The organism is Leisingera sp. SS27, assembly GCF_028368855.1.
GTDB lineage: Bacteria > Pseudomonadota > Alphaproteobacteria > Rhodobacterales > Rhodobacteraceae > Leisingera.
The window spans coordinates 1-56,846 of record NZ_JAQNCY010000006.1; the positions used below are offsets into that span (position 1 = coordinate 1).

The window sequence follows — 56,846 nt, forward strand, 5'->3', positions numbered from 1 at the left end:
CAATATCAATAGCTTACATGGACAAAAAGTCAGCACTCCTGACCAAAAACACAACGCCCGCCCAAACCCCGGACCGCCCAAACCGCACCAGAAACCCGCCATAAACCACTTACCCACAGACTCGCGACACTTACCCACAGAACCAAGGCCTGAAATCACAGAAAATCCCGCACCGCAGAATCAAATCAAGGGCCAAGAAGACCACCTCTCTGCCGCAAGGCCCCCTTATGCGGACCTAGGTCCGGCTGGGCGTACCGGATGAAGCCGGATGCCTGGCCCGCTTCAGCACCGGCAAACGCATAGCCAGCAGAAGCACGGTCAGCCCGAGGTAAATCAGCGGCTCGATCTGAAACCCTTTCGACAGCATCACAAAGTGCAGGCTCCCCAGCAGCGCAGCCGCATAGGTCAGCCGGTGCAGCCGCGTCCAGGTCCGCCCCAGCGCCCGCACGGACAGGTTATTCGAACTGAGCGCCAGCGGCAGCATCAGGACAAACGCCGCCATGCCGATGGTGATATAGGGCCGTTTGGCAATATCCGCGATGATCTGCCCCGGAACCTGCACGTCCAGCACCAGCCAGACCAGCAGGTGGCACAGCACATAGAAGAAGCACAAAAGCCCGATGGCCCGGCGGAATTTCATCAGGTTCAGGCCCGCCAGGCGGCGCAGCGGCGAGACCGCCAGCGTCAGGATCATCAGCTGTAGCGCCAATTCACCGTATTCATGCTCCAGAGCCTTGATCGGCTCCACCCCCAGCCCGCCGGTGAGCCCCTGGTAAAACAGCCAAGGCGCGGGGAGTGCCCCCAGCAGGTAGACCGCCCAGACAGGCAGGCGGCGGAGAAGGCGGTTCGCGGCGTTCATAAACTCCTCCGGTCAAAAGTTCTTGGCCAGGTCCATGCCCGCGTACAGGGAGGCGACCTCGTCTTCGTACCCGTTAAACATCAGCGTCGGCTGACGCTTGGCAAACAGACCGCCGCCGATGCGGCGCTCGCTGGCCTGACTCCAGCGGGGATGCGAGACATTGGGATTCACATTACTGTAGAAACCGTACTCGCGCGGGTTGGCCATGTTCCAGCTGGTGGGCGGTTCCTCGTCGGTTAATGTGATCCGCACCACCGACTTGATCGATTTGAAGCCGTATTTCCACGGCACCACCAGCCGCAGTGGCGCGCCGTTCTGGTTTGGCAGCGGCTTACCGAAGATCCCGGTCGCCATGATCGACAGCGGGTGCACCGCCTCATCCAGGCGCAGGCCTTCGCGGTAAGGCCAGTCCAGCACCTTGTAGGCGGTGCCTGGCATCTCCGACGGGCGGTAGAGGGTTTCAAAGGCAACGTATTTGGCGCCTGCCTGCACCCCCGCCATGTTCAGGAGGTCGGCCAGCTCAAATCCCTGCCAGGGCACCACCATCGACCAGGCCTCTACACAGCGGAAGCGGTAGATGCGCTCCTCCAGCGTCATCTCCCCCAGGATCTGCTCAATGGAATAGTCGCCCGGATTGTCCACCAGACCGTCGATCTTCACGCTCCAGGGCTGTGTGGTCATCCGGCCGGCATAGGCCGAGGGGTCGCTCTTGCCCGTGCCGAATTCGTAGAAATTGCAGTAGCTCGTCACCTCTTCCCAGCTGTTGGGCTCCAGCCCCTCCCCTGCCTTCGCCCGGCTGCCCAGCGCTGCTGCCAGCCCGGTGCCCGCCAGCCCCGCCATCATTTGGCGCCGGTTCCAGAACGCCGCCTCCGGGGTGCTGTCAGCAAGGGTCAAATCATTGGTCCAGCGGCGCGCCATCTGCGTCTCCTGATAAAAATAGCCCCCCTTGAGGTAACGGCCTTGGATGCAAAACCCAAAACATATCCTGTAACGACTGCGCGAGAGGTCTGTAACGTATCCCTCATGCAGCCATTGGGGCGCAATTTCCCCGCTTCACCCCGGCGGCGAAACCCTTATGCTGACCGGAATAAGGAAACCAGACCGGGCAGATCATCATGAAATCCCTCATTGCACCGCTGTTGATAATGGCCACCGCAGTTCTGGCAGGCTGCGCAAGCGCCCCCACTGCCACCATGAACGATGTCGAGGAGCTGTCGCTGGCGCTGCAATCCATGGATCCGCAGGTGGACCCCGCAGAGGCCCGCCGCGCAGCGGAGATCGCCTACAGCTACTCCGCCCATCTGGCCGAGCAATATGATGTGACCACTTCGCCGATCATCCACAACACACTGGTAAACAGCGGTGTGAAGACGCGGGGCGTCTGCGTGCATTATGCCGAGGACATGCAGGCGCGCCTCAACCAAGAGAACTTCCGCACGCTGTCGATGCTGCGCGCCATCGCCGAGCCGAAAAGCGACTTCCGCATCGACCACTCAACCGCGGTGATCGCGGCCAAGGGTGACGGCATCTATGAGGGCATCGTGCTGGACCCCTGGCGTTATGGCGGCAAGCTCTATTGGTCCGCCACCACAGAGGACCCGCGATATGACTGGGAGCCGCGCTTGAAAGTTCTGCGCCGGAAGTATGAGCGAAGGGTGGCGAAGGAAGCGGCAAGCTGAGGCAGGGCCTGAGCCAGAACGGTCCGCTGGAATTGCACAGGGAGCGCCAAGCCTCGAAAAAAAGCCCGCCATCTCTGGCGGGCTTTCGTCATAATCTACCTCTCAATGCACCACGTCAATGCACCACGGCATCGTCGGGTTTGGGCCGGTCCGACGTCCCCAGCCGGTCGCCGATGATCAGCCCGTCGCTGCCGGCGGAGACCGGAACGGTGTCGCCGTCCTTGATCTTACCGCCCAGCAGGGCTTCGGCCAGCGGGTTCTGCAGCGCACGCTGGATCACCCGCTTCAGCGGCCGGGCGCCGAACACCGGGTCATAGCCCTCATCCGCCAGCCAGGTCTTGGCGGCCTCATCCAGCTCCAGGGCGATCTTGCGGCCTGCCAGGCGTTTCAGCAGACGTGCCAGCTGGATCTCGACAATGCCGTCCATGTCACCCCGTGCCAGACGGTCGAAGATGATCGTCTCGTCCAGACGGTTCAGGAACTCCGGCCGGAAATGCGCCCGGACCGCGTCCATCACATCGCGCCGCGCGTCAGAGGCATCAGCGCCTTCCGGCAGCTGGCTCAGCGCCTGCGCACCAAGGTTAGAGGTCAGCACGATCAGAGTCTGCTTGAAGTCCACGGTGCGGCCCTGGCCATCGGTCAGAACGCCGTCATCCAGCACCTGCAGCAGCACGTTGAACACATCCGGATGCGCCTTTTCGACCTCGTCGAACAGCACCACCTGATAGGGGCGGCGGCGCACGGCTTCAGTCAGCACCCCGCCCTCGTCATAGCCGACATAGCCCGGAGGCGCACCGATCAGGCGGGCCACCGAATGCTTCTCCATGAACTCCGACATGTCGACCCGCACCATCGCGTGCTCATCGTCGAACAGGAAACCCGCCACCGCCTTGGTGAGTTCCGTCTTGCCAACGCCGGTCGGCCCAAGGAACAGGAAAGAGCCCAGCGGCCGGTTCTCATCGTTCAGTCCGGCACGCGCCCGGCGCACCGCATTGGCCACCGCAGTCACAGCCGCGTTCTGGCCGATCACCCGGCGGTGCAGCTCATCTTCCATGCGCAGAAGCTTTTCGCGCTCGCCCTCCAGCATCTTGGAGGTCGGGATGCCGGTCCAGCGCTCGACAACGGCGGCGATCTGCTCAGGCCGTACGGCCTCCTCGACCATCAGCCCCTGCTGTTCCTTCTTCTCTGCATCCGCCAGCTGCTTCTCCAGCCCCGGAATGACGCCATAAGACAACTCCCCCGCCTTGGCGAGGTTGCCTTCCCGCTTGGCTATGTCCAATTCGGCGCGGGCACGGTCCAGCTGTTCTTTCAGGTCGCGGGCCGAAGCCAGCTTGTCCCGCTCCGACTGCCACTGCGCGGTCATCTCGGCGGACTGCTCCTGCAGTTCAGACAGCTCCTTCTGCAGCGTTATCAGCCGGTCCCTGGAGGCCGCATCGTCTTCCAGTTTCAGCGCCTCTTCCTCAATCTGCATCTGCAGGATCTGCCGGTCCAGCGCGTCCAACTCCTCCGGTTTGCTGTCCACCTGCATCCGCAGGCGGCTGGCCGCCTCATCCATCAGGTCGATTGCCTTGTCCGGCAGGAAACGGTCGGTGATATAGCGGTTCGACAGGGTTGCCGCCGCCACCAGTGCCGCATCGGCGATGCGCACCCCGTGGTGCAGCTCATACTTCTCCTTGATGCCCCGCAGGATCGAGACAGTATCCTCCACCGTCGGCTCCGTCACCATCACCGGCTGGAACCGGCGGGCCAGCGCCGCGTCCTTCTCCACATATTTGCGGTATTCATCCAGCGTGGTCGCGCCAACGCAGTGCAGCTCGCCGCGGGCCAGCGCCGGTTTGATCAGATTGGCCGCATCCATTGCGCCGTCGGATTTGCCTGCACCGACCAGCGTGTGCATCTCGTCGATGAACAGAATGATTTCGCCCGCGGCCTCAGTCACCTCGGTCAGCACCGCCTTCAGGCGCTCTTCAAACTCGCCGCGGTACTTGGCACCAGCAATCAGCGCCCCCATGTCCAGTGACAGCAGCTTCTTGTCGCGCAAGCTCTCCGGCACATCACCGTTGATGATGCGCAGTGCCATGCCCTCGGCAATTGCGGTTTTACCCACGCCCGGCTCCCCGATCAGCACTGGGTTGTTCTTGGTCCGGCGGCTCAGCACCTGCATCGAGCGGCGGATTTCCTCATCCCGGCCAATGATCGGGTCGATCTTACCCTCGCGGGCCGCATCAGTCAGGTCGCGCGCGTACTTCTTCAACGCGTCATAACCTTCCTCAGCCGTCGCAGAGTCAGCGGTGCGCCCCTTGCGGATATCGTTAATGGCTTCATTCAGTTTCTGTGCCGTGACAGCACCTGCCTCCAGCGCGTCCTTGGCCTTGGACTTCACCATGCACAGTGCCATCAGCACACGCTCAACGGGAACAAAACTATCGCCAGCCTTCTCAGCGATCTTGGCGGCCTCGTCCAGCACCTTAGCGGTCTGACCGTCCAAATAGATCTGAGCCGCATCGCCGCTCACCTTGGGCTGTTTGGCAACAGCCGCTTCGACGGCCTCCACAACACGCGCGGGCACACCGCCTGCGCGGGAAATCAGGTTGCTCGCGAGCCCCTGATCGTCGTCCATCAGCGCTTTCAGAATATGTTCCGGCACCAGCCGCTGGTGCCCCTCGCGCATCGCAATGGTCTGCGCTGCCTGCACGAACCCGCGTGCACGCTCCGTGAACTTGTTCAAGTCCATCTTGCTCTCCTTTTTCAAGCGCCCTGTTCTTGGCAGCGCCCGCTAGGCGGCACGCCCCGGTCCGGGCCTCAAGGTTCAATTTGGGAAGCGATCCTGCCGCTTCAACCCATATTCACCGGAAAAGGTGAGCAAAACCCTGACCTGCGTCAACTTTGCGCCTCTGCAGCGGGTCCGGGCGCAACCGCGCCGCGCGCCAGCGCGGCGCCCTGCCCAAAACTGTAATCTGTCCCGCCGGGGCAGCTTCAGTTGCGGGAGCGCCCCGCGGCGCCTTGCCGAACCGCCGCCCCTTGCGTATGAAACGCCAGTTTCACGCCGAACCCGCCACCAAAGGACCCCGCCATGACCCAAGCCCCGCGCGCCGACGACCGCCTGATTGTTGCCTTGGATGTCCCCAATGCGCTGGCAGGCCTCAAGCTCGCCGAACAGCTGGGTGATGCGGTCTCCTTCTACAAGATCGGTCTCGGCATGCTGACTGGCGGCGGCCTCGCATTGGCCAATGAGCTGAAGCAGGAGCACGGCAAGCGTATCTTCCTCGACATGAAGCTCTTTGACATCGGCGCCACCGTGGAAAACGCTGTGCGCGGCCTTGCGCAGTTCGACCTCGACTTCCTGACCGTGCATGGCGATCCCTATGTGGTGCGCGCAGCCAAGGAAGGCGCGGCCGGCAAGGATCTCAAGATCCTCGCCGTCACCATCCTGACCTCGCTCGACCGTCAGGATCTGGACGGCGCACTGATCAAGGACGGCGCGGTGCAGGATCTGGTGCTGGAACGCGCCGGCAATGCCCTTGCCGCGGGTGCCGACGGCGTCATCGCCAGCCCGCAGGAGGCCGCCCTGATCCGCGCTCTGCCCGAGGCTGAAGGCAAGCTGATCGTCACCCCGGGCGTGCGCCCTGCCGGTGCTGACCTGGGCGACCAGAAACGCGTCGCCACCCCGGCCAGCGCAATTGCAGACGGGGCTGACCATATTGTGGTGGGCCGTCCGATCTGGAAAGCAGACAGCCCCCGCGCCGCAGCAGAGGCCATCCTGGCAGAGCTGGCAGGCGCAAAAGCGTAGAGACACCAGGCCGTTTCCGGCACGAGCGGCAACGGCACAATTGCCTTGCCGCGAGTTCGCCCCCTCATCAAACTGCCTAAAAATTAGGCAGAAAGAAAAATGTGCGGCAGGTGCACCATTTCCTTGCCCGCAGCACCGCAGCTTGCCAGTGACGTTACGTCAAGATGCTCTTTTCGCTCATGAAACCCGCTGCTGCTGCGTTTTCTGCGCCAAATCGTCCTGTGCCACAAAAAACACACCTCAAAGCCCGCCGGCCGTCCTCTGGGTCTGCATTCTTTGCGAAACGGCTGCCGCTGCGCGAGTCTGTTCTTGAGACACTCCCCAGACGGGCTTTTCTTCCTGAGACCCGTCACCTTTCCCCCCGCATACCAGCGGGGGATCTTTCTTTTCAGCCCCCAGTCACACAGGTCCTCAGTCACACAGGCCGCGCCGCAAGATATTCCCGCAGCCGGTCCGCAAAGTGGGGCACTGCCAACGGGTGCGCGCAATAGGCCTCCGGCGCCATCAGCGCCCAGCCCTGGCCTTCGTTTCCGAACCGGACCGCGCTGACGGTCTCAGCCGGCAGATGCGCGGCAAAGAACCAGACCCGCCCGTGCGGCCTCTGGTAGGCCTTTGACCAGATCAGCAGCTCCGGCCTCAAGACCAGCCCGACCTCTTCGCGCGTCTCGCGCAGTGCGCAGGCCGCCGGGCTCTCATCTGCCTCACGCCCGCCGCCTGGCAGGTCCCAATGCCCGGGATAAGGAATATCCGGCTTGTCATCGCGCCGGATGACCAGCAGATCCTGCCCCAGAAACACTGCCAGCTTTGCGCCGGCAAAATTGTCGCCCGCTGTTGTCATGATCTGTCACTTGGCCCTCCGGCACGCTAAAGACAAGGCCTCCACCGCAAGTTAGACTTGCCCATCCGCAACCACAGCCCGCCGTATCCATGCACGCCCTCTGCCGAGACTGCCTCAGCCAGATCGCCCCCGCCCGGCGCTGCTCCCATTGCGGCAGCCCGCGGATCAAGGCGCATGCGGAGCTGTTCTCGCTCACCATCGCCCATATGGATTGCGACGCCTTCTATGCCAGCGTCGAAAAACGCGACAATCCTGAGCTGGCAACAAAGCCGGTAATCATCGGCGGCGGCAAGCGCGGCGTGGTCTCGACCGCCTGCTATGTCGCCCGCATCCGCGGCGTGCGGTCCGCCATGCCAATGTTCCAGGCGCTGAAGCTTTGCCCGGACGCGGTGGTGATCAAACCGAGGATGAATGTCTACGTCGAGGTGAGCCGCGAAATCCGCAAGATGATGAATGAGCTGACCCCGGACGTTGAACCGCTGTCGCTGGACGAGGCGTTCATGGACCTCAACGGCACTGAAAAGCTGCATGGCGCACCGCCCGCGGTGATGCTGGCCAGGCTGGTCAAGCGCATGAAGGACGATCTTGGCGTTACTGGCTCCATCGGCCTTTCCCACAACAAGTTCCTGGCCAAGGTCGCCTCCGATCTCGACAAACCGCGCGGGTTTTCGGTGATCGGCAAGGCAGAGACGGACGATTTTCTGCGCGAGAAACCGGTGCGGCTGATCTGGGGCATCGGCCCCGCTGCCCAGGAAAGCCTGGACAAGGCCGGCATCCGCACCTTCTCCGATTTGCTGCGCTGGGACCGCGAGGCCCTGCACAGCCGCTTCGGCTCCATGGGCGACCGCCTCTGGCACCTGGCCCGCGGCCAGGACCGGCGCCGGGTCTCGGCGCATGAACCCATCAAATCGATTTCCAACGAGACCACCTTCTTTGAAGACACCGCCTGCCTCGAGGTGCTCGACGGTCACCTGTGGCGGCTGGCTGAAAAAGTGTCAGACCGCGCAAAAGCGCGGGAACTGGCGGGCCGGGTGGTGACGCTGAAACTGAAACGTGCCAACCATTCGGCGCTGACACGGCGCGTCACCCTGCGCAGCCCGACCCAGATCGCAGACCGCATCTACCGTACCGCCCGCGGTCTGCTGGATCAGGTTGGCAACGAAGGCCCCTACCGGCTCTTGGGCTGCGGAATTTCGGACCTGGTGCCCGAATCGCAGGCAGACGACAGCGGTGACCTGCTGGACCCGAATGCAGGCAAGCGGGCAGAAGCCGAACGCGCCACCGACGCCATCCGCAGAAGATTCGGGGACAGCGCGATCCTGAAAGGCCGCGCCCTGCGCTGAATATGCGGCCGTTGGCTATTCCGCAGCCAGCGGAAGTTCTTCCCGCCCGATGGCAGCGATTTCCGCCACGACCTGGCGCAGCAGCTTTTGCAGCGCATCGAAGTTTGCATTAGGCCGGATATTCGCCTCGTCCATGTACAGCGCCCGGTCGATCTCGATCTGCACCGCGTGCTGGCGCCGCGACGGGCGGCCATAGGTCTGGGCGATATAGGCGCCGGCAAAGGGCGTGTTGCGTGCCACCCTCAGCCCGGCTGCAGCAAACGCCGCCTCGATCCGGTCCACGACACCGCCATCCGCAGCAGCCCCGAAACGGTCCCCCAGCACGATCTCGGGTTTGCCCGCGCCGCGCGGGGCCATCGCATCGACAGCTTCATGCGGCATCGAATGGCAATCCACCAGAATCGCCTGCCCGAATTGCGCGTGCGCCTGATCCAGCAGCCCTTTCAGCGCCTGATGGTAAGGATGCCAGCATGTCCCGATGCGCCGCTCCGCCTCTGCCAAAGACAGTTTGCCGCGGTAAATCGCCCGGCCATTGGCCACCACCCGGGGAATCACTCCCAGGCCAGAGGCCACCCGCGGATTCTGACCGCGCTTCTGCACCCCTTCAATCACCGCCGGGTCCAGTTCATCCGGCGAACGGTTCAGATCCAGAAAGGCGCGCGGTTTCAGCGCCTTCAGCAGCGGCGCCCCGAATTCCGGCGCCGCCTGAAACAACTGATCGACAAAGGCGTCTTCAGAACTGCGGATCTCCTTCCGTCCCAAAATCGACAATGCCAGAAAGGAATCGGTATAGTCCGTGCCGCTGTGCGGAGAGGCAAAAACCACCGCCGAGGCCAGTTTCTGCGGGGAAATCACGGAAAACGCTGTATCAGGCATCCTTGCTCCGGTGCTTCTTGTGCAAGAAACAGCATATCGCGGAAATTTCTGCGGTCAAAAGCTCTTGCGCACCCCGGCGACTCTATTTATAGACCCCCTCACCGGCGCGGCACCCCGCGCCCCTTTCACTTCTAAGGGGCAGGATGCAGCGCAGGCCAGAGTGGGCGATTAGCTCAGCGGTAGAGCACTTCGTTGACATCGAAGGGGTCACAAGTTCGATCCTTGTATCGCCCACCATTCATTCACTGCTTCGGCCCCGGCCCAAGCACCCGCTAACCCAGGCGCTGGTTCGCGCCGCAGACAAGGAGAGAGGCCATGAAGGTCAAGAACTCGCTCCGTTCGCTGAAGAACCGGCACCGCGATTGCCGGGTTGTGCGCCGCAAAGGCCGCGTGTACGTGATCAACAAGACCCAGCGCAAGTTCAAAGCGCGCCAGGGCTAAGATCCGCTACAGCGACATGCAGAAAACCGCATCATCCGATGCGGTTTTTTTGCGTTTGGGGATCAGTTCAGACGAGCAATGCAATGAAGTTGCGTTTGCCGGGCTTGGCCAGGCAAAGGCAGGCTGCGACTTTCTGACTATTTCAGTCAGAAATTTATTGCATCTGCTGGCAGATGCTTTAATCGACTCTTTCAGTCGGAAAACTGATCTAACCAGGAACGGGACATCCAATGCTGAAAGCCACAACTGTACTGGCCGGCGCGCTGACCGCAGCCATTGCCACCACTGCTGCTGCCGAGGGCGAGCTGAATATCTACTCCTCGCGCCATTACGATACCGACGAGCAGCTTTATTCGGACTTCGAAAAGGCCACCGGCATCACCATCAACCGGATCGAAGGCAACGCCGACGAGCTCATCGCCCGGATGAACGCAGAGGGAGAAAACTCCCCAGCTGACATCCTGATCACCGTCGACACTTCCCGCCTGACCCGCGCCAAGGAGGCCGGTGTTCTGCAAAGCATCGACAGCGACGTGCTGGAAGCCCGGGTTCCGGCCTACCTGCAGGATCAGGATAACCAATGGTTCGGCTTCAGCCAGCGCGCACGCATCATCTTTTTTGACAAGGACGAGGTCGCCAACCCGCCGCAGACCTACCTGGATCTGGCCGATCCCGCCTACAAGGGCCAGGTTTGCATCCGCTCGTCCAAGAACACCTACAACCAGACCCTGCTGGCCTCGATCGTGACCCACCATGGCCCGGAAAAGGCACGTGAATGGGCCGAGGGCGTGGTTGCCAACATGGCCCGTGACCCGCAGGGCGGCGACACGGACCAGATGCGCGGCATCATTTCCGGCGAATGCGATATTGCCGTGGCCAACAGCTATTACTTCGCCCGTTCGATCCGTAAGGACGTCAAGGGCATCTCGGAGAACCGCGACCAGATCGGCTGGCTGTTCCCCTCCCAGAATACCGAAGGCGCGCATATGAACCTGTCGGGCGGCGGCGTGGCCGTGCATGCTCCGAACAAGGAGAACGCAATCAAGTTCCTGGAATATCTCTCCGGCGATTCCGCCCAGGCGTATTTCTCCGCCGGCAATGACGAATACCCGGCCGTGTCCGGCGTCGGCTTGGCCCCCTCGATTGCGGCGCTTGGCCACTTCAAGCCGGATGACGTGAACCTGTCAGAGGTCGCCAAGAACCTGCCCGAGGCACAGAAGATCTTCAACGACGCCGGCTGGAAGTAACCTCCGGCGGATGACTGGCGGAAGGGCGCGGCAGCAGCCGCGCCTTTCTTGCGTGGCCAGGATCCACAATGCCACGACATGAAGCACTGCGGCGCCAAGCAGCGCAACACATCACTTTTACTAGACCCGTCGGCATCAGCACCCTATAGCTCCCCGCAACTGAATGAAGGGGGACTCATGCAGTCGCAGGCACACTGCGCCCAAGAGGCGTTACGGGCATGAACAAGTTGCCGGTTACGATTGTCAGCGGATACCTGGGCGCGGGCAAGACCACTCTGATCAACCGCCTCCTGGCCGAAGATCACAGGTTGAAACTCGCCGTGATCGTCAACGACTTCGGCGCGGTCAACATTGATGACGCCCTGATCCGGGACGCCGATGGCGGCAAGATTGCCCTGACCAACGGCTGCATCTGCTGCACCATGGGGGATGACCTTTCCTTGGCGCTGCGCGAGGTTCTGAACAGGCCGGAGCGCCCGGATCATCTGGTGATCGAGGCAAGCGGCATCTCCGACCCGGTTGCTATCGCCAATTCGGTCCTAAACGAGTCCGGTCTCAGCTATGGCGGTATCGTCTCCCTGGTAGACGCTGAAAACGCCGCAACCCTGCTGAATGACCCGCTGGTGGCACCGCAGGCAGAACAGCAGATCCGCGCCGCAGACCTTGTGATTGCCACCAAATGCGATGACCTGAATGCAGAGCTCTCAGCACTTCTGGACAAGGCCGGCGCCCGCACCCCCACGGTTCTCAACGGCTCACCTGTGGCAGAAATTCTGTTTGACGTGGTGCCGCTGCCCAAGGGCCGCGCGGCGGCGGTTCATCCGGCCTATACCACCTGGCAGCACCGCAGCAGCACGGTTATGGACCGCCGCGCCCTTGGCGACAAACTGGCAGAACGCCCTGCCGGGCTTTACCGGATGAAGGGCTTCGTGCTGACCAGCGGCGGTGCCTATGAGCTGCATGTGGTGGGCCGCCACGTGGAGGCCAAACGCTGCGAGGCGGAGGAAACGCTCCTGGTCGGCCTTGGCCCGGCCAACCAGGTTTCCCGCGAAGAAATAGAGGCCTGGTGGGCGGCATAGGCCGCCCCATTCGCCGGAACCGCACCAAGAAAATTCGAATTTTCTTGGTAAGAATTTTCCAAAATTCTTACGCCTAACGCCGCCGCCCCACCTGTCGGCAGATCAGGATCACCGGCAGCAGCCCCACCGCCATAATCACCAGAGACGGCACTGCGGCACCCTCCAGCCGTTCGTCCGCCGCCAGCCTGTGTGCCTGCACCGCAAGCGTGTCAAAATTGAAGGGCCGCATGATCAGCGTCGCAGGCAGCTCCTTCATTACATCGACAAAGACAATCAGCAGCGCTGTCAGAAGGCTGGGTGTCAGGATCGGCAGATGCACGCGGCGCAGCATCCCCATCGGCCCCTGCCCCAGCGACCTTGCCGCCGCATCCATGTTGGAATGCATCGTCGCCTGGCCGCCTTCATAGGCGCCAAGTGCCGCCGCCATGAACCGCACGCCATAAGCCGCGACCAGCAGCCAGATCGAACCGGTGACCAGCAGGCCGGTGCGGATGCCGAAGGCTTCGCGCATCCAGGCATCCAGCGCATTGTCAAAGGCGGCGAAAGGCACGATCAGCCCCACCGCAATCACCCCGCCCGGCACCGCATACCCCAGCCGCGCGAAATAGGCCGCGGCAGCGGACACCCGGCCAGGGCGCAGCCGCTGGTAAAACCCGAGGCACACCGCTGCCGCCACCGTCAGTATGGCTGCTGCCGATGCCAAAGTGATCGAGTTGGTTGTGAAATCAATGTAGCGGCGGCTGAACAGGTTCTGTTCGGAGTCAAAGCTCATCGCAAACAGCACCGCCACCGGCAGCAGGAAGCCCAGCACCACCGGCACCGCGCAGAAAAAAACAGCCACCGCCGCCTTGATGCCGCCCAGTTCGGCCGGCGGCATCTGATTGTGGTGCTTGCCCGCATGGTGGTATTTCGCCCGCCCCCGCGTCGCCCGCTCCACCACTGCCAGCGTCAGCGCGAACCCCAGAAGGCACAAGGCCAGCTGTGCCGCGCCGCCGCGGTCGCCCAGCGAGAACCAGCTGGTGTAGATTCCGGTGGCAAAGGTCTGCACCCCGAAGTAGCTGACCGTGCCAAAATCCGCGATGGTCTCCATCACCGCCAGCAAAACGCCCGAAGCAATCGCAGGCCGCGCCATTGGCAGGCTGACCAGCCAGAACGCCTGCCAGGAGTTCTTGCCCAGCGCCCGTGCCGCCAGGAAGGCGCCTGCGCTCTGTTGCATGAAGGCGGCCCGCGCCAGCAGATAGACATAGGGGTACAGCACCAGCACCAGCATCGCCGCCGCCCCGCCGGTGGAGCGGATTTCAGGGAACCAGTAATCCCGCGGCCCCCAGCCCGTCACCTCGCGCAAGGCAGATTGCACGATACCGGGGTGATCCAGGATGTGGGTATAGGCATAAGCCAGCACATAGGCCGGAAAGGCCAGCGGCAGCACCAGCGCCACCTCCAGCAGCCGCACACCGGGGAAGCGCGTCATCGTCACCAGCCAGGCCGCGCCGGTGCCTATCGAAAACGTGCCAAGCGCCACCAGCGCCACCAGAACCAGCGTGGTCAGCGAATAACCCGGCAGCACGGTTCCGGCCAGATGACTGATGGTACCGGTGCCGCCAACCGCGGCCGCCAATGCCACCGCCACCATCGGCAGCAGGCAGGACAGCGCCACGGCCCAGGCCAGCACAGCAAAGACACCGCCACCGGTCTTGCCGCCGCGGCGGCGCCCGTGCGGCGCGTATTCTATGGGATCATTGGCAGCGGTCATTTGCGGCGGTCTTGGGTCCGGCAGAAGTCTCTCGGCACTCTATTTCGACTATTCCAGTCAGAAATTCCAGCCGGAAAGCGCGGCCCTGCCCCTTGGCCCCTGAAAACAGAAAACGGGCGCCTGCATCCGGCGCCCGCATTTGCCTGCAAATGAGACGGCTCAATCGTAGGTCCGCTGATCCTCGATCACCAGCCCGTCCTTGGGCAGCGCATCCGGTGCCACCACCTCGACCTTGCCCTTGAGCTTCAGAACCTCGGCCACCGACCGGGCAAAGGCCGCCTCGTCACCGCCCTTGGCTTCGATCTGCACGGTCATCGCGTCCATCTCGCCATCGCGGCTGGCGATCACCCGCGCCTTGACGATCTCGTCGTGTTTTTCGACCAGCGCGGCCACCTGCTCGGGGCGCACGAACATGCCCTTGATCTTGGTGGTCTGGTCAGCGCGGCCCATCCAGCCCTTGATCCGCATATTGGTGCGGCCGCAGGGCGAGACACCCGGCATCACTGCCGACAGATCGCCGGTCGCAAAGCGGATCAGCGGGTAATCGGGATTGAACGTGGTCACGACAACCTCGCCCACCTCGCCAGGCGCCACCGGGTTGCCGGTGCCGGGGGTGACGATCTCGACGATGACATGCTCGTCAACGATCATCCCCTCCATCGCCGGGCTTTCATAGGCAATATTGCCCAGATCGGCAGTTGCGTAGCACTGCAGGCAGGAAATCCCGCGGTCGGCATACTCCTGACGCAAGCTGGGAAACAGCGCGCCGCCACCCACCGCGGCCTTGGAGAACATCAGCTCCACGCCCATTGCATCCGCCTTGTCCAGGATCACCTTCAGGTAATCCGGTGTCCCGGCGTAAGCAGTGGCGCCCACATCATGCGCAGCTGTGACCTGCAGCTCTGTCTGGCCGGTTCCTGCCGGCAGCACCGCTGCGCCAACCGCCCGCGCCCCGTTTTCAAAGATCATGCCGGCGGGCGTCAGGTGATAGCCAAAGCAGTTCTGCACAACATCGCCTTGGCCGATGCCAGCAGCATTCAGGAACCGCCCCATACGCCACCAGTCGCCGTCCACGCCGCCCGGCTCGTAAATCGGACCCGGGCTCTGGAAGATATGAGCAAAGCCGGTCGCGGGCTTCACGGTGAAGCCGCCAAAAGGCGGGTGCGCGGCCTGGGCGCGGCTCAGTTCGGATTTGCGCAGCACCGGCAATGAGGCCAGCGCCTCTGCCGAGGTCATCGCAGCCGGATCCACCCCGTCCAGCATCCCGGCATAGCCAGGCGCGGATTTGGCGCGGGCGATCTGCTCCGGCAGCGCCTTGGCCAGGCCAGCTGCGCGTTCGTCACTGCTGCGGGTCTCAAGCGTATCAAAAAAGCTCATCACTTCGTCTCCCCGCATCAGCTCAGCCACCTCTTGCGGCGGCGGTACGACCGCACGTCGCGGAAGCTCTTGCGCCCTTCGTCCGACATGCCGAGGTAGAATTCCTTCACGTCCGGGTTCTCGCGCAGCTCTGCCGCTGGACCGTCCATAACCACCCGGCCCGATTCCAGGATGTAGCCGTAATGGGCATAGCGCAGAGCAACGTTGGTGTTCTGCTCGGCCAGCAGGAAAGTCACGCCCTCTTGCTCGTTGATCGATTTCACGATCTCGAAAATCTGCTCCACCAGCTGCGGCGCCAGACCCATGGAAGGTTCATCCAGCAGGATCGTCTCCGGCCGCGACATCAGCGCGCGCCCCATCGCCACCATCTGCTGCTCGCCCCCAGAGGTATAGCCGGCCTGTGATTTGCGGCGTTCCTTCAAGCGCGGAAAATAATGATAGACCATCTCCAGGTCTTTCTGGATATCCGCCCCGCTGTCGCGGCGGGTATAGGCCCCGGTCAGCAGGTTCTCTTCCACCGTCAGGTGCTCAAAGCAGTGGCGGCCCTCCATCACCTGAATGACGCCCTTTTTCACCAGCTCCGCCGGGTCCTGCTCATGCACATGTGCGCCGCGGTACTTGATCGAACCCTTGGTGACCTCGCCGCGCTCCGAATGCAGCAGGTTCGATATCGCCTTCAGCGTCGTGGTCTTGCCAGCCCCGTTGCCGCCCAAAAGCGCGGTGATGCCGCCCTTGGGCACATTCAGGCTCACACCCTTCAGAACGAGGATCACATGATTGTAGATCACCTCGATATTGTTGACCTCCAGCAGGGTCTCGGCCTTCACATCGGAAGTATCGGCGGCGGTGTTCGCTGCATCCAGCATCAAAGCGTGTCCTCATACCTGTCCCGGTTCTTGTCCGGGACCCTGTTTGCGTGGCGCGGCGGCTCCCCGCCGCACCGGTTGCTTCCGGCCCCACCGTTGCGGGGCCGGTGAGAGCCCTTTACTTGCAGCCGGGCTCGATGTTGTTTTCAGAGGCGTAGGCCGCCGAGTCCTCTTCGATCAGCTTGCCGATCACTTCGGTATCGGACGGTTTGAAGTCCGAGATCAGCGACCAGGTCTTGCTCTCCGCATCCCACTGGGTCACACCCACCAGGCCGGGGCCGCCGTGGTTTTCGCAGGAGACATTGAAGCTCGGGCCGAAGTTCGGCATCCCCAGCGCTTCCATCTTCGCCTCGTCGATCACCAGCGCTTCCATGCCGTCGCGCATCATCGCCGGGGTGATTTCCGCAGTGCCGTGGATTTCCTGCGCGGTCTTGGCAGCCTCTGCTGCCAGCATCGCCGCGTACATGCCGCGGTTATACAGCACGTTGCCCACCTGATCGCCGGCACCTGCGGCCTTGCCCGCATCCACGACATACTTCTGGATGTCGTCAAACACCGGGAAGTCGCGGCCCACGTTGTGGAAGGTCACAGCCTTGTAGCCGTCGGCCTTGTCACCTGCCGGCATCACGTCATGCTCGGCCCCGGACCACCACACGCCGATGAAGTTCTCCATCGGGAAACGGATGTTGGCAGCTTCCTGGATTGCCACCTGGTTCATCACGCCCCAGCCCCACATCACCACATAATCGGGACGGTCTCGGCGGATCTGCAGCCACTGCGATTTCTGCTCCTGGCCCGGGTGATCCACCGGCAGCGCAACCAGTTCGAAGCCATGCTTCTTGGACAGTTCTTCCAGGGTGCGGATCGGCTCCTTGCCATAGGCGGAGTTGTGATAGACCAGCGAAATCTTCTTGCCGCTGATGTCGCCGCCATTGGCTTCCAGCAGGTAGTTCACCACGCCCGAGGCGCCGTTCCAGTAGTTGGCCGGGTAGTTGAACACATGGCTGAACACTTCACCGTTGGCAGCCGAGGTCCGGCCATAGCCCATGGTGTGCAGCGGGATGTTGTCCGCGGTCACTTTGGGGATCAGCTGATAGGTGATGCCGGTGGACAGCGGCTGATAGATCAGCGCGCCCTGGCCCTTGGTCGACTCATAGCATTCCACACCCTTCTCGGTGTTATAGCCGGTCTCGCATTCCACCACCTTGGCCTTGACACCGCCGATGCCGCCGTCGCGCTCATTGAGCAGGGTGAAATAATCGTTGTAGCCGTCCGAGAACGGGATGCCGCCCGCTGCATAAGGCCCGGTCCGGTAGCTGAGATCCGGGAACACCAGGTCCGCCATTGCCGGGCCGGCTGCCATCGCGGCGCCCAGCGCCAGTGTGGTCAGTGTCTTTTTCATCGGCTTAAATCCTCCCTTTGGTCTTATCCGATGGTTTCCAAAAAACGGGGGTGGTCTTGCTTTTCTCCCCGCCAGTTCTTAGGCCGTGCCCGCATCAGTGCGGGAAGGGCCACAGTCTCAGTTTCTCCTTGGCAACGCGCCACAGCTGCGCCATGCCGTGCGGTTCCGCGATCAGGAAGACGATGATCAGCGCCCCCACGATCACCAGCTGGAAATGCGCCACGATATCGGTGGGCCAGTTCAGAAGATCGACGCCAACCACCTTGAGGATCACCGGCAGCAGCACCAGGAAGGCCGCACCTGCAAAGGAGCCGAAGATCGACCCCAGCCCGCCCAGGATCACCATGAACAGCACCAGGAACGATTTCTGGATGCCAAAGGCTTCGCCAACCTCGACCGCGCCCAGATAGACCGCAAAGAACAGCGCACCGGAGATGCCGATGAAGAAGCCGGAGACCGCAAAGGCCGTCAGTTTCGCCTTCAGCGGGTTCACCCCGATGATTTCGGCAGCGATGTCCATGTCGCGGATCGCCATCCAGGTCCGGCCCACGGTGCCGCGGGTCAGGTTGCGGGCAATCAGCGCGCAGACGGCCAGGAAGATCAGGCAGAACAGATAGGTGGCCCAGGCCGGCGCATTGGGGCCGGTGATGATGATGCCAAAGGTATCCCGCTCCGGCGCGTTGATCTGGCCCGAGGCGGAATAGTTGTAGAACCACGGCACCCGGTTGAACAGCCACACGAGGAAGAACTGCGCCGCCAGCGTCGCCACCGCCAGGTAGAACCCCTTGATACGCAAGGACGGCAAGCCGAACAGCACGCAGACTATCGCAGTGATGCCGCCCGCCAGGATCACATGAATGAACATGCTGACCTCCGGGAAGGCGGTCATCAGCTTGTAGCAGGCATAGGCGCCCACGGCCATGAACCCGCCGGTGCCAAGGCTGACCTGCCCGCAATAGCCGACCAGGATGTTGAGCCCGATCGCCGCAATCGAATAGATCAGGAACGGCAGCAGGATCGCATTGGCCCAGTAATCATTGATCAGGAAGGGGATGAGGCCAAAGGCCACCGCCAGCACCACATAATACCGGTAGCGGTCGAACTTGATCGGAAACGTCTGGCTGTCATCGGCATAGGAGACTTTGAAATCCCCGGCTTCACGGTAGAACATGTCTCAGATGCTCCCTTTCTTTTGCGCTTTGGCACTGCTGCCTGCGCGGATACTGATTTCTGTTTCGGCGGCGCTCATTCTATCTGCCCCCACAGGGCCTGCGCCGCGTCGCGCTGATCGCGCGTCATCCGGTTCGAAGGTCTGGCATAACCGCTGCGCTCGCTTCCGCGCACCAGCCGCAAATAGGCGATGATCCCGGTGATCAGCCCGGCCGAGGCCAAGAGCGCCGCCGTCACCACCTGGGTTTCGCTGTAGCTTTCCGCGGTCAGCGCCAGGTAGCCGAAGGCCCAGAAACCGGCCCAGGCTATGACGTTGATCACGGCGATCAGCTTGGTCATGCCGCACCCCCGGCATTAACCACTTTGTCAGATTTCCGGGCTTGGACACATTTTGCCCACTTCTTTGTGGAACCCTGCGCTTGGGTAGAGTGAGTGGAACCAATGACCGTGATTTTCGAGGAAATCCGGCGGCTGGAGGCCGCGCGGAAGAAGGGCGACATATCCGAGGCCGAATTTGCCAAGGCCAAGGGCCGGCTGCTGGAAACGGTGGAGGACGCAACCGTGCTGCCGCCCTTTGAATTCGAACCGCCGCGGCGGCAGGCTGCCAACACCGGGCCCGGGCCTTGGGGAACGGTGCTGATCGGGCTCTTGATGGCCGCGCTGCTGACCTTCGTGGCCGGGCAACTGATCGGCAACATCACCATCGCCTTCACCCTGGTCGCCACAGTTTGCGCCGCCATCGTCATCGCCGCTTTCCGCAAGCTCGAAGGATGACCGGGCCGGGAACAGATCATATGAGCCTCACACCCGTTCAATGATCTTCTCCCCGAACAACCCTTGCGGACGGAACACCAGGAACAGCAGCGCCAGCACATAGGCAAACCAGTTTTCGGTCGCGCCGCCCACCAGCGGGCCGACAGCGAATTCGAACAGCTTCTCGCCCACACCGATGATCAGCCCGCCAACGATGGCGCCGGGGATCGAGGTGAAGCCGCCCAGCATCAGAACCGGCAGCGCCTTCAGCGCGATCAGCGACAGCGAGAACTGCACGCCGGACTTGGTGCCCCAGACGATGCCCGCAACCAGCGCCACGAACCCGGCAACCGACCACACCAGAACCCAGATGAAGTTCAGGGAAATGCCGACCGACAGCGCTGCCTGGTGGTCATCCGCCACCGCGCGCATTGCCCGGCCCTGCTTGGTGTACTGGCTGAAGGCCACCAGACCCGCCACCAAGAGCGCCGCGATCACCGTCGCCACGATATCCAGATTATCGATGAAGAAACCGTAGCCGAAGATGTTGAAGGTGGTCTCGTCGATCCACAGGTTGATGCCCTGCGGCAGGCCGACGTCCAGCGTCTTGATCTCAGAACCCCACATGAGGTCGGCGACGCCTTCCAGGAAGTAGGCCAGACCTATGGTGGCCATGAACAGGATGATCGGCTCCTGCCCGACCAGATGCTTCATCACCAGCACCTGCACCAGCCAGGCCAGCAGCACCATCACCGCGACCGTCAGGGCAATCGCAACGACGCCCGGAACATTCCATCCGAAGTGGGTGACATGGCCGCCAAAGACCGCGTTGATCAGATGCGAAAACGGCACCTGCCCCTGCATGATACCCACCAGCGTCATCGCCGCAAACAGCGCCAGAACGCCCTGGGCATAGTTGAAGATGCCGGAGGCCTTGTAGATCAGGACAAACCCCAGCGCGACCAGCGCATAGAGAACGCCGGCCATCAGGCCATTGAGCGTCACTTCCATCGCAAAGACGAGTTGTTCAGGCATTAGAGGCTCTCCTCGGAATTCTGCGGTGCGGCGGTGCACAGGGAGTGCACAGGGGGTGTACGGGTGTCACCCTGCCGGAGCCGGGTGTTGCTGCGGTGCAACTCAGTCATGGCTGACCCCCAGATAGGCGTCGATCACATCCTGATTGTTGCGCACCTCATCCGGGGTGCCGTCGCCGATTTTCTTGCCGTAATCCATCACCACGACCCGGTCGCTGAGGTCCATCACAACGCCCATGTCGTGCTCGATCAGCGCGATGGTGGTGCCGAACTCGTCGTTCACATCCAGGATGAAGCGGGACATGTCCTCCTTCTCCTCCACGTTCATGCCGGCCATGGGTTCGTCCAGCAGCAGCAGCTTCGGTTCCGCCGCCAGCGCCCGCGCCAGCTCGACCCGTTTCTTCAGGCCGTAAGGCAACCGTGCCACCGGGGTTTTGCGGATGTGCTGGATCTCCAGGAAGTCGATGATCCGCTCCACAACCTCGCGGTTCTCGGTCTCTTCGGCTTCGGCCTTCCCCTTCCACAGAGCCTGCGAAAACAGTCCTGTTTTCATATAGTTGAGGCGCCCGGTCATGACGTTGTCCAGAACGCTCATACCTTCGAACAGCGCGATGTTCTGGAAGGTGCGGGCGATGCCCTGGCGTGCGACCTCATAGGGGCGCATCGGCGGGCGCTTCTTGCCATGGAACAGCACCTCGCCTTCCTGCGGCACATAGAAGCCTGAGATCACATTCAGCATCGACGACTTGCCGGCGCCGTTCGGGCCGATGATCGCACGGATTTCGCCCTCGCGGATGTCAAAGGAGATATCCTGGATCGCAACCACACCGCCAAAGCGCAGAGTGATGTTCTTCATCTCCATCACAACGCCACCGATTGTGCGGCCGTCGTCCGTCACATAGCTTAAGGAATTGTCAAGCATAACAACGGCCTCCATATTTTTGCCGCATAGAAATTTTAAGATTTCCATGCGATACTTGTTTAAAACGAGCAGCAAGGAGATCGACGTTATGTTCGGCGAACTTGAGCATTCCTGCCTTCTGAAGATGGCACTTGAATGCAAGCAGATGGGCCTCAGCCAATCCGAAAGCCTGGCCTCCATCATGGAGCAGACTCACGGGTTCAGCTCCCCTTTCAAGATCCAGCAGGTGGTCAACACCGCCTACAATCCCGGCCTCAACCCCGACCTGATCTGAGGGCAGCCCGGCCTGCCCGGCACGGGGCGGGGCGTTATCCGGCGAAACGTGCATCATTCCGCGGCCACCTTGTGAACCGCTCCCGGTTTCACGTCCGCATCGACAATAGTAAGTGTCGCCTTGATGGAGCCTTTGCGGCCGTCCTCATAGGTCACTTCCGTCACTGTCGAGACCTGTTCGGAGCCGTCATAGAGCGCTGTGATGATATCGTCGAATTTCTCCTCCACGATGCGGCGGCGCACCTTGCGGGTACGGGTCATTTCACCGTCATCAGCATCCAGTTCCTTGTGCAGCACCACAAAGCGGTGCACCTGACAGCCCGACAGCATCGGGTCCTCGGCCACTGATTTGTTCACTTCAGTCACATGCGAGCGGATGGACTCGAGAACCTGCGGATGGCCCGCCAGTTCCTGGTAGGAAGCATAGGCAATGTTGTTGCGTTCCGCCCAGTTGCCAACCGCCGTCAGGTCGATGTTGATGAAGGCGACGCAGCGGTCGCGGCCATTGCCGAACAGCACCGCTTCCAGGATGTCCGGGTAGAATTTCAGCTTGTTTTCCACATACTTGGGCGCAAACATGCTGCCGTCGGCCATTTTGCCCACGTCCTTGGCGCGGTCGATGATCCGCAGGTGGCCCGAGCCCTCTTCGAAAAAGCCCGCATCGCCGGTCGCAACCCAGCCCTCTGCATCCTTGGTTGAGGCGGTGGACTCCGGGTTGTTGAAGTATTCAACAAAGGTGCCGGGTGAGCGGTAGTGGATCTCGCCGCTGTCATCGATCTTGATCTCGACCTCCGGCGCCGGCACGCCAACGGTATCCGCCCGCACCTCGCCATCCGGCTGGACTGTGATGAAAACGGTAGCCTCGGTCTGGCCGTAAAGCTGTTTCAAATTGATGCCCAGCGAGCGGTAGAAATCAAAGATCTCCGGCCCGATCGCCTCGCCCGCGGTATAGCCCACACGGATGCGGCCATAGCCCAGCGTGTCCTTCAGCGGGCCGTAGACCAGAACATTGCCCAGCGCATACTTCAGACGATCCATCATCCCCACGGGGCGACCGTCCAGGATGTCGCCGCCAACTTTCTTGGCATGCGCCAGAAAGTGGTGGAACATTTTGCGCTTCAGGGCGCCTGCGTCCTCCATCCGGATCATGACATTGGTCAGTTGCCCCTCGAACACCCTCGGCGGTGCAAAGAAATAGGTCGGCCCGATCTCGCGCAGGTCGGTCATCATGGTGTCCTGGCTTTCCGGACAGTTCACGCAGAAGCCGCACCAGTAGGCTTGGCCGATCGAAAAGATGAAGTCGCCCACCCAGGCCATCGGCAGGTATGACAGGATGTTCTCGCCCTGGGTCAGATGATCGAACTCGGAAGAGTTCTTAGCGCTTTGGATCACATTGCGGTTCGAAAGCACCACGCCCTTGGGCTTGCCGGTGGTGCCGGAAGTATACAGCATCACACAGGTGCTGTCGTAATCCAGCTTGGCCTGGCGTTTTTTCAACTCACCGATCAGCTCATCATGGGCCGCCCGGCCCTGATCTTGTATATGGCTGAATTGATGCAGCTGGGTGTGGTCGTATTTCCGCATGCCGCGCGGATCGAGGTAGATCATGTGCTCGAACTGATGCAGCTGATCCTGGATCTCGATCACCTTGTCGGCCTGCTCCTGATCGCCCACGATCACAAAGCGCGCGCCGCAGTGCCCCAGCACATAGGCCATCTCTTCGGCCACCGCGTCCTGATACAGCGGCACCGGCACGGCCCCCACTGCCTGCGCGGCAACCATCGACCAGTAAAGATAAGGTCGGTTGCGGCCGATGATGGCGACAAAATCGCCTTCATTCACGCCCAGGTTGACCAGGCCCAGCGCAAGCGCCTCAATTTCCTTTGCCGTCTCGGCCCAGGTCCAGCACTGCCAGATGCCGAATTCCTTTTCCCGGTAGGCCGGCGCACTCCCGAATTGCGCCGCATTGCGTTCAAGCAGCGCCGGCAGGGATTGCATACCCTGGGCGCCCGTCTGCATCTGAGCCAACTTTCTCTCCTCCCTTTCCGGCGTTACTGCCGGACTGGCCGCTGCCCGCGGCTCTGGCCCCGATTAGGGACAGCGGTAGAGTAGCTCGTCAACTTTTTCCTGATGTTTTCCCAATTCTTACGAATTGTAACAGTCCAAATCCCTTTGTTTTAAAGACTGTTACGCTGGCTAATCACCCCCCTCTGAGACCAAACGTCATGCTGCCGATTGACCAAGCAAGCCCATTCGCGCGGGATGCGAACGAAAAGACAATGTTTCGAATCAATCACGATTGGATAATTTCTGAAACGCCAGGCCCGGCAAATTTGCCCTGCCCGTAATTACACACCGCACTCAGCAACCAAAAGGCGATCACCGGCCTTGACGTAACGGCACCCAATTCGCCGCGGCCGAATGGCAATTTGCCCGGCACCCCTCCCGGTGCTAGCCATAAACCGGGGAGAGCCATGAACCGGACCAGCAAACAGAACGCCGCAATGACGACCGCCGGGCTGAATCTGATCGCCCAGGCGCTGTCGATCTATGACAACGACTTGCGGCTGTCGGTCAGCAACCGCCGCTTTCAGGAAATGTTCAATCTGCCGGACCGCTTGGTACAGCCAGGCGCCTCCTTTGCCGAAACCATACGTTTCCTGGCAGAAGCCGGGGAATACGCGCCGGAAACTGATATCGAGGAAATCGTTCAAAGCCGTGTGGAGCAGGCGCTGGATTTCGTGCCGCACTATCTGGAGCGTGAGCGGCCCAACGGGCAGATGATTTCGATCGAAGGCTCGCCGCTGCCGCAGGGGGGCTGGGTCACGGTCTATACGGATATCACCCGTGCCAAGCGTGCCGAGCAACTGCTGCGGTCCCGGTCTGAAGAGCTGTCTGAGAAGCTCATTACCCATACCGAGGAACTGTCCGCTGCCAACCGGCAGCTGGAGGCCGCCAACACAGCACTGGAAGAGACCAAACGACAGCTGACGGAAATTGAGGGCCGTACCCGTCTGACAACGGAAATGATGCCCGCCCATATCGCCCATGTGGATCCAGACGGGTACTATACCTATACCAACCGCCGCCTCAGCGCGGTGTTTCCAGGCCGCCCGTCGGATATACTCGGAATGCATATTTCGGATGCCTTGGGGGAGGCCGCGTTTGAGCGGATAGAGCCGCATTTGCTGGCTGCCTACAAGGGTGGCAGCCCGGTATTTGAGTTCACGGAAAGCCACGGAAGCCGCCGCATCAGGGTTGCCTTCACCCCGGACCAGCAAGGCGGAGTCTATGTCCTGTCAATGGATGTGACCGAGGAAACCCAGGCACGGGTTGCGCTGCAGCAGGCAAGGCGCCGCGAGATGGCTGCGCAGATGACCAGCGGCCTGGCCCATGATTTTTCCAACCTTCTGACCATCATTCTGGGCATGCAGGGCAAGCTGGAGAAGATGGGACTGGGTGGCGAGGCCGCCGACCTGGTGCAGGGCACCTTGTCTGCAGCGCGGCGCGGCGGGCGGCTCCTGAACCGGATTGCCGAAATGACCAGCCAGCGCACCCTGCGTCCGCAGGCGACGGATATGCACGCGTTGCTTGATGAGCTGAAAGTGCTGGCGTCGCCCTCTCTGCCGCTAGGGGTGGGCCTCAGCATTCTCGACAACCTGCCGGATCAGGCGTTGCTGCTGGACGCGGGTAAGCTGCAGGATGCACTGCTGAACCTGATCCTGAACGCCCGGGACGCCTGCGGAACATCCGGCCAGATCACCGTCAGCGCCCATGCTGTCGGTCAGACCTGGGCCGAAATCACCGTCACCGACACCGGCCCCGGCTTTTCACCGGAAGCGCTGGAAAAGGCGCTTAATCCGTTTTTTACCACCAAAGGCAGCGAAGGCTCCGGCCTTGGTCTGCCAATGGTCTACGACATGGCAAAACTCGCCGGCGGCGACATGCGGATCCGCAACGGGATTTCTGGCGCTGCAATCACCCTGCGCCTGCCTTACCGCCCGGCCCCTGATGCCGGCGGCGGCCTGGCACTGCTGGTCGAGGACAGCGACGAACTGCGGGCAGCCTTCCGCGACATGCTGATCGACCTCGGATATTCAGTGATCGAAGCTGCGAGCGTGGACGAGGCGTGTGCGCTGACCGCTGATCTCCCGGACATTGCGCTGGTACTGTCGGACATCATGCTGGAAGGCAGCGCAACCGGCGTTGACCTTGCCATCCGACTCGACGGCTCCGGCCTGCCTTGCATTCTGATGACCTCCCTGCCCGTCAGCGATCCGCTATACCGCAAGGCATTGAAATGCGGCCCGGTTTTGCGCAAACCTTTCACCATCCATCAGCTGTCTGAGCTGATCCAACCGGAGCCCGCCGCATGACATCGCCCCTGGTCACCATTCTGGACGACGAGCCAGAAATCCGGCAGATCCTGACCGACGCGCTGGAGGACGCAGGCTTTCGCACCCAAAGCTTTTCCCGGGCACGCGAATTCGAGGCAGCCTTGAACCGGGTGACGCCGGACGTCTGCCTAGTCGATTTGTCGCTGCCCGATACCGACGGGCTGGCACTCGTGCACCGCCTTGCGCTGGAACAGGGCGCGGCAGTCATCATCATCTCTGGCCGGGCGCAGGTACAGGACCGGGTGACTGGACTGGAACTGGGTGCTGATGATTACATCACCAAGCCCTTTGATCCGGCAGAGGTGGTGGCCCGCGTCCGTGCCCGGCTTCGCGCCGGACCACGGGCTGCGGCCCCTGCCAGCAACACCGCGCGGTTTGCCGGGTGGACCGCCCATTTCGACCGTTATGTCTTGGAGGATGAGCGGGGCGGCGAAACTCCGTTTTCCCACGCTGAGGGTGAAGTGCTGCGGCTGTTCCTGGACAGCCCCAAGCGGCTGATCTCCCGCGCCCAAATGCAGGAAATGCTGGGCGGCGCAGCGGGCGACAGCTTTGACCGGGCGATGGACGTGCGTATCTCACGGCTGCGCACCAAGCTGCGCGAAGATCCCAAGAACCCGCGGCTGATCAAGACCATCTATGGCGCAGGCTATATATTCTTGGGAGATGTGGACTGGACCTGACACCAACCGGGCAGAATGGCTGCCGCTATGCGCTGCATTCCTTCTCAAAGACGGCAGGAGCGGAAAAAGAGTGCAACGCTATTCCAGGCGAACGGAGTCAATGCCTTCTTGAGATCCCATAGAGATTCTTGCCCGGGCGAATCACTTGGCATAGAATCAGCCCATGGCCACCTGTCTGCTCTACCGCCAAGCCCCCTCGCGCCCATCACGGTTCTACCGCATTGAACTGGCGATGAACCTGTTTTCCGAAGTTTCTGTACTGCGGGAATGGGGCGTGGCCGGCGGCAATGGGCAAAGCGTGATCAATATCTACGGCAACCTGCGCGAGGCCTCGCTGGCAGCCGACAGGCACCGCAACCGGATGATCAAGCGCGGCTACGGCCGGGCCTGACCCGCGCCGCGCCAGCGGCACCCGGCCCAACTGGGGCGGGCCTCCGGCAGGAGGACCGGAACAGGCGGGAGTTCACCCCGCCAGGGACCGGGCAGCGCGGTCCAGCACCTGCAGACCCAGCACCAGATCCGCCTCGTCGGTGTCCTCGTCAAAGGCATGGCTGATGCCGCCAATTGAAGGGACAAATAACATTCCTGCAGGCATCACCGTTGCCAGATTGGCCGCATCATGCAGTGCGCCAGAGGGCATCTTCTGCCATTTCCCCGGTGCCAGATCCTCCGAAGCCTTGACCAGCTGCGCCTGCAACCGCGCATCCATCGCAGCTGGCTCTACGCCCATCACGGGACCAAGCTCTGCCTTTACACCGTGACTGGCAGATATCTCTAGCGCTGTTTCCTTAATGATAGCCTCCATCCGTGCCAGCCGGTCTGCATCCGCATCCCGCCACTGCATGGAAAGCACCACCCGCCCCGGCACCACGGAGGACGCATTGGGATGCACTGCCACATGGCCGATGGTCCAGACCGTGGCAGGCGTAACCACATCTGCAAATCGGCTGTTTAGAGCCGCATTGAATGAAGACAACGCCTGAAACGCATCACGGCGCAGATGCATCGGCGTGGTCCCTGCGTGGTTCTGCCTGCCTTCAAAACTGATCCGCATATCCCGGATGCCGACGATATCCGTCACCACACCGATCCCCAGACCGGTTTCTTCCAGATAAGGCCCCTGCTCGATATGCATCTCCAGAAACCCGGTAAATCTGTCATGCTGCAGGAAATCCCCAGCCAGATCCGCCATCCGGCCGCGCATGTCCCCAAGCGTGTAGCCCTGATTGTCGGCGAAACCGTCTGCCTCCGCCAGTGTCAGCTTGCCGGCCCAGACGTCTGAGCCGGTCAGCACCCCGAACCGCCCCTCCTCATCCTGAAAGCTGACGCAGGAGATGGGCGGCCCGCCGTCCTCTTTGCTTGCCCGGGCAATTTCCAGTCCAGCGATCACGCCCAGCGCGCCATCCAGCCAGCCGCCTTCGGGCTGGCTGTCACTATGCGATCCCAGCAGCAGACTCTTCGCGTCCGCCAATCCGAACAGATTGCCGAGCGGGTCGAAATGAGGCTCTAAACCGGCATTTTTCATCCGTTCCGCCAGCCAATTGCGCGCCGCGATGTCGGCATCCGAGTAGGCTTGCCGCACCACTCCCTTGCCCGCACCTGACGCGCCAAAGCTGCGCAGCTGGTGCAGGTCATCGAGAAATCGCTGAGGGTTAAGCGGCATGTCAGCTCTCCAATCCTGCAGATGCACACTGCGCCATGTCTTTCAAACCCGCAATGAAATTAGAAAGCACAGCTTCAAGCCACCCTTCCCTCTGCCCGGAACCTCCCCTAAGACTCCCCCGGTAACAACGGAGCCGCCCGCCCATGTCCCACATCACGCTGATACGCCACGGCCAGGCCAACACCCAGGCCCGCGACGAGGCCAGCTACGACCGGCTCAGCGATCTGGGCCATCAGCAGGCGGCCTGGCTGGGAGACCATCTGCGGGCCAGCGGCAGCCATCATCCGCGGGTCTATTGCGGCACGCTGACCCGGCATATCGAAACCGCAGCCTCAATGGGCTTTGCGGAACCTGTTCAGGACGCGCGGCTGAATGAGATGGAATATTTCACACTTGCCGAGGCAATGCGCGATCAGCACGGCCTGCCGATCCCGGAAGAGCGTGAGGGGTTTGTCGAGCATCTGCCTAAAGTGTTTGCAGCCTGGGCTTCCGGCGACATTGCCATGCCTTACGAAAGCTGGGAACAGTTTGAGACCCGTACCCGGCAGGCGCTGGAAGAGATCGCGTCAGGCGACGGCCCGGCGCTGGTGGTGACCTCCGGCGGGCTGATCTCAATGGCGCTGCGGCAGGCGATGGGGCTGGACACCGCGGGCATGGCCCGGATTGCCCTGGCGGTGATGAACACCTCCATGCACAGGCTGTTCCCCATCGGCGGCCACTGGAGCCCGGTTTTGTTCAACGCTGTGCCGCACCTGGAAACGCCGGACCGGCATTTTGCCCAGACACATCTCTGAGACTTAAACGGGAGGGACGACATGCAGCTCTACTATGCCCCCAATACCATCTCGGTGGCCGTCGCCATCGCGCTTGAGGAAGCCGGAATAGACTATGAGGCAGTGAAGATCGACTTTGCCGCCAAGGAACAGACCGGTGCGGCTTACGCCCAGATCAACCCCAAAGGCCGGGTGCCGGCGCTGGCGGTCGAGGGTGGCATCCTGACAGAAACCGGCGCGCTGCTGGAATACATCGCTGACATGGCACCGGACGCGGGCTTGCGCCCGCAAGACCCGGTGCTGCTGGCCCGTATGCGCGAGGTGATGTTCTACCTCGCCTCAACCATGCATGTGAACCACGCCCACCGCCTGCGCGGCGCCCGCTGGGCCAAGGAGCGGACCAGCTGGAAAGACATGCAGAAGATGGTGCCGCAAACCATGGCGGCCTCCTGCGAATACATCAGCCAGTTTGGCCTGCGAGGACCGTTTGTCCTAGGGGACGAGGTCAGCCTCGCCGATTGCTACCTTTACGTGGTTTGCACGTGGCTGGAAGGTGACGGGGTGAACGTGGCAGACTTCCCGAAAATCCAGAACTTCATGACGGCAATGGAACAGCGTGCATCCGTGCGCGCGGTCCATGCCAAGGGAATGCTTTGAAGGACATGACAATGACGCATCTGTGGGTACGGGCCGAGCAGCGCCCCAACGAAGACCGGGTGGGCCTGACCCCCGAAGGCGCCAAGGCGCTGCTGGCCGCGGGCATCAAGGTCACGGTCGAAGCAAGCTCTGTCCGGGCAATCCCGCTGCAGGGCTATGTCGATGCGGGCTGCGAGATTGCACCGGAGAACTCCTGGCCCGGCGCGCCTGCGGACGCGATCATCTTCGGTCTGAAGGAACTGCCCGAGGATGGCACCCCGCTGCCGCACCGCCACATTATGTTCGGCCATGCCTTCAAGGGCCAGCACTCCGGCAAGGCGCTCTTGGAGCGGTTCAAGGCCGGCGGCGGCACGCTTTACGATCTGGAGTACCTCGTCGATGAAACAGGCCGCCGGGTCGCCGCCTTTGGCTATTGGGCAGGATATGCCGGTGCCGCAGTGACCCTGAAAACCTGGGCGGCCCAGCAGCGCGACGAACTGTGCGGCCCGGTTGGTGTTTATCCCGGTAAGGACGCGCTGCTCTTGGATCTGGGCGCAGAGCTGGATGGGCTGAATATGGACCGCCCCACCGCCATCGTGATCGGCGCGCTTGGCCGGGTCGGCACCGGTGCTGCCGACCTCTGCGAGGCAATGGGAGTCGCCGTCACCAAATGGGACATAGCCGAAACCGCAAACGGCGGCCCATTCCCGGAGATCCTGGACCATGACCTGTTCCTGAACTGCATCTTCGCCCGCCCCGGCACACCGGTTTTTGTCCCACGTGAAGCATTGGCCGCGGACCGCAAGCTCACTGCCATCGGCGACGTCGCTTGCGATCCGGACAGCGACTACAACCCGGTGCCGGTCTATGACCGCGCGACCACCTGGGAAGCACCCGCCCTGCGCGTTGCCGAAAATCCGGTGCTGGACGTGATGGCGATCGACAACCTGCCGTCGATGCTGCCGGTGGAAAGCTCGGAGGACTACGCGGCTCAGCTGCTGCACTCGCTGCTGACCCTGACCGATCCGGAGAGCGGCGTCTGGGGCCGGGCCAAGGCCACCTTCCAGGAGCATCTGCCCGAATGACTGCGACCTACATCGGATTTCTGGCAGCCCTTCTCGGCACTATCTGCTGGCTCCCGCAAGCCTGGAAAGCCTGGGCAACGCGCGACACGGCTGGCCTGTCGCTGCCTGCAAACCTGATGTTTCTCGGAACCGTCAGCCTGTGGCTGATCTATGGTTTGCTGGTGGGTGATGCGCCCATCATCCTTGCCAATGCCTGCTCCATCGTCATCGTTCTGGCGATCATCGGGGCGATCCTGAAATTCAAGAAAGGGACTGACATATGACTATTCACTGGTGCGGCACCGGCCTGTCGGCAATCCCCGGCCTGCGCCGCCTGCTGGAAGCGGGCCACGACGTGGCGGTGTGGAACCGGACCACCGACAAGGCCCGCGAGGCCGTGGGCGACCTGACCACCAACATTCACGCCTTCAGCATCTCCAACCTGGGCCAGATGCTCAGCCCCAAGGACGTCATTGTCTCGATGCTGCCGGGCGACTGGCATGTGCCGCTGGCGGAACTGGCAATAGAGCACGGCGCGCATTTTGTCTCCTCCTCCTACATCGCGCCGGAAATGCGCGCGCTGGACCAGAAGGCCAAGGATGCAGGCGTCTGCCTGATCAACGAGGTGGGGCTGGATCCCGGCATCGACCACCTGATGGCGCATGCGCTGGTCGCAGACTACAAGGCCTCCGGTGCCTTTGACCCTGAAAACGAGATCAGCTTCATCTCCTACTGCGGCGGCATCCCCAAGATCCCGAACGCGTTCCGCTACAAATTCAGCTGGTCGCCCTTGGGCGTGCTGAAGGCGCTGCGTTCGCCGTCAAAGTCGATCCGCGACTTCAAGGAGCTGGATGTTGCACGTCCCTGGGATGCGATTTCCTCTTATGAGGCACCGCTGCCCGCGCCAGAGAGCTTCGAGGTCTACCCGAACCGCGACTCCATCCCCTTCATGTCCCAGTACGAGTTCGGCGACGACTGGAAGGTGAAGGAATTCGTCCGCGGCACCCTGCGCCTCAACGGCTGGGCCGATGCCTGGGCGGATGTGTTCAAAGAGGTCGAAACCCTTTCCGGCCCCGAAGGCGACGCCCGGCTCAAGGAAATGTCTGACCAATTCTGGGCCGAAAACGCCTATGACGAAGGCGAGCCGGACCGGGTGGTACTGTGTGTCGGCCTGAAAGCCGAAAAGGATGGCATTGAAGTCTGGCACAAGACCTATGTGATGGATGCTTGGGGCGACGCGCGCGGCACCGCCATGGCGCGCCTGGTGTCCTATCCGGTCTCCTTTGCCATCGAGGCCGCGATGAACGGCAAGATCGCCGCAGGTGTCCATGCCGCACCCAGCGATCCTGTTCTGGTCGAAAAATGGATGTCGGAGATCGGCAAGCTGGCCCAGCACCTTGAGATCGTCGACAGCAAGGCCTGATCGAGGGCTGAAATCAAAAGAGGGCGCCGGATTGCGGCGCCCTTTCGCATTTTGAAACAATACTGCCGGATCAGCGGCCGATCACATCATTCTCGACATCGTTGACGTCGATGCCCAGGGCCTCCAGCCCGGCCTCCAGATTGTCGGCCAAATGCGGTGTGCCAAGAAGGTAATCCGCTGTCGGTGTAGTGGCTTCCTGACGCGCGGTATAGATAGCCTCCGCCAGTTCCTCCGGTTCGAAACTGCCGCGCCCAACCCACATGATGCCAACCAGTTCCGCTTGCTGGTCCTCGCTCATCCTGTCGATGAAGGCGCGCAGCTCGCCCTCAGCGCGGCCCAGCTCCCGGGCCATCATCGCCACCTGTGCCACCTTTCGGACTGAGATCTCCAGCATTGCTCCATTCCTTCTGTTCGCAGCCTCAGCATATCAAACCGCAGGCGAAACGCCCAAGTCTTTGATCTGAGGCAAATGGATCAGCTGCTACTCTTGCGCCTTCCCGAAAAGCGCGAGTCCCTTACTGCGCCCGCGCAAGACCTCCGCCGGCAGCGAAATCCAGCCCTCACGCGCGGGCTCTGCCCCAGCTGCTAGCAGCAAGTCCGCGGAGGCAACCACCTGCATTCCTTGCATCTTGGTCAGCTGCTCCAGCCGCGCCGCCGTGTTCACAGTGTCGCCAAAGACGGAATACTCCAGCCGGTTTTGCGTGCCGGTCACGCCTGAGAACACCTCTCCCCAGTGCACGCCGACCCCGACGCCCAAACCCGTATCCCCGGCCTGTTCCCGTGCCCGGCGCCAGTCATTCATTTGCGCCGCCAGCCCCTCAGCGCACTCCAGCGCCCGGGCCGCTGCGCGCTCGCCTTCGAACAGGACCATCGCGGCATCGCCGATGTATTTGTCGATCAGACCGCCGGTCCGTGCCGCTACATCTTCCACCCGCGTCCTGAATTCCGTGATCAGGCGGCTCACCTCCTGCGGCTCGCGGCCCTCGCACCAGCTGGTGAAACCACGGATATCGATAAACAGGATTGCCATTTTCTGCTGTCGGCCTTCTTGCAGCGCCTCCAGCCCGCCGCCAGCCAGCCGGCCAGCCAGCTGCGCTGGCAGGTAACGGGTCAGGTTTGCCTTCTGGCGGGCTTCCTCAATGGAGCGGTGCAACAGCGCACGCATCCGCACAGCGGCCACCACCAGTACACCGCCAGCCAGACACAGCATCACCAAGCGAATGAAGTTTGGCGGCGAGTCCAGGGTCAGTCTGATCCGCCCGGCCAGATCTGGCGCAGCTTCAGGCGGCTGCCACAGGATCATCCACGCGAACCCCGTTCCAATCAGCACCAGCATTAAAGCAAGCCGCAGCGGGTTAAGCCGAAGCACACCGAAGGCCAGCACGACCGGAGCCATCCACACAGCCGGCATGGCAAACAGCGCACCACCGGGCACGCCGGTGTTTACCAGTGACAGGAACGTATTCAGCAACAAAAAGGCGCAATCCGCGAATACCGCCGGCCAGATCATCCAGGGCTTGAACAGCTGTTTCCCAATTGCCCAGTAGATCAGCCCCCCGACTGCCAGATAGGACAGCATGGTCGCAGCAGCCAGTCCGACCTGCCGCCGCAAATGCGGCTCTTCGATCACCCGCACCGCTTCTACGGCCAGCAGCATCGCCAGCATCAGGCCCAGCGCCACAGCAATCCGCAAGAGCGCAACGATGCGCTCCGCTTCAACCTCCGCTGCGCTCAGCAGGGCCGACTCCTGCGGCCTCAGCGCACTCAATGCCGGCAGCAGCTGCATCTACTCTTCCGCCAGAAGCGCAATCTGGCGCGGCTCGACTTCCACCTGGCCGGGGTCTTCGGGTTCGGCGCCTTTGGCGACTACTCCCATCGCTTCGAACCTGCGGGCCGACGGCAGCACCCGGGCTTCCAGCGAGCCCACAGCCTTGTTATAGTTATTCACCGAGGATGACAGCGATCGCCCGACTGAGGCCAGGTTCTTGGAGAAAGTCGCCAGCCGGTCATAGAGCTCCTTGGCGGTTTTCTGCACTTCAACCGCGTTTTCCGCCATCTTCTCCTGCTGCCAGCCATAAGCGATGGATTTTACCAAAGCCATCAGCGTGGTCGGGGTGGCGATCAGAACCTTGTTCTCAAAGGCGTATTCGATCAGCCCCGGATCCGCTTCCGCCGCTGCTGACACGAATGTCTCGCCGGGGATGAACATCACCACAAAATCCGGTGTTTCGCCCAGGGCGCTTTGATAGGATTTGGAGGCCAGCTGCCGCACATGGGTTTTCACGTGGCTGGCATGCCGCGCCAGCGCCGCCTGCTGCTGATCCGGCGTTTCCGCTTCCAGCGCATCCAGGTAGGCCTCCAGCGGAGTCTTTGCATCCACCACGATGCTCTTGCCGCCGGGAATGCGCACCACCGCGTCGGGGCGGCGCAGGCCCTCATCGGTACCCACGCTCTTCTCCAGTTCGTAGTCCACATGCTCGGCCATGCCGGCCATCTCGAACACCTGCCGCAGCTGCATCTCGCCCCAGCGGCCGCGGGTTTTCGGCGCCCGCAGGGCCTGCACCAGTTTGCGGGTTTCGCCGCCCAGCGCGGCCTGGCCCTCTGCCAGGTGCTTCACCTGTGTTTGAATCGCGCCGTAGGCCTCGTTGCGGGCCTGTTCGATTTCCTTGATCCGCTCTCCGAACTGGCCCAGCCTTTGGTCCAAAGGCTTCACAAGGTTCTCAATCGCCGCATGGCGCTTGGCCAGATCCTCGTCCGCTGTCTTGCTGTGGGCTTGGAAGCGTTCACTGACCAGGCTCAAAAAGCTTTCGGAATTCTGTTTCAGCACGCCGGAGGCCAGCGACGTAAACTTATGCTCCATCTGCTGATTCATGTGCTTCAGTTCTTCCAGCCGTGCCGCGTGCTCGGCTTTCAGCGCCTGCACCTGCGCCTCTGACTGGTAACGCGCGCTGCGCTCGTTCTCGTGCACACGGCGCAGGGTGGCCAGCTCGTCCGATAGCTCCGGAAGCCGCGCAACTTCGGCCTTCAGCCCGGCGATATGACTGCGCTGATCCGCGTTTACCTGTTCCAGCTGCCGCGCCGTCCCGCGCAGCCGAAGCCCAGCCAGCGCCAGAAGCGCGGCCAATCCAGCCAGCGCGTAGATCGCCCAATGGGCCTGTTCCAATGTCACTGCTCGTCCTCCCTTTAACGGGGGTTCTTGTTCATGTGCGCCCGAACAGGCGCTCGATATCTGCCAGTTTCAGTTCCACATAGGTCGGGCGGCCATGGTTGCACTGGCCGGAATGCGGCGTTGCCTCCATTTCCCGCAGCAGCGCGTTCATCTCCTCCCCCCGCATCCGGCGCCCCGAACGGATCGAGCCGTGGCAGGCCACCCGGCTCAGGATCGCCTCAACCCGGGCCTGAACCAGCTGGCTTTCGCCCTGAGCCGACAGCTCATCCAGGATGTCCTTGATCATCGCCTCGGCATTCACTTCGCCCAGGATTGCCGGGGTTTCCCGCACGGCAATAGCGTTGCCGCCGAACGCCTCGATGCCCAGGCCGAACTTCGCCAGCTCATCGGCCACCCCCAAAAGGCAGGCGCAGTCGTTGTCGCTGAGCTCGATGATTTCCGGGATCAGCAGCGCCTGTGCCGCGACGCCGTTTTCCGCCATCTGCCGTTTCAGCTTCTCATAGACCAGCCGCTCGTGTGCGGCGTGCTGATCAACAATCACCATGCCGTCGGCGGTCTGGGCGATGATGTAGTTTTCATGAACCTGACCGCGTGCCGCACCCAATGGCAGGGCTTCGGCCCCGGGCGCGGCTCCTTCAGGCGCATCCAAAGGCTGACCCGGGGCTATCGAAACCTCAGGAACTTCCGTAACCTGGCCGCTATAGGCACCAGCCAGCTCTGCAAATCCCGAAGACACCGGCGGCTGATAGGCGGGGGCGGGCGTGAACCCATCCGGCTGTTGCGCCGCAAAAGAGGCAGACCGCGCACCATATGAAGGCCGGTCCATCTGATAGACCCTTGGCGCGCCGCTGGCAGTGGGCTGTTCAGCCTTGATCGCCCCCAGCGTGGCACTGGCCACGGTGGTTGAGGCGCGGTGGCCGGCCTCTGCCAGCGCATGACGCAGAGCGGAAACGATCAGCCCGCGCGCCAGGCCGGGATCGCGGAACCGCACTTCGGATTTCGCTGGATGCACGTTAACGTCCACCAGCTGCGGGTCGCAATCGATGAACAGTGCCGCTGCCGGGTGCCGGTCACGGCTGAGGAAATCGAAATAGGCGGCGCGCAGCGCCCCTGTCAGCATCTTGTCTTTGACCGGCCTTGTATTCACAAACAGGAACTGTGTTACAGCCGCGCCGCGGGAATAGGTTGGCAGCGCCGCATAACCGTAAAGCCGGATGCCTTCGCGGGTGGCGTCGATTTTCAGCGCGTTTTCGGCAAAATCCCGCCCCAGAACCGAGGCAAGCCGCCCGTGCAGCGCATCGAACAGGTCGCCAGACAAGGGATCGGCGCGGAAGGTCACCCGTCCCTCGCCACCGCCAGTTTTTCCACCTGAAACATCGCGCAGGGTGAACCCCACCGAAGGCTCCGCCATCGCCAGCCGTTTTACCGTGTCCGAAATCGCCTGCGACTCGGCCCGGTCACTGCGCATGAACTTGAGACGCGCGGGCGTTGCAAAGAACAGGTCGCGCAGCTCGACAATGGTGCCCGCACGCAATGCCGCCGGCTTCACCGGCTCCAGCTTACCGCCCGACACCCGGATCTGCGCGGCCTCATGGCCCGCTGCCCGGCTGGTGATGGTCAGCCGCCCGACAGCGCCAAGCGAGGGCAGCGCCTCGCCCCGGAAGCCGAAGGTGTGGATGTTCAGCAGATCCGTGCCGTCGATCTTGGAGGTTGCATGGCGGCTCAGAGCCAGAGGCAGGTCCTCAGGCGTAATGCCGCAGCCATCGTCAGTGACCCGGATCAGCGTCTTGCCGCCATCGGCAATCTCCACCGTGATCCGCGTGGCACCGGCGTCTATTGCGTTTTCCACCAGCTCTTTCACCGCTGAGGCGGGGCGTTCCACCACCTCCCCGGCGGCAATCCGGTTGATGGCGCTGTCATCCAGCTGACGAATGACGGGACGCGCATCCGCTTGTGGTTTTTCGCTGATATGGGGGTCTGCACTGCTCATACCGCTAAATTTAGCATGTATGGGCGATTCTGCCACCGGAATGCGCAGCCGCTTTGCATCAGCAGCATTTAACAGGAAAAGCCCCCAACAAACTAAGCTCCAGCGGAATTCCGCACAGGTTCAGGCCGGGACAGCTTGATTTTTTGTCCATTCAGTCAAAAAACATGCCCGCCTGCGGGGCCGCTCGCTTGCCAATGTGCCGCACCCGTGCGATTTTCGCACGGAACTCTTCCGAGGAATTCCAATGGATAGCCAAACCGCTGAACGAAGCGCGCAGCTGCCGCAGCTGGCTGAGCCGCGCAACCCGGGCATGGATCTGGACCTGGACTGGGTCGCTGCCGTGCAGGCCAATACGTCGGCCATAGAACGCCGCTGCGCCACCCTGCCGGGCCGCCGCAGCGTCAAGAAGGACCACCAGGCCGCCTGGCTCTTGAAGGCGATCAGCCTGATCGACCTCACCACCCTGTCCGGTGACGACACCGAGGGCCGCGTCCGCCGCCTGTGCGCCAAGGCGCGCCAGCCGGTCAGTGCCGGCCTTTTGCGCAATTTGGACATGGAGGGCCTCACCACCGGTGCGGTCTGCGTCTACCACGACATGATCCCGACCGCGGTCAAGGCGCTGGAAGGCACCGGCATCCCGGTTGCCGCCGTCTCCACCGGCTTCCCGGCCGGCCTGTCCCCCTTCCACCTGCGGGTCGCGGAGATCGAGGAAAGCGTCAAGGACGGGGCCGAGGAGATCGACATCGTGATCACCCGCCGCCATGTGCTGCAGGGCAACTGGCAGGCGCTCTATGACGAGATGAAAGCCTTCCGCCAGGCCTGCGGCGATGCCCATGTGAAGGCAATCCTGGCAACCGGCGAGCTGGGCTCACTGCGAAACGTGGCGCGTGCCTCGCTGGTCTGCATGATGGCTGGCGCCGACTTCATCAAGACCTCCACCGGCAAGGAAAGCGTCAACGCCACCCTGCCCGTTTCGCTGGTGATGATCCGCGCAATCCGCGACTATTATGACCACACCGGCTACCGCGTCGGCTACAAGCCCGCGGGAGGCATTTCCAAGGCCAAGGACGCGCTGGTCTACCTGGCGCTGATGAAGGACGAGCTGGGCGACCGCTGGCTGCAGCCGGATCTGTTCCGCTTTGGCGCCTCCTCGCTGCTGAACGACATCGAGCGTCAGCTGGAACACCATGTCACCGGGGCATACTCCGCCGGCTACCGCCACGCGATGGGCTAAGGGCTGAACTCATGACCATCAAAGAGATCTTCGACACTATGGAATACGGTCCTGCCCCCGAAAGCGCTGCCGAGGCACTGGCCTGGCTGGTTGATCAGGGCAGCCGGTTCGGCCATTTCATCAACGGTGAATTCACCAGCCCGGGCGAAGGGTTCGACAGCAAGAATCCGGCGACGGGCGAGGTGCTGGCCACCCTTACCCAGGCCACGCAAGCCGATGTGGATGCAGCGGTTGAGGCCGCGCGCAAGGCGCAGGGCGGCTGGGCCGGCCTTGGCGGCGCAGGCCGCGCCAAATACCTCTATGCCATCGCACGTTTGCTGCAAAAGCACGCGCGCCTGTTCGCGGTGCTGGAAACACTGGACAACGGAAAGCCTATCCGCGAGAGCCGCGACATCGACATCCCGCTGGCACAGCGTCATTTCTACTACCACGCAGGCATGGCCCAGTTGATGGACAGCGAATTGCCTGACGCAGAGGCCCTGGGTGTCTGCGGCCAGATCATCCCTTGGAACTTCCCGCTGCTGATGCTGGCCTGGAAGATCGCCCCGGCCATCGCCATGGGCAATACCGTGGTACTGAAACCTGCGGAATACACGTCGCTGACCGCTCTCTTGTTTGCCGACATCTGCCGCCAGGCAGGCCTGCCCAAGGGCGTTGTGAACATTGTCACCGGCGATGGTGCCGCGGGGGAGATGATCACCGCCGCAGACGTGGACAAGATCGCCTTCACCGGCTCCACCTCCGTTGGCCGCCGGATCCGCGAAGCCACCGCAGGCAGCGGCAAAGCGCTGACGCTGGAGCTGGGCGGCAAGTCGCCTTATATCGTCTTTGACGACGCAGACATCGACTCCGCTATCGAAGGCTTGGTCGACGCCATCTGGTTCAACCAGGGCCAGGTCTGTTGCGCCGGTTCGCGCCTTTTGGTGCAGGAAGGCATCGCGGACCGTTTTCACGCCAAGCTGAAGGCCCGCATGGACGGGCTGCGTGTTGGCAATCCGCTGGACAAATGCATCGACGTCGGCGCCGTGGTGGACCCGGTGCAGCTGGACACTATCAGCAGCATGGTTGCGGCCAATACCGCCGGCATCATGCATCAGGCGCAGGTCGAAATGCCCGAAGGCGGCTGCTTCTACCCGCCCACGCTGATCGAGGGACTGTCCCCTGCAGATCCGCTGATGCAAGAGGAGATCTTTGGCCCGGTTCTGGTCTCCTGCACCTTCCGCACCCCTGCAGAAGCGGTGGAACTGGCCAACAACACCCGCTACGGCCTGGCGGCAACGCTTTGGACCGAAAACGTGAACCTTGCGCTCGACATGGCGCCAAAACTGACAGCCGGTGTAGTCTGGGTCAACGGCACCAACATGTTCGACGCCGCCGCCGGTTTCGGCGGCGTGCGCGAAAGCGGCTTCGGGCGCGAAGGCGGCTGGGAGGGTCTATCTGCCTATACCCGCCCGAAGTCCAAGGCCAAGCCATTAGCCAAGGTTGAGGCCTTTGCCGGCAATGGCGCCCCTGTTGACCCGCTGGACCGCACAGCCAAACTGTATGTCGGCGGCAAGCAATCGCGGCCGGATGGCGGCTACAGCCAGGCCATCCACACCAAATCCGGCGCGCTGCTGGGCCACGTGGGCCTAGCCAACCGCAAGGACGTGCGCAACGCGGTTGAGACTGCGGCGGGTGCTGGCAAATGGTCCAAAACCACAGGGCACCTACGGGCGCAGATCCTCTATTACATCGGCGAGAACCTTTCTGCCCGTGCGGATGAATTCGCGGCCCGCATTGATGCGATGACTGGCAAGAAGGGGGGCGCGGCAGAGGTCGAAGCCTCGATCCAGCGCCTGTTCTCCGCGGCTGCCTGGGCCGACAAGTACGACGGTCATGTGCATGGCGTTCCAATCCGCGGCGTGGCTCTGGCGATGAAAGAGCCGGTTGGCGTGATCGGCGCGCTCTGCGCCGATGAGGCGCCGCTGCTGGGTCTCGTCTCGGTGTTGGCACCCGCGATTGCCATGGGCAACCGGGTGGTTCTGGCGGCGTCCGAACCCTTCCCGCTGGCAGCAACCGACTTCTACCAGGTGCTGGACACATCTGACCTTCCCGGCGGCGTGGTCAACATCCTGACCGGCAACCATGCAGAACTGGCGAAACCGTTGGCCTCGCATCTGAATGTGGATGCTGTCTGGAGCTTCTCATCCTCAGATCTGTCAGCAGCGATCCAGGCGGCTTCCGCAGGCAACCTGAAGCGGACCTGGGTAAACAACGGAATCGCAATGGACTGGACGCAGGACCAAACCAAGCGCTTCCTGCAGCAAGCAACTGAGATCAAAAACATCTGGGTACCCTACGGCGAGTAAACCAGCGGGTTCAAAAACAGACCGAACGCCGCTCCAATTGGGGCGGCGTTTTTCTTTCAGACCGGCCGACCGCCCTCAAAGGCTCGTGACGTGCGGTGATCCCGCCGGACCGGCGTTGTTGCACAAATCGGATTCTGACCACAGTTCCCCTTTCCCCGGGCGGACTTATCCTACAGAAACTGTGACAGGTACCCCAAGCGCCGTGTAGCCGTTCAGTACGGCGATACGAACCTGCAGCTCGGCGACCTGGCGCTCGAAGTCTCGGGCCATCAGGGATTGGCCGAGCAGCTTGATGCAGTTCATCTTGCTTTCGACACGGCTCCGACGGTGGTAGCCGCTCCACCGCCGCCAGATGGCGCGGCCCAAGTGCTTCGAGGCGCGCAGCGCTTCGTTGCGGAAGACAGCGCCGGGACTCGTTGATTTCCAAGGTTTTGCGTTCTTGCGTGGCGGTATGACAGCGGCGGTATTTCGGGCAGCGATTGCCTCGTGGCACTTTCGGGTATCGTAAGCTCCGTCGGCGGTGACCGATGCGATGCCCTGATCCGCTTCGATCTGGTCCAGCAGTTCCGGAAGTTTGGGCCCGTCACCGTTATTGCTGACGGTGGTCTCCACGGCTCTGACCTCCAGCGTTTCCAGATGAATTCCCCTCTCAGGATCAAAAGGTCCAGCGCACCTTTCCCTCCACGGCAGGGGATGATCGCGTTCTGCTTTCACTGGCCCCCACCGGCAGATTTGCTTTGCAAATCAGCTCCCGGGCAGCCGGATAGTGCAAGGGGCTGAAATCCGGGGCCGGCCAGAACAACCGCAGGAGGCTTTCGACGAACCCAGTCGTCTGTCGCAACGGCATACCTAACAGCACCTTCATCGTCAGGCACGTCTGGATCGCCGCATCGCTGAAGCTCAGCTGCGGGCCACGCCGTCCCGCCGGCGGAGGTCTCCACACCATGTCGGGATCAGACCACACCGTCAGCGAACCGCGCCGCCTCAGCGCTTCATTGTAAGCCGACCAATTCGTGGTCTTGTATTTCGTAGGGGCCCAACTGCTCATGCCTCCCAGCTATCATGTTGGATTCATGGAGTGAATCCCTCGACGATTTGTGCAACAAGGCCGTCTAAAACACGCTTTTGAGCGATCCTAGAAAATTTTTAAGGATCACCCATAAAGCAACGCCCCGCCAATTGACTTCATAAGGGAATTTTTCGGGTACGCGCCCATAACATTGTGCGGCACTTGCGTATAGTTTTGCTCTACTTGCCCATAAGTTTGCGCGATCAGAGCGATTACCTCCCTAAGGAGTGGTGTAGACTTCGCAGAAGCAACTAGGAATCAATTTTACTCCACATATGGAGCACCAGTTGTGGCATGGCACAACCCCAAATTTTAACCAGTAATCTCTGCTGCAGCATCTATCATCGGGCTCGTCCCAGAAACACCCTGAATACTAAGAAAGCCTCGTGTTTCTGTTCGCAAGAGTCTCACTCAGAATTTCCAAAGAGCCGTCAGCTACCAATTCAGCAACAAGATCTGCGACTCGCGCTTGCGCCCTGCCTACGGAATCCGCAGCTTCGTCGACTTCATCCGCGTACTGGTCAGAATTACCTGGGTTTTGGCGGCGCGAACGCGACAGGCCCATGGAAGCAACAGCAAATGCTTCGCGGGCCTCGGCATAGTCCTTGGCTGCTGCGATCACAGCTTGTATCTGCTCAAACTGCGTTTTTCTGTAGCTAACGGTATTGGCACTCATTCAAAGAACACTCCTGGAAATTTCTGGGCAGGCCGGGTCTGTCGCGGTGCCCACCCCTTCTAACCGGCACTGCTCCAGCGAAACGGCATGATAGATGTTAAATTCTATGAACTCTACCTATAAGATTTTGTTTGTAGATATACCCCTCTACTACAATCAAGATCACGTTGCTAAAGACAGAAATATAATTCTAATTGCTAGTGAGGTAGTTCTATGTATGATGCAGGCATGACTGGACAAGATGTAAATTCGCGCCCCGCGAACGATGTAAAGGCTGAACGTTGGAGGCAGCGCCTGCGCCAGGCGCTGGACATCCGCGGCCTTGACTATGGTGAGGTCTCTGAAACTGCAGGCAACAACGCCGAATACGTCAGTAAAGTGTTGAACGGGCGCTTCAATCCCACTGTGGTACGTATCATGCGGATTTGCGAAGCGGCGAATATCGACATGGCGTATCTCTTTTCTGAAGAAACGGATTCAGTTGATCGCAGTGTTCTAAGCAAGGCGACGGAACTTACCGAGGACGACGCCAAGCTAGTCAGCCGGCTTATCAACAGCGCCCGCTCGCGCTAGCTCTATCCTTTCAATGATTTTTTTAAACAGGTGGGTTCCCTGACTTGGCCATTCCCGATTTGCGGCAGCAACTGAATGCAAGAGCGTTTCAAGGGTGGATGCGGTAATTTTGTCTCTTTGCACTTCCCTCTCCGGCCTGATGTAAATTTATCATTTGTGATACTCGCCTAAAACGATACGATGCAACCAAACTGCATACTATGCGTGTGGCACACAATATGAGAAGTGATATTCGGGGCGTTCTTTTAAGGTCATTGGATCAATTATCCGAATGCGGCTATTCAATCGGAGTCGGTTTTGACGGCGTAGAACCGGTCTTTGTTCACAGCACTTACAGCCAGCGCTGGATAGACCGATATGTCGATCAGGGTTACCTGCTGATAGATCCGACTATTCAGTTCGGGCTCAGCAGCACGGGTCAGGCAACCTGGAAGGAACTTGAACGCCTTTTCCCGTCATCCAGGGTCTTTTTTGAAGATGCCGCAAGCTATGGATTGCACCGCGGGAATACCCTGGCAATCAGCTCTGACGGGCGTGTTTCGGTTCTGAGCTGCTCCGGCCCCGAGTGGAACAAGGAGGACCTGAGGATCGCTCGCACAGCCCTGCACGCACTTCACGCACTTGAATACGAACCGTCAAACCCGGTCACGCTGACGGAACCGGTAAAGGATGTTCTCCGCCTGATGTGCGGTGGGTGCAAGGATCAGGAAATCGCAGACCGTTTGGGCGTGAAGCTGGAAACCGTCCGGGCAAGGCGAAGAACCGCCCTGCAAGCGCTTGAAGCGAAAACAAGCGCGCAGCTCATATCACAAGTGATAAAATTCAAACTGATCTGAAAGTTGAACGTTTCAAACGGCCAAGGCCGTTTCAACATGGCGCTGCAAATAGGAGAGCGCCATGCAATTACACATCTTTTCATTCGAACAACAGTCCGCCTTCAAAGCGGAATACCAAGGCTTCCTCGCGCTGCGCAAACAAAAGCTGGTAGACGAACTCGGCTGGGGATTGCAACATGACGGAACCTTCGAGCGGGATCAATACGACCGGCCGGGAGCTATCTATTCCCTTGTCATGAGGGACAGCCAGATCATTGCCGGAGCCCGCGCTGCGTCATGCGGCGATAGTGACGGATACTGGAGCTACATGCTCAAGGACGCTAGGGACGGCAAAATCCAGGGCATTCCTGGAGGGTTGCTCAGCGATTACCCTGAGACGAACCGGACTTGGGAGTGCACGCGGTTTGTAATGGACGAAACACGCGCGGACACGGCACAGCCCTCCATCGAAACCAAGCTCGTCGTCGCCGGACTATGCATGGCGGCGTTCAGCTTCGGGGCATCCGAATTGATGTCCCTGTCGCCTCGCGGCCTGGGGCTATTGCTGAAACGGTTCGGTTACAAGGTCCGGAAAGAGGCCGCCCGTTACATTTGCGATGATGACGGGCGCGAGTACCGGCCGTTTCTGATGACCTGCAATCCTGCAGTCAACCTAGACCTGGCTACTTATTACGTTTCGCCTGGATCCCTGCCTGTCGCTCCACCGCAACTACAAGGAGCTGCCTAACTCAAAATACTGGTTCAATTCCTTGCTTAATTTTTGACTGCGTGGCTTTTGGTGGACGAGTTAAATTGGCACGGGCAGCCGGATGCTTCCGGACTCGAAAGACGAATTATGCAGAAATACTCACTCCGCTCTGCAGCCATTTAAGCCCCAGATTGAATGACCGGTCAGTGCTGTTTTGCCCTATGCTTCAGGCGAGAAGGCTTGAGCACTGGCTGATGACCGGCATGGGTTCAAAGCGATGGATCGATGCTCCTTGCCGGATAGCCACCCTTCTTCTTTAGCCATGCCGCCCAAACGGCAAACGCCATTGCCAATCCCGATGTAGCCAGCATCAACATAAGCAGTGTTTGGCCTCCGTTTGTCAGTGGCACCAGGTTGCCCGTCAATGACGTCAAAACGGCACCACCAGCAACGATGAGAGCGCCGCTCAGTCCGGCAGCGCTTCCGGCGAGATCAGGTCGAACCGACATGGCACCGGCATTGCATCCGGGCATTGTAATCCCATTCCCTAAACCAACGAAGAGGGTGCTCGCAAAGAAAAACTCCGCTGACCTGATACCCGATGCGAGCAGCAGCAAACCTCCCAAAAGACCAGTGCAAGCCACAACCCGGCCCGCAATCATGATGGTTGTCGGTTCGAAGTGTTGCCCAACGCGACCGGCCAGGAAACCGCCAATTAAAAAGCCAACAGTAATGGTCCCGATGTAGAGCCCAAGTTCGGCGGTTGTGACATTGAAAGTGGACTGCGCAACGAGGGGTGCGCCCGTCAGAAAGATGTAGAATGCGCCGACGGAAAGCGTGCCGCAGAGTGCGTAGGCCCAGAAAAGGGGCTCACGGATGAGCGCCGTCGTGTCAGGCACAGGAGTGCTGGTATCTGTTGCCCTTTGAGGCCTCGTCTCTCCGAGGTCGAACCAGCAAAGCAGCAGCAATCCGAAGCCCGCTGCAGCGTAGAAGCCAAAGACGGAGCGCCACCCAAAGAAGGTGTCCAGCACCCCTCCCAGCATGGGGCCGATCATCGGGGCGATTGCCATCGCCATTCCGATATAGCCGATCAGGCTCACGGCCTCCCGCTCCGTTCTCATGTCCCGAACTATCGCGAGAGAAAGCGCATACCCGCCGATGATGCCGCCTTGGAGCATTCGACAGAACAGAAATGCCTCGATGTTCGAAGCAAAGGTGCAACCCACAGAGGCAAATGCGAAAACAAGCAAAGCCCCCAGAAGCACCCTCCGCCTGCCGGTCCGGTCTGACAAGGGACCGATGATGAGCTGGATGATCGCTGTTAAGGCCAGGTACCCAGAAACAGCCCAGCTCACAGTGCTGTAGTCAGTTTTAAGATCGACAGCGATATTGGCCAGCGAGGGTAGGAACATGTTGAGCGACATCGGCGAAAACCCCGTCAACAGGATCAATGTTATCAAATGCGGAGGTGTTCTCGTGCGGTTCATCTTGGCGATCTGATCTTTAGAAACAAAAAAGCCCCCGAGAATGTCGGGGGCGCATGGAAACGGATATGGATACGGAAAACCCTATCGGACCATGCACCTCCTGCTTACTACTACGGCGAAATTGAAGGTCATGGATTCACTCCTTTGAAAGCGAGCGTAGTCAGCTTGATCAGCGGTGACAACACATAAAGCCGCCGTTCGTTCAAGCCGCAGCATCCAGTAATTGGGGCTCGTCGTAGTCATGCGGCAGCGCGGCGATCCGTGGTGAGCCGCCCCTTCTTCGGTTGTGTTGCCGGAACCTTCCGTCCCTCTCGCCGCCACGTGCGCTCGACACGTCCGTAACTGACAGCCCCCTTCTCGTAACAGCGCCGGCACTCCCCCATAGCCTACCAAAACCCCGTGCAAGCATACGAAACCATGACTTGGAAAAGCGCAGCATAGGGTCAATAATCAATCTGTCCGGAAATCGGGACGAACTCCACCCCGGCTGGCTACGTCACACGGCAGAGTTTGCAAAAGGCGCTTCCTGCGCGAAGCGGACGCTGACCAATACCCGGGTTGCGGCTGCAGCGGACGGTAGCAGCGTCTCGCTCAGAAGCCTTCAGGCAGCCGGGCCTTGAACGCTTGCATTGCGTCGATGCTTCCCTGCTGCACCTGCGAGGGATGCTTGGCGACAGAGTACCGTTAGCGCCTCTAAGAAAGCAGCAAACAACCATGCGGAGGGGAATGTTCTATCTCTGCCGCACGAGGCTTCCTGGAGGCCCTTTAGGGCCTGTTTGCGCTTGAAGCCTTCCTGAGCCCACAGTTCACCGCGCTCATGGAGACTATAGCCACCAGAACGGCGATCATGAAAGATCCAGCAGAACAAGAAACCCTGCGATCAACCCTGACAAGAGGATTTCGCAGTTCTCAGTATCTGCCTGACCCCTAGCGTGTGTGAGAACCAAAACTATGGGCAATTTGCGTAAAAGTATGATTCTAAAACACGCCTTTGGGCGAACCTACAAAGTTTTTAGAAATCCAGGTTTTCGACGCTGAGAGCGTTCTTCTGGATAAACTCCCGGCGCGGTTCCACCACGTCCCCCATCAGCTTGGTGAACAGGTCGTCCGCCTCTACCATGTCGTCAATGCGCACCTGCAGCAGCGTCCGCGCATCCGGGTCCAAGGTGGTCTCCCACAGCTGGTCTGGATTCATTTCACCCAGACCTTTGTAACGCTGGAGGGTCAGACCCTTTTCACCTTCCTCCAGAATCGCTTTCAGCAGGCCCAGCGGCCCATGAATGATCTGGCTGCGGTCGCGGCGGACCAACTGGGCGGTGGTGCCATAGACCTCATGCAGGCTTTGGGTGAAGCTGCCGGTCTTTCGGGCTTCACCAGAGCGCAGCATAGGGCCGTCCAGAGTGCGCACTTCTTCAACCCCGCGCAGGATGCGGGCCAAGCGGATGCCATGGTCCTGAGTAATCCGGCCCTGCCAGCCGCGCTCATACTCCAGCGCGATGGCGTCCAGACGGGCCGCGACCTTGTCGGCAACGCCCTGCAGGTCGGAATCCACCGCACCGGGCACAAAGGCGCCGGCAACCGCGGCCTGCTCCAAAATGTGGCGCGGATAATGCGTCGGGAAAGCATCCAGCACGCGCTTGAGCTGGCGGGCCTCGTCCACAACGCGGGTAAGGTCGGCGCCAGCCATTTCAGACCCGTCTCCCAGTTTCAGCACTGCGCCATCCACGCCCTGATTGATAAGGTAGTCGTCAAGTGCCGCCTGGTCCTTGAGGTAAACCTCGGACTTGCCGCGCGCGACCTTATAGAGCGGCGGCTGCGCGATATAGAGGTAGCCGCCCTCGATCAGCTCCGGCATCTGCCGGTAGAAGAAAGTGAGCAACAGGGTGCGGATGTGGGCGCCGTCGACGTCGGCGTCGGTCATGATGACGATCTTGTGGTAGCGCAGCTTTTCGATGTTGAATTCATCGCGGCCGATGCCGGTGCCCAGCGCCATCACCAGGTTGCCGATCTCCTGGGAAGACAGCATCCGGTCGAAGCGTGCCCGCTCCACGTTCAGGATCTTGCCGCGTAGGGGCAGGATTGCCTGGGTCATCCGGTCCCGCCCGGTTTGAGCGGAACCGCCGGCCGAGTCACCCTCGACCAGAAAGACTTCGGTCTTGGAAGGGTCTTTCTCAGAGCAGTCCTTGAGCTTGCCGGCCAGATAGTTCACATCCATCGCGGTCTTGCGGCGGGTTAGTTCGCGCGCCTTGCGCGCAGCTTCACGGGCCAGCGCAGCCTCGACGATCTTGCCGACGATCTGCTTGGCCTCGTTGGGGTTTTCCTCAAACCACTCAGCCAGCTTTTCGCCCATCAGGCTCTCGACCACCGGACGCACCTCAGAGGACACCAGCTTGTCCTTGGTCTGGCTGGAGAATTTCGGATCCGGCACCTTGACCGACAGAACACAAGTCAGCCCTTCGCGGGCATCGTCACCGGTGAAAGAGACCTTCTCTTTCTTGGCGATGCCCGATGTCTGCGCGTAATTGTTGATGGTCCGGGTCAGCGCGCCGCGGAAGCCCGCCACATGGGTGCCGCCATCGCGCTGGGGAATGTTGTTGGTGAAGGGCAGCACCGTCTCGTGATAGCTGTCATTCCACCACATGGCGATCTCGACACCAATGTCGTCCTTTTCGCCCACAATATAAACCGGCGCGTCCATTACGGGGGTTTTGTGCCGGTCTAGGTATTTGACGAACTCCTTGACACCGCCTTCGTAGAACAGCTCTGCCGAGAGTTTCTCCGCCGGACGCTCATCCTCCAGAATGATCCGCACGCCGGAGTTCAGGAAGGCCAGCTCGCGCAGGCGCTTCTCCAGCGTTTCAAAAGAATACTCCAGGTTCGAGAAGGTATCAGTCGACGCCATGAAGCGGACTTCGGTGCCGGTCTGATCGCCGCATTCGCCGACCACTTCCAGATGCTTGACGGTATCGCCGCGCTCAAACCGGGCCACATGTTCCTTGCCGTTGCGCCAGATGCGCAGTTCCAGCCAGTCGGACAATGCGTTCACCACCGACACGCCCACGCCGTGGAGGCCGCCGGAGACTTTGTAGGAGTTGCTGTCAAACTTACCGCCGGCGTGCAGCTGGGTCATGATGACCTCGGCGGCCGACACGCCTTCCTCGGCGTGGATATCCACCGGAATACCACGGCCATTGTCGCTGACGGAGACGCTGGAATCGGCGTGAATCTTCACCGTCACATGGTCGGCGTGCCCTGCCAGCGCCTCGTCGATGCCGTTGTCCACGACCTCGTATACCATATGGTGCAGGCCTGACCCGTCATCAGTGTCCCCAATGTACATGCCGGGACGTTTTCGGACCGCCTCCAACCCTTTGAGAACCTTGATGGAATCCGCGCCATATTCTGCGGGGGCCTGCTCGTTTCCGGACATTCACATCTTCCTGTCTTTGCTTCGGGATTTTATACGAAACCTGACCGGGATTGTCACGCGCAAGCCCCCTTTTTTCATGGGCCTATCAGACGATTATGCACCCAGCGCTCCAAGTTCCGCAGCCGTGCGGAGCCAAGCTTCGCGCTCCTCGCTGCTTGACCCCTGCAAAGCGCCGAAATGACAGGTCTCAACTGGGTCAATTCCCACAAAATTCAGGATCTGGCGTTCCATCTGAACATGTGCAGCATTGTCGTAGAACTGCGCCATCAAATCGGGCGGCGTGTCTGACGCAATCAGGACCCGCCCTGACTTTCCTGTCAGAAGCGGCTTGGGCAGGCCATCTGTGACAATGCGGGGATCAAAGGTGCGGCCGGGCAGCAGGATCCGGTCGAACAGCCCCTTCAATTTACCCGGCAGGCCACCCCACCAAAGGGGAAAGGCAACGACCACATGGTCCGCCCATTCGAAATCCGAAAGAACCGCCTCAATTTGGGGCTCCAGCTTCTTTGCACCCGAGAACCCCGCCTGCCCAAAATCCGCATCGAAGTCCAGCTGCGACAGCTTATGCTGACGCACATCATGACCGGCGCTGTCAGCGGCAGATGCATAGCTGCCGCAAAGCGCCCCGGTAAAAGTATTGGCAGCCGGATGGCCGTTCAGAATCAGGATTTTCCGGGCAGACATTTCACTCTCCATTGGTTAAGTTGACCGCGGTCACTTTATTGAATCAAAAATGACCACGGTCAATTACAAAAATGACCACGGTCAAAAAATATCCGCGAGGCTGAGACATGACACGTGCACCGCAGAAACGGCGGCTGGAAACCCGGGCAAGACTGCTGGAGGTGGCAGCCGCAATCGTGCAGGAGCAGGGCTACAGCGGATTGCGGGTGGAGGATGTGGTCGCCCGCGCCGGTGTGGCCAAGGGTACATTGTTTTCGCACTTCAAGGACAAGGACGGACTGCTTGCCGTGCTGATCGGGGACGAGGTCATGCGCCTGCTGGACGGGATGGAGGCGCGCGGCGCGCCCCAGGATGCGGCTGAGCTGACCGCCAGGCTGGCGCCGCACCTGGACTACGTCGGCCAGGACCGGGTGATCTTCGATCTGTTGCTGCGCTACTCCGGCACCACGGCGGCGGAACCGGATGAGGTTGTCACCGCCGGTTTCATCCGGCAGGTCACGCTGCTGACGCGCTGGCTGCAGGTTCTGCAGACGGCAGGCCAAATTCGTCAGGATCAGCCGCCGGAACTGCTGGCAGAAGGCATTCAGGCATTCCTGAACCACGTCCTGGGCGTGTGGTTTTGCATGGAACACGATGATGAAACGCCGCCTGGCCGGGCGCTAGCGCCATACTTGCAAGCCTGGCTGCAGCCCGCCGGTTAGGTGAAGGGGATGACCAGCCCGACACAGATCAGCAGTCCACCGGAAACCAGGTTGATCCGCCGCCGGATCCGGACCGATGTCACCGCACGGCGCACCCGGTGCACCATTCCAGCCAACGCCAGATTGCCCAGCAGCGGCACCAGGAAGGAAAGGGCCACAATTGCGGCGATGTCGGTCCAGACGATTCCCGACAGGTCAAAGAACCCCGGCAGCACGCCCAAGTAGAACAGGATCGCCTTGGGATTGCCCATGATCACCGCGATACCGGCCATGAAACCAGCCCAGAGGCCGGGACGGGTCAGGGTGCGGTTTTCCTCCACCGCGTCGCCGGCGTGGCGGATCAGCAGGTATCCCATTGCCAGGAACATCCCGCAGGCCACCCAGCGCAGCACGGCCATGATGCCCTCGATTTCCGAGACTACCCAGGACATGCCGGCAACCGCGATCAACGGCCAGAAGATGTCGCCGCACGCCACTCCCAGCGCCAGCGGCCAGGCGGCCTGAAACCCGCCGGAAACCGAGCGCGCCATCAGCGCTAGCCAGACCGGGCCGGGGGTCAGAAACAGAACAAGCAAGGCACCGGCATAAAGCGCAAGGTCCCAAGGCGTAACTGTCATTTCTGCGCCACCTCCGACACACCTTCTTTCTCAGTTACTTCCAGAACCTGCGCCCGGTCTCCCAGCTCCGCAAACTGCTCCGAGCCAGTGCCGGTCATCCAGGCCTGGGTGCCAAGCGCGCAAATCTCATCATAAAGCGCAGCCCGGCGGGCAGCATCCAGATGCGCCGCGACCTCATCCAGCAGCAAGATCGGCGGCGCGCCCTCGCGCTCTGCCAGCGCCCGCGCATTGGCCAGGATCAGCGACACCAGCAGTGCTTTCTGTTCCCCGGTGGAGCAGTCCTTGGCCGGGGTGCCCTTGGCCCGGTAAGTGCCAATGAGGTCAGTGCGGTGCGGCCCCACCAAGGTGCGTCCAGCAGCCAGATCGCGAAACCGGCTTTCTTCCAGCGCCTCTTTGAAATCAGCCTCCGTGGACGGCATGCTGCCCTCTGACTGCATCAGCTCCAGCTCGGCTGCCGGAAAAGCGGTTTCAGCCCCCGCTTGCGCCTGCTGCAGCAATTCCACCGCCTGTACCCGTGCGGCGTGGACCAGATGCCCGGCTGCAGCCATTCTATCTTCCAGCACCTTGTACCAGGCCGCATCGCGGATCTGCTCCTTCAGCAGCCGGTTGCGCTCGCGCATCGCCTTTTCATAGGCCAGCGAAGCCTCCGCATGACCGGGTTCGAAACTCAGCGCGATCCGGTCCAGGAACCGCCGCCGCCCCTCGGCTGCTTCAATCCACAGCCGGTCCATTGCCGGGATCAGCCAAACCACCCGGGCCACCTGCCCCAAGGCGATCTGGCTCGCGGATTTATTGTCGATCTTCACTTGCCGGGCATTGCCGCCTTCGGACCAGGTTTCCACCTCATAGGCCTGCGACGGCGCCTGCAGCTCGCCTTTTAGCTTCCAACCCAACGCCTCTGGCTGGCGCGCCATATCAGCGGCACTGGCCCGGCGCAGTCCGCGGCCAGGAGAAAACAGTGACACCGCTTCCAGGATGTTGGTCTTGCCCGCGCCATTGTTGCCGTAAATGGCCACTGGACGCCCGTCCAAACGCAATTCCGCCCGCAAATGCGAGCGGAAATGGGACAAGGTCAAGGCGGTCAGGGCCAGCACGCGGTGCGCTCCCTTTTAATCTTTCAAAAAACTTCCGTGCTGCAGGCCGCGCCGTCAGGCGCGTCAGACTCGCATCGGCATCACGACGTAAACGGCACTTTCGTCGTTGCCTTCACGCATTAAGGTCGGATCACCGGAAGAGTTGAACATGAACACGGCATTCTCACGGTCCACCTGATTGGCAATTTCCAGGAGGTACTTGGCGTTGAAACCGATCTCCAGCCGCTCGTCATTGTAGGCGACGGCCAGCTCTTCTTCGGCGGCGCCACTGTCCGGCGCGTTCACCGACAGGATCAAGCGGTCCTCTTCCAGCTGCAGCTTCACCGCGCGGGAGCGTTCCGACGAAACGGTGGCGACCCGGTCAACGGCTTGGGCAAACTCCACGGCGTCCACCTCCAGGCGGCGGGTATTGCCGGCCGGGATCACGCGGGTGTAGTCTGGGAAGGTGCCGTCGATCACCTTGGAGGTCAGGGTGATGTTCGGAGTGGCAAAACGCACTTTGGTTTCCGAAATCGAAACCGCGATGTCCATGTCATCGTCATCCAGCAGCTTGCGCAGCTCGCCCACGGTTTTACGCGGCACGATCACGCCGGGCATATCCTCTGCACCAAGCGGCAGTTCCGCATCGATTCGGGCCAGGCGGTGGCCGTCAGTGGCCACGGCGCGCAGTGCCTTGCCGCCATTGGCAGAGGACACATGCAAGTAGACACCGTTCAGGTAATAACGGGTCTCTTCTGTGGAAATCGCAAATTTCGATTTGTCGAACAGGCGACGCAGCACCGCAGCTTTGGCGGCGAAATTCGAGTGATACTCCGACGACGCCATTACCGGGAAGTCCTCGCGCGGCAGGGTCGCCAGCGAGAAATTCGACCTGCCGGCCTCAACAGCAAGACGTCCGGTTGCGGCGTCGGCTGTCAAGGTGACCAGCGCGCCGTCGGGCAGCTTGCGGACAATCTCGTGCAGGGTGGTGGCGGCAACGGTGGTGGCGCCGGCGCGCTCCACTTGGGCCGGGGCCTTGTCCACCACCTCGATATCCAGATCAGTGGCGCGGAATTGAACGCTGTCGCCTTCGGCCTCGATCAGCACATTTGCCAGGATCGGAATAGTGTTGCGGCGCTCGACAACCGACTGTGCCTGAGCCACAGCCTTGAGAAGCGTGCCGCGTTCGATGCTGATCTTCATGTCCCAAATCCTCTTCGTCAGGCCCGTGTCAGTAGCCGGGACAAGCAACCTACCTGTTTACCCCTGCCGCACAAGGCTTTTTATGGATTTCTCCAAGGGATTTCCGGCGGGGTCAAGAGGCGGCGGGTGCCATACCGGCCGAAGCCGGGAAATCGTTGCCTCAGAACCCGCAAGGGCATGCAAAAAACGCCCCGGCACTCAGGCCGGGGCGTAACAGAGGCGGGTTAGAGCACTGGAGAGGTGCTTAGGCCTTCACCCGCTCCGATTTCGGATCATACATCGGCTTCAATGAGGCTTCGGCCTTCACCTTCACGCCGCAGACGTCGATTTCATAGGTGGACCCCAGCACATCTGCCGCGCTTTCGCCTTCACAGGGCACGTAGCCCATGCCGATGGCTCCGCCCAGCGTGTGGCCATAGTTGCCGGAACTGAGGTAACCGACGTATTCGCCATTCCGGATGATCGGTTCATTGTGGAACAGGAGCGGCTCGGCATCGGTCAGCTTGAACTGAACCATGCGGTTCTTGGGACCGCTCTCCTTGCGTTCCAGCACCGCAGATTTGCCGATAAAGTCGTCCTTGCCGGTGGCAACCGCAAAGCCGAGGCCTGCGTCGATCACATTATCCTCGCAGGTGATGTCGTGGCCGAAGTGGCGGAAGCCCTTCTCGATCCGGCAGCTGTCCATCATGTGCATGCCGCACAGTTTCAACCCCATTTCCTGGCCTGCGTCCCACAGGGTTTCAAACGCATGGCCGGACATTTCCGCCGGGATGTAGATCTCCCAGCCAAGCTCGCCCACATAGGTCACGCGATGCACACGGGCCAGCCCCATGCCCAGCTCGATCTCCTGCGCGGTGCCGAACGGGTTCACCTCGTTGGAGAAATCGTTGGGCGACACTTTCTGCAGCAATTCGCGGGAGTTCGGACCCATCACGGCCAGCACGCCCTCACCTGCGGTCACATCGGTGAGCACAACGTTGAACCCGCCCTTGTTGCGCATCATCCAGGTCTGGTCGGCAAGGCGGGTCACCGCCGGGGTCACCACCAGATAGACGCTCTCGCTCAGGCGGGTGACGGTCACATCCGCCTCGATCCCGCCACGGGCGTTCAGGAACTGGGTGTAGACGATCTTGCCCGCCGGAACCGAGACATTGGCACCGCAGATGTAGTTCAGGAACTTTTCGGCATCCGGGCCTTCGACGCGGATCTTGCCGAAGGACGACATGTCGTACATGCCGACATTTTCGCGGACGGCCTTGTGTTCTGCCGCGGAATTCTCAAACCAGTTCTGGCGCTTCCAGCTGTACTGGTACTCACGCTCCTGACCTTCATTGGCAAACCAGTTGGCGCGCTCCCAGCCGCCGATTTCACCGAAAACGGCGCCCTGTTCCTTCAAGTGGTGGTGGAACGGGGTGCGGCGCACGCCGCGGGCCGTGGCCTTTTGGCGGTAGGGGTAATGGTCTGCATAGAGCAGGCCCAAGGTCTCTTTAGAACGCTCGAACAGGTAGTGCTTGTTGCCCTGGAACGGATGCATGCGGGAAATGTCCACATCGCCCAGGTCAAACGGTTTCTGGCCATCCTCCATCCACTGGGCCAGTGCCATGCCGGCGCCGCCTGCGGACTGGATGCCGATCGAATTAAAGCCTGCCGCAACCCAGAAGTTGTCCATCTCAGGCGCCAGGCCCAGGTGATAGGCATCATCCGGAGTGAAGGATTCCGGACCGTTGAAGAAGGTATGAATGCCCGCCTCCGCCAGCATCGGCATCCGGTTGCAGGCGGCCTCAAGGATCGGCTCGAAATGGTCAAAATCCTCGGGCAGCTGGTCGAATTCGAAACTGTCGGGGATGCCGTTCATTGCCCAAGGCTTGGCGTTCGGTTCAAAGGCGCCCAGCAGGATCTTTCCCGCGTCTTCCTTGTAGTAGGCGCATTCATCCGGCACCCGCAGCACCGGCATCTGGGCCAGGCCTTCGATACCCTCGGTCACTATGTAGAAGTGCTCGCAGGCGTGCAGAGGAACGTTGACACCTGCCATCCGGCCGACCTCGTGGCCCCACATGCCGGCACAGTTCACCACCATGTCGGCTTCGATGTGGCCCTGGGACTGGCCATCGTCGCTGGCCCAGTCAACGCCGGTGACGCGGCGGCCGTTTTTGGAGATGCCAGTGACCTTGATGCGCTCCTTGACCAGCGCGCCGCGCTGGCGGGCGCCCTTGGCCAGGGCCAGTGCGATGTTTGCCGGATCCGCCTGCCCATCGGTCGGCAGCCAGACACCGCCCGTTACGCCATCCAGGTTGATGTGCTCGTAGCGTTCCTTGACCTCTTTGGGCGACAGTTCCTCCACCGGCACACCAAAGGCGCGGGCCATGGCGGCGTTGCGATAGAGCTCTTCAAGCCGCTCGTCGGTCAGCGCAGCGGACACCGAGCCGACCTGGCGCATGCCTGTGGCGACGCCGGTTTCTTCCTCAAGCCCCAGGTAAAGCTCTGCAGAATAGCGCGCGAGCTTGGTCATGTTGGAGGACGCGCGCAGCTGGCCGATCAGGCCCGCGGCGTGCCAGGTTGTGCCAGAGGTCAGCTGCTTGCGCTCCAGCAGCACCACATCCTTCCAGCCGAGCTTGGTCAGGTGGTAGGCCACCGAGCAGCCGATCACACCGCCGCCGATAATCACCACGCGGGCCTTGTTGGGAAGATCGCTCATGTCATCGCTCCTGAATGAAGGTTTGCGCCTGATTA

At 61.4% G+C, this 56,846-nt stretch carries 49 protein-coding genes, 1 tRNA gene and 2 pseudogenes; 23 read left to right on the forward strand and 29 right to left on the reverse strand.

Annotation, left to right across the window (positions count from 1 at the left end; all coding sequences use genetic code 11):
- Positions 1–235: 235 nt before the first annotated feature.
- Both msrQ and msrP read right to left on the reverse strand, forming a co-directional pair.
- Entirely contained in the window at positions 236–859 is a 624-nt protein-coding gene (gene msrQ / locus N6L27_RS13625; protein WP_271907825.1) for a protein-methionine-sulfoxide reductase heme-binding subunit MsrQ, read from the reverse strand.
- A 12-nt stretch (positions 860–871) separates the two neighbouring features.
- Positions 872–1,777 (reverse strand): protein-methionine-sulfoxide reductase catalytic subunit MsrP, encoded by a 906-nt coding sequence (msrP, locus tag N6L27_RS13630; protein ID WP_271907826.1) that lies wholly within the window; start codon positions 1,775–1,777, stop codon positions 872–874.
- A 197-nt stretch (positions 1,778–1,974) separates the two neighbouring features.
- Between msrP and N6L27_RS13635 the strand changes: the two genes are divergently transcribed.
- Positions 1,975–2,538, forward strand: coding sequence for a hypothetical protein (locus N6L27_RS13635; RefSeq protein ID WP_271907827.1), 564 nt, complete (start codon positions 1,975–1,977; stop codon positions 2,536–2,538).
- Between the two features lie 115 nt (positions 2,539–2,653).
- Here the strand turns inward: N6L27_RS13635 and clpB are convergent, their stop codons facing one another.
- Complete coding sequence (clpB, locus tag N6L27_RS13640; protein WP_271907828.1) at positions 2,654–5,272, reverse strand: ATP-dependent chaperone ClpB; 2,619 nt, start codon at positions 5,270–5,272, stop codon at positions 2,654–2,656.
- Positions 5,273–5,611: 339 nt separating this feature from the next.
- Here clpB and pyrF point away from each other — a divergent pair, with 339 nt between their 5' ends.
- Positions 5,612–6,328: an orotidine-5'-phosphate decarboxylase gene (pyrF, locus tag N6L27_RS13645; RefSeq protein ID WP_271907829.1), complete on the forward strand. Its 717-nt coding sequence runs from the start codon at positions 5,612–5,614 to the stop codon at positions 6,326–6,328.
- A 415-nt stretch (positions 6,329–6,743) separates the two neighbouring features.
- On the opposite strand, the gene N6L27_RS13650 is transcribed toward pyrF, so the two are convergent.
- Positions 6,744–7,166 carry an NUDIX hydrolase gene (locus N6L27_RS13650; protein WP_271907830.1) on the reverse strand — a complete coding sequence of 141 codons (423 nt, stop codon included), beginning with the start codon at positions 7,164–7,166 and terminating at the stop codon, positions 6,744–6,746.
- A gap of 89 nt (positions 7,167–7,255) precedes the next feature.
- On the opposite strand from N6L27_RS13650, the gene N6L27_RS13655 reads away from it, so the two are divergent.
- Positions 7,256–8,509 (forward strand): DNA polymerase IV, encoded by a 1,254-nt coding sequence (locus N6L27_RS13655; protein WP_271907831.1) that lies wholly within the window; start codon positions 7,256–7,258, stop codon positions 8,507–8,509.
- 15 nt (positions 8,510–8,524) lie between these two features.
- On the opposite strand, the gene N6L27_RS13660 is transcribed toward N6L27_RS13655, so the two are convergent.
- Entirely contained in the window at positions 8,525–9,385 is an 861-nt protein-coding gene (locus N6L27_RS13660; protein WP_271907833.1) for an N-formylglutamate amidohydrolase, read from the reverse strand.
- 162 nt (positions 9,386–9,547) lie between these two features.
- On the opposite strand from N6L27_RS13660, the gene N6L27_RS13665 reads away from it, so the two are divergent.
- The 4 genes from N6L27_RS13665 (at position 9,548) to N6L27_RS13680 (ending at position 12,152) form a co-directional block, all read left to right on the forward strand.
- Positions 9,548–9,622, forward strand: a tRNA-Val gene (locus N6L27_RS13665).
- 78 nt (positions 9,623–9,700) lie between these two features.
- Complete coding sequence (ykgO, locus tag N6L27_RS13670) at positions 9,701–9,826, forward strand: type B 50S ribosomal protein L36 (RefSeq protein WP_005648635.1); 126 nt, start codon at positions 9,701–9,703, stop codon at positions 9,824–9,826.
- A 230-nt stretch (positions 9,827–10,056) separates the two neighbouring features.
- Positions 10,057–11,073, forward strand: a complete 1,017-nt coding sequence (locus tag N6L27_RS13675; protein WP_271907835.1) for a Fe(3+) ABC transporter substrate-binding protein — start codon at positions 10,057–10,059, stop codon at positions 11,071–11,073.
- A 218-nt stretch (positions 11,074–11,291) separates the two neighbouring features.
- Positions 11,292–12,152 carry a CobW family GTP-binding protein gene (locus tag N6L27_RS13680; RefSeq protein WP_271907836.1) on the forward strand — a complete coding sequence of 287 codons (861 nt, stop codon included), beginning with the start codon at positions 11,292–11,294 and terminating at the stop codon, positions 12,150–12,152.
- A gap of 73 nt (positions 12,153–12,225) precedes the next feature.
- On the opposite strand, the gene N6L27_RS13685 is transcribed toward N6L27_RS13680, so the two are convergent.
- The 6 genes from N6L27_RS13685 to N6L27_RS13710 form a co-directional block, all read right to left on the reverse strand.
- Positions 12,226–13,905, reverse strand: coding sequence for an ABC transporter permease (locus tag N6L27_RS13685; protein WP_271907837.1), 1,680 nt, complete (start codon positions 13,903–13,905; stop codon positions 12,226–12,228).
- A 159-nt stretch (positions 13,906–14,064) separates the two neighbouring features.
- Complete coding sequence (locus N6L27_RS13690; protein ID WP_271907838.1) at positions 14,065–15,282, reverse strand: phenylacetate--CoA ligase family protein; 1,218 nt, start codon at positions 15,280–15,282, stop codon at positions 14,065–14,067.
- Positions 15,283–15,299: 17 nt separating this feature from the next.
- Entirely contained in the window at positions 15,300–16,148 is an 849-nt protein-coding gene (locus tag N6L27_RS13695) for an ABC transporter ATP-binding protein (protein ID WP_271907839.1), read from the reverse strand.
- 118 nt (positions 16,149–16,266) lie between these two features.
- The gene (locus N6L27_RS13700; RefSeq protein ID WP_271907840.1) at positions 16,267–17,550 is read right to left on the reverse strand and encodes an ABC transporter substrate-binding protein; all 1,284 of its coding nucleotides are present in this window, start codon (positions 17,548–17,550) and stop codon (positions 16,267–16,269) included.
- Positions 17,551–17,644: 94 nt separating this feature from the next.
- Complete coding sequence (locus N6L27_RS13705; RefSeq protein ID WP_271907841.1) at positions 17,645–18,721, reverse strand: branched-chain amino acid ABC transporter permease; 1,077 nt, start codon at positions 18,719–18,721, stop codon at positions 17,645–17,647.
- A gap of 74 nt (positions 18,722–18,795) precedes the next feature.
- A complete protein-coding gene (locus tag N6L27_RS13710) occupies positions 18,796–19,059 on the reverse strand; it encodes a hypothetical protein (RefSeq protein ID WP_271907843.1) in 264 nt (87 codons plus the stop codon).
- A 102-nt stretch (positions 19,060–19,161) separates the two neighbouring features.
- On the opposite strand from N6L27_RS13710, the gene N6L27_RS13715 reads away from it, so the two are divergent.
- Positions 19,162–19,494, forward strand: a complete 333-nt coding sequence (locus N6L27_RS13715; RefSeq protein WP_271907844.1) for an SHOCT domain-containing protein — start codon at positions 19,162–19,164, stop codon at positions 19,492–19,494.
- Positions 19,495–19,521: 27 nt separating this feature from the next.
- On the opposite strand, the gene N6L27_RS13720 is transcribed toward N6L27_RS13715, so the two are convergent.
- Positions 19,522–20,508, reverse strand: a complete 987-nt coding sequence (locus tag N6L27_RS13720) for a branched-chain amino acid ABC transporter permease (RefSeq protein WP_019295096.1) — start codon at positions 20,506–20,508, stop codon at positions 19,522–19,524.
- Positions 20,509–20,610: 102 nt separating this feature from the next.
- Complete coding sequence (locus N6L27_RS13725) at positions 20,611–21,429, reverse strand: ABC transporter ATP-binding protein (protein ID WP_029204703.1); 819 nt, start codon at positions 21,427–21,429, stop codon at positions 20,611–20,613.
- 55 nt (positions 21,430–21,484) lie between these two features.
- Between N6L27_RS13725 and N6L27_RS13730 the strand changes: the two genes are divergently transcribed.
- Entirely contained in the window at positions 21,485–21,703 is a 219-nt protein-coding gene (locus N6L27_RS13730) for a hypothetical protein (RefSeq protein ID WP_241480973.1), read from the forward strand.
- Positions 21,704–21,756: 53 nt separating this feature from the next.
- Here the strand turns inward: N6L27_RS13730 and N6L27_RS13735 are convergent, their stop codons facing one another.
- Positions 21,757–23,700, reverse strand: coding sequence for an AMP-binding protein (locus tag N6L27_RS13735; RefSeq protein WP_271908141.1), 1,944 nt, complete (start codon positions 23,698–23,700; stop codon positions 21,757–21,759).
- Between the two features lie 476 nt (positions 23,701–24,176).
- On the opposite strand from N6L27_RS13735, the gene N6L27_RS13740 reads away from it, so the two are divergent.
- From N6L27_RS13740 to N6L27_RS13750, 3 genes are all read left to right on the forward strand, one after another.
- Entirely contained in the window at positions 24,177–26,078 is a 1,902-nt protein-coding gene (locus tag N6L27_RS13740; protein ID WP_271907846.1) for a hybrid sensor histidine kinase/response regulator, read from the forward strand.
- Positions 26,075–26,779, forward strand: a complete 705-nt coding sequence (locus N6L27_RS13745; protein WP_271907847.1) for a response regulator transcription factor — start codon at positions 26,075–26,077, stop codon at positions 26,777–26,779. The genes N6L27_RS13740 and N6L27_RS13745 overlap by 4 nt, the downstream gene beginning before the upstream one ends.
- Positions 26,780–26,942: 163 nt before the next feature.
- Entirely contained in the window at positions 26,943–27,170 is a 228-nt protein-coding gene (locus tag N6L27_RS13750) for a WGR domain-containing protein (protein WP_039184301.1), read from the forward strand.
- Positions 27,171–27,242: 72 nt separating this feature from the next.
- On the opposite strand, the gene N6L27_RS13755 is transcribed toward N6L27_RS13750, so the two are convergent.
- Complete coding sequence (locus N6L27_RS13755; RefSeq protein WP_271907848.1) at positions 27,243–28,442, reverse strand: hydantoinase/carbamoylase family amidase; 1,200 nt, start codon at positions 28,440–28,442, stop codon at positions 27,243–27,245.
- Positions 28,443–28,585: 143 nt separating this feature from the next.
- Here N6L27_RS13755 and N6L27_RS13760 point away from each other — a divergent pair, with 143 nt between their 5' ends.
- From N6L27_RS13760 to N6L27_RS13780, 5 genes are read left to right on the forward strand one after another with little or no spacing between them, the layout of a single operon-like run.
- Entirely contained in the window at positions 28,586–29,236 is a 651-nt protein-coding gene (locus N6L27_RS13760) for a histidine phosphatase family protein (protein ID WP_271907849.1), read from the forward strand.
- 21 nt (positions 29,237–29,257) lie between these two features.
- Positions 29,258–29,872: a glutathione S-transferase family protein gene (locus N6L27_RS13765; RefSeq protein WP_271907851.1), complete on the forward strand. Its 615-nt coding sequence runs from the start codon at positions 29,258–29,260 to the stop codon at positions 29,870–29,872.
- An 11-nt stretch (positions 29,873–29,883) separates the two neighbouring features.
- The gene (locus tag N6L27_RS13770) at positions 29,884–30,936 is read left to right on the forward strand and encodes a saccharopine dehydrogenase (RefSeq protein ID WP_271907853.1); all 1,053 of its coding nucleotides are present in this window, start codon (positions 29,884–29,886) and stop codon (positions 30,934–30,936) included.
- Positions 30,933–31,199 (forward strand): SemiSWEET family sugar transporter, encoded by a 267-nt coding sequence (locus tag N6L27_RS13775; protein ID WP_271907854.1) that lies wholly within the window; start codon positions 30,933–30,935, stop codon positions 31,197–31,199. Before N6L27_RS13770 ends, N6L27_RS13775 begins: the two co-directional genes overlap by 4 nt.
- A complete protein-coding gene (locus N6L27_RS13780) occupies positions 31,196–32,338 on the forward strand; it encodes a saccharopine dehydrogenase family protein (RefSeq protein WP_271907855.1) in 1,143 nt (380 codons plus the stop codon). Before N6L27_RS13775 ends, N6L27_RS13780 begins: the two co-directional genes overlap by 4 nt.
- Before the next feature lie 70 nt (positions 32,339–32,408).
- Here the strand turns inward: N6L27_RS13780 and N6L27_RS13785 are convergent, their stop codons facing one another.
- The 4 genes from N6L27_RS13785 to mutL all read right to left on the reverse strand — a co-directional run bounded on the left by N6L27_RS13785 (position 32,409) and on the right by mutL (position 37,497).
- On the reverse strand, positions 32,409–32,732 hold the full coding sequence (locus tag N6L27_RS13785) for a DUF3775 domain-containing protein (protein WP_271907857.1): 324 nt from the start codon (positions 32,730–32,732) through the stop codon (positions 32,409–32,411).
- An 87-nt stretch (positions 32,733–32,819) separates the two neighbouring features.
- Positions 32,820–34,124, reverse strand: a complete 1,305-nt coding sequence (locus tag N6L27_RS13790) for an adenylate/guanylate cyclase domain-containing protein (protein WP_271907859.1) — start codon at positions 34,122–34,124, stop codon at positions 32,820–32,822.
- Entirely contained in the window at positions 34,125–35,507 is a 1,383-nt protein-coding gene (locus N6L27_RS13795) for a DNA recombination protein RmuC (RefSeq protein WP_271907861.1), read from the reverse strand.
- A 31-nt stretch (positions 35,508–35,538) separates the two neighbouring features.
- On the reverse strand, positions 35,539–37,497 hold the full coding sequence (gene mutL, locus N6L27_RS13800) for a DNA mismatch repair endonuclease MutL (protein ID WP_271907863.1): 1,959 nt from the start codon (positions 37,495–37,497) through the stop codon (positions 35,539–35,541).
- A 244-nt stretch (positions 37,498–37,741) separates the two neighbouring features.
- On the opposite strand from mutL, the gene deoC reads away from it, so the two are divergent.
- The gene (gene deoC / locus N6L27_RS13805) at positions 37,742–38,731 is read left to right on the forward strand and encodes a deoxyribose-phosphate aldolase (protein WP_271907865.1); all 990 of its coding nucleotides are present in this window, start codon (positions 37,742–37,744) and stop codon (positions 38,729–38,731) included.
- 11 nt (positions 38,732–38,742) lie between these two features.
- Positions 38,743–41,079 carry an aldehyde dehydrogenase family protein gene (locus N6L27_RS13810; protein WP_271907866.1) on the forward strand — a complete coding sequence of 779 codons (2,337 nt, stop codon included), beginning with the start codon at positions 38,743–38,745 and terminating at the stop codon, positions 41,077–41,079.
- 165 nt (positions 41,080–41,244) lie between these two features.
- Here the strand turns inward: N6L27_RS13810 and N6L27_RS13815 are convergent.
- Positions 41,245–42,127 (reverse strand): annotated as a pseudogene (locus N6L27_RS13815) (IS5 family transposase).
- Positions 42,128–42,521: 394 nt separating this feature from the next.
- Positions 42,522–42,824 carry a hypothetical protein gene (locus tag N6L27_RS13820; RefSeq protein WP_271907868.1) on the reverse strand — a complete coding sequence of 101 codons (303 nt, stop codon included), beginning with the start codon at positions 42,822–42,824 and terminating at the stop codon, positions 42,522–42,524.
- Positions 42,825–43,037: 213 nt separating this feature from the next.
- Between N6L27_RS13820 and N6L27_RS13825 the strand changes: the two genes are divergently transcribed.
- The 3 genes from N6L27_RS13825 (at position 43,038) to N6L27_RS13835 (ending at position 44,960) form a co-directional block, all read left to right on the forward strand.
- Positions 43,038–43,397: a helix-turn-helix domain-containing protein gene (locus tag N6L27_RS13825; protein ID WP_271907870.1), complete on the forward strand. Its 360-nt coding sequence runs from the start codon at positions 43,038–43,040 to the stop codon at positions 43,395–43,397.
- Between the two features lie 218 nt (positions 43,398–43,615).
- Positions 43,616–44,233, forward strand: coding sequence for a helix-turn-helix transcriptional regulator (locus N6L27_RS13830; RefSeq protein ID WP_271907871.1), 618 nt, complete (start codon positions 43,616–43,618; stop codon positions 44,231–44,233).
- A 61-nt stretch (positions 44,234–44,294) separates the two neighbouring features.
- Positions 44,295–44,960, forward strand: a complete 666-nt coding sequence (locus tag N6L27_RS13835; protein ID WP_271907872.1) for an acyl-homoserine-lactone synthase — start codon at positions 44,295–44,297, stop codon at positions 44,958–44,960.
- Between the two features lie 230 nt (positions 44,961–45,190).
- Here the strand turns inward: N6L27_RS13835 and N6L27_RS13840 are convergent, their stop codons facing one another.
- The 4 genes and pseudogenes from N6L27_RS13840 to N6L27_RS13855 form a co-directional block, all read right to left on the reverse strand.
- Positions 45,191–46,408, reverse strand: a complete 1,218-nt coding sequence (locus N6L27_RS13840; protein WP_271907874.1) for a multidrug effflux MFS transporter — start codon at positions 46,406–46,408, stop codon at positions 45,191–45,193.
- A gap of 266 nt (positions 46,409–46,674) precedes the next feature.
- A pseudogene (locus tag N6L27_RS13845) lies at positions 46,675–46,795 on the reverse strand (IS3 family transposase); the annotation flags it as partial.
- Between the two features lie 625 nt (positions 46,796–47,420).
- A complete protein-coding gene (gyrB, locus tag N6L27_RS13850) occupies positions 47,421–49,838 on the reverse strand; it encodes a DNA topoisomerase (ATP-hydrolyzing) subunit B (RefSeq protein ID WP_271907876.1) in 2,418 nt (805 codons plus the stop codon).
- Between the two features lie 93 nt (positions 49,839–49,931).
- Positions 49,932–50,522 (reverse strand): NAD(P)H-dependent oxidoreductase, encoded by a 591-nt coding sequence (locus N6L27_RS13855; protein ID WP_271907877.1) that lies wholly within the window; start codon positions 50,520–50,522, stop codon positions 49,932–49,934.
- Positions 50,523–50,629: 107 nt separating this feature from the next.
- Here N6L27_RS13855 and N6L27_RS13860 point away from each other — a divergent pair, with 107 nt between their 5' ends.
- Positions 50,630–51,223, forward strand: a complete 594-nt coding sequence (locus N6L27_RS13860) for a TetR/AcrR family transcriptional regulator (RefSeq protein ID WP_271907878.1) — start codon at positions 50,630–50,632, stop codon at positions 51,221–51,223.
- On the opposite strand, the gene N6L27_RS13865 is transcribed toward N6L27_RS13860, so the two are convergent.
- The 4 genes from N6L27_RS13865 to N6L27_RS13880 all read right to left on the reverse strand — a co-directional run bounded on the left by N6L27_RS13865 (position 51,220) and on the right by N6L27_RS13880 (position 56,811).
- A complete protein-coding gene (locus N6L27_RS13865; RefSeq protein WP_271907879.1) occupies positions 51,220–51,840 on the reverse strand; it encodes a LysE family translocator in 621 nt (206 codons plus the stop codon). The two genes, N6L27_RS13860 and N6L27_RS13865, sit on opposite strands and share 4 nt — an antisense overlap.
- Positions 51,837–52,934 (reverse strand): DNA replication/repair protein RecF, encoded by a 1,098-nt coding sequence (gene recF / locus N6L27_RS13870; RefSeq protein WP_271907881.1) that lies wholly within the window; start codon positions 52,932–52,934, stop codon positions 51,837–51,839. The genes N6L27_RS13865 and recF overlap by 4 nt, the downstream gene beginning before the upstream one ends.
- Positions 52,935–52,997: 63 nt before the next feature.
- Positions 52,998–54,116, reverse strand: coding sequence for a DNA polymerase III subunit beta (gene dnaN, locus N6L27_RS13875; RefSeq protein WP_271907882.1), 1,119 nt, complete (start codon positions 54,114–54,116; stop codon positions 52,998–53,000).
- 244 nt (positions 54,117–54,360) lie between these two features.
- On the reverse strand, positions 54,361–56,811 hold the full coding sequence (locus N6L27_RS13880; protein ID WP_271907883.1) for a GcvT family protein: 2,451 nt from the start codon (positions 56,809–56,811) through the stop codon (positions 54,361–54,363).
- Positions 56,812–56,846: the final 35 nt, after the last annotated feature.

What these genes read in the sequence shown, in the direction of transcription:
- msrQ (WP_271907825.1), bottom strand. Translation starts at nt 859, where the DNA reads ATGAACGCCGCGAACCGCCTTCTCCGCCGCCTGCCTGTCTGGGCGGTC.
- msrP (WP_271907826.1), bottom strand. Translation starts at nt 1,777, where the DNA reads ATGGCGCGCCGCTGGACCAATGATTTGACCCTTGCTGACAGCACCCCG.
- N6L27_RS13635 (WP_271907827.1), top strand. Translation starts at nt 1,975, where the DNA reads ATGAAATCCCTCATTGCACCGCTGTTGATAATGGCCACCGCAGTTCTG.
- clpB (WP_271907828.1), bottom strand. Translation starts at nt 5,272, where the DNA reads ATGGACTTGAACAAGTTCACGGAGCGTGCACGCGGGTTCGTGCAGGCA.
- pyrF (WP_271907829.1), top strand. Translation starts at nt 5,612, where the DNA reads ATGACCCAAGCCCCGCGCGCCGACGACCGCCTGATTGTTGCCTTGGAT.
- N6L27_RS13650 (WP_271907830.1), bottom strand. Translation starts at nt 7,166, where the DNA reads ATGACAACAGCGGGCGACAATTTTGCCGGCGCAAAGCTGGCAGTGTTT.
- N6L27_RS13655 (WP_271907831.1), top strand. Translation starts at nt 7,256, where the DNA reads ATGCACGCCCTCTGCCGAGACTGCCTCAGCCAGATCGCCCCCGCCCGG.
- N6L27_RS13660 (WP_271907833.1), bottom strand. Translation starts at nt 9,385, where the DNA reads ATGCCTGATACAGCGTTTTCCGTGATTTCCCCGCAGAAACTGGCCTCG.
- ykgO (WP_005648635.1), top strand. Translation starts at nt 9,701, where the DNA reads ATGAAGGTCAAGAACTCGCTCCGTTCGCTGAAGAACCGGCACCGCGAT.
- N6L27_RS13675 (WP_271907835.1), top strand. Translation starts at nt 10,057, where the DNA reads ATGCTGAAAGCCACAACTGTACTGGCCGGCGCGCTGACCGCAGCCATT.
- N6L27_RS13680 (WP_271907836.1), top strand. Translation starts at nt 11,292, where the DNA reads ATGAACAAGTTGCCGGTTACGATTGTCAGCGGATACCTGGGCGCGGGC.
- N6L27_RS13685 (WP_271907837.1), bottom strand. Translation starts at nt 13,905, where the DNA reads ATGACCGCTGCCAATGATCCCATAGAATACGCGCCGCACGGGCGCCGC.
- N6L27_RS13690 (WP_271907838.1), bottom strand. Translation starts at nt 15,282, where the DNA reads ATGAGCTTTTTTGATACGCTTGAGACCCGCAGCAGTGACGAACGCGCA.
- N6L27_RS13695 (WP_271907839.1), bottom strand. Translation starts at nt 16,148, where the DNA reads ATGCTGGATGCAGCGAACACCGCCGCCGATACTTCCGATGTGAAGGCC.
- N6L27_RS13700 (WP_271907840.1), bottom strand. Translation starts at nt 17,550, where the DNA reads ATGAAAAAGACACTGACCACACTGGCGCTGGGCGCCGCGATGGCAGCC.
- N6L27_RS13705 (WP_271907841.1), bottom strand. Translation starts at nt 18,721, where the DNA reads ATGTTCTACCGTGAAGCCGGGGATTTCAAAGTCTCCTATGCCGATGAC.
- N6L27_RS13710 (WP_271907843.1), bottom strand. Translation starts at nt 19,059, where the DNA reads ATGACCAAGCTGATCGCCGTGATCAACGTCATAGCCTGGGCCGGTTTC.
- N6L27_RS13715 (WP_271907844.1), top strand. Translation starts at nt 19,162, where the DNA reads ATGACCGTGATTTTCGAGGAAATCCGGCGGCTGGAGGCCGCGCGGAAG.
- N6L27_RS13720 (WP_019295096.1), bottom strand. Translation starts at nt 20,508, where the DNA reads ATGCCTGAACAACTCGTCTTTGCGATGGAAGTGACGCTCAATGGCCTG.
- N6L27_RS13725 (WP_029204703.1), bottom strand. Translation starts at nt 21,429, where the DNA reads ATGCTTGACAATTCCTTAAGCTATGTGACGGACGACGGCCGCACAATC.
- N6L27_RS13735 (WP_271908141.1), bottom strand. Translation starts at nt 23,700, where the DNA reads ATGCAATCCCTGCCGGCGCTGCTTGAACGCAATGCGGCGCAATTCGGG.
- N6L27_RS13740 (WP_271907846.1), top strand. Translation starts at nt 24,177, where the DNA reads ATGAACCGGACCAGCAAACAGAACGCCGCAATGACGACCGCCGGGCTG.
- N6L27_RS13745 (WP_271907847.1), top strand. Translation starts at nt 26,075, where the DNA reads ATGACATCGCCCCTGGTCACCATTCTGGACGACGAGCCAGAAATCCGG.
- N6L27_RS13750 (WP_039184301.1), top strand. Translation starts at nt 26,943, where the DNA reads ATGGCCACCTGTCTGCTCTACCGCCAAGCCCCCTCGCGCCCATCACGG.
- N6L27_RS13755 (WP_271907848.1), bottom strand. Translation starts at nt 28,442, where the DNA reads ATGCCGCTTAACCCTCAGCGATTTCTCGATGACCTGCACCAGCTGCGC.
- N6L27_RS13760 (WP_271907849.1), top strand. Translation starts at nt 28,586, where the DNA reads ATGTCCCACATCACGCTGATACGCCACGGCCAGGCCAACACCCAGGCC.
- N6L27_RS13765 (WP_271907851.1), top strand. Translation starts at nt 29,258, where the DNA reads ATGCAGCTCTACTATGCCCCCAATACCATCTCGGTGGCCGTCGCCATC.
- N6L27_RS13770 (WP_271907853.1), top strand. Translation starts at nt 29,884, where the DNA reads ATGACGCATCTGTGGGTACGGGCCGAGCAGCGCCCCAACGAAGACCGG.
- N6L27_RS13775 (WP_271907854.1), top strand. Translation starts at nt 30,933, where the DNA reads ATGACTGCGACCTACATCGGATTTCTGGCAGCCCTTCTCGGCACTATC.
- N6L27_RS13780 (WP_271907855.1), top strand. Translation starts at nt 31,196, where the DNA reads ATGACTATTCACTGGTGCGGCACCGGCCTGTCGGCAATCCCCGGCCTG.
- N6L27_RS13785 (WP_271907857.1), bottom strand. Translation starts at nt 32,732, where the DNA reads ATGCTGGAGATCTCAGTCCGAAAGGTGGCACAGGTGGCGATGATGGCC.
- N6L27_RS13790 (WP_271907859.1), bottom strand. Translation starts at nt 34,124, where the DNA reads ATGCAGCTGCTGCCGGCATTGAGTGCGCTGAGGCCGCAGGAGTCGGCC.
- mutL (WP_271907863.1), bottom strand. Translation starts at nt 37,497, where the DNA reads ATGAGCAGTGCAGACCCCCATATCAGCGAAAAACCACAAGCGGATGCG.
- deoC (WP_271907865.1), top strand. Translation starts at nt 37,742, where the DNA reads ATGGATAGCCAAACCGCTGAACGAAGCGCGCAGCTGCCGCAGCTGGCT.
- N6L27_RS13810 (WP_271907866.1), top strand. Translation starts at nt 38,743, where the DNA reads ATGACCATCAAAGAGATCTTCGACACTATGGAATACGGTCCTGCCCCC.
- N6L27_RS13820 (WP_271907868.1), bottom strand. Translation starts at nt 42,824, where the DNA reads ATGAGTGCCAATACCGTTAGCTACAGAAAAACGCAGTTTGAGCAGATA.
- N6L27_RS13825 (WP_271907870.1), top strand. Translation starts at nt 43,038, where the DNA reads ATGTATGATGCAGGCATGACTGGACAAGATGTAAATTCGCGCCCCGCG.
- N6L27_RS13830 (WP_271907871.1), top strand. Translation starts at nt 43,616, where the DNA reads ATGAGAAGTGATATTCGGGGCGTTCTTTTAAGGTCATTGGATCAATTA.
- N6L27_RS13835 (WP_271907872.1), top strand. Translation starts at nt 44,295, where the DNA reads ATGCAATTACACATCTTTTCATTCGAACAACAGTCCGCCTTCAAAGCG.
- N6L27_RS13840 (WP_271907874.1), bottom strand. Translation starts at nt 46,408, where the DNA reads ATGAACCGCACGAGAACACCTCCGCATTTGATAACATTGATCCTGTTG.
- gyrB (WP_271907876.1), bottom strand. Translation starts at nt 49,838, where the DNA reads ATGTCCGGAAACGAGCAGGCCCCCGCAGAATATGGCGCGGATTCCATC.
- N6L27_RS13855 (WP_271907877.1), bottom strand. Translation starts at nt 50,522, where the DNA reads ATGTCTGCCCGGAAAATCCTGATTCTGAACGGCCATCCGGCTGCCAAT.
- N6L27_RS13860 (WP_271907878.1), top strand. Translation starts at nt 50,630, where the DNA reads ATGACACGTGCACCGCAGAAACGGCGGCTGGAAACCCGGGCAAGACTG.
- N6L27_RS13865 (WP_271907879.1), bottom strand. Translation starts at nt 51,840, where the DNA reads ATGACAGTTACGCCTTGGGACCTTGCGCTTTATGCCGGTGCCTTGCTT.
- dnaN (WP_271907882.1), bottom strand. Translation starts at nt 54,116, where the DNA reads ATGAAGATCAGCATCGAACGCGGCACGCTTCTCAAGGCTGTGGCTCAG.
- N6L27_RS13880 (WP_271907883.1), bottom strand. Translation starts at nt 56,811, where the DNA reads ATGAGCGATCTTCCCAACAAGGCCCGCGTGGTGATTATCGGCGGCGGT.